The 57,373-nt window shown below is 52.8% G+C and carries 56 protein-coding genes (1 of these 56 cut by a window edge); 39 read left to right on the forward strand and 17 right to left on the reverse strand.

Going from position 1 to position 57,373, the window contains the following annotated elements; translation table 11 throughout:
• Positions 1-668: 668 nt before the first annotated feature.
• A complete protein-coding gene (locus tag B9P63_RS19425; RefSeq protein WP_245830622.1) occupies positions 669-3,395 on the reverse strand; it encodes a flagellin N-terminal helical domain-containing protein in 2,727 nt (908 codons plus the stop codon).
• Between the two features lie 218 nt (positions 3,396-3,613).
• Here B9P63_RS19425 and B9P63_RS10200 point away from each other — a divergent pair, with 218 nt between their 5' ends.
• Positions 3,614-4,282 (forward strand): SEL1-like repeat protein, encoded by a 669-nt coding sequence (locus B9P63_RS10200; protein WP_245830623.1) that lies wholly within the window; start codon positions 3,614-3,616, stop codon positions 4,280-4,282.
• Here B9P63_RS10200 and B9P63_RS10205 read toward each other — a convergent pair.
• The 7 genes from B9P63_RS10205 to B9P63_RS10235 all read right to left on the reverse strand — a co-directional run bounded on the left by B9P63_RS10205 (position 4,261) and on the right by B9P63_RS10235 (position 8,093).
• Entirely contained in the window at positions 4,261-4,677 is a 417-nt protein-coding gene (locus B9P63_RS10205) for a hypothetical protein (RefSeq protein WP_085308481.1), read from the reverse strand. The two genes, B9P63_RS10200 and B9P63_RS10205, sit on opposite strands and share 22 nt — an antisense overlap.
• A gap of 41 nt (positions 4,678-4,718) precedes the next feature.
• A complete protein-coding gene (locus B9P63_RS10210; protein ID WP_085308482.1) occupies positions 4,719-4,997 on the reverse strand; it encodes a hypothetical protein in 279 nt (92 codons plus the stop codon).
• Entirely contained in the window at positions 4,997-5,335 is a 339-nt protein-coding gene (locus B9P63_RS10215) for a flagellar biosynthesis protein FlgM (protein ID WP_085308483.1), read from the reverse strand. Before B9P63_RS10215 ends, B9P63_RS10210 begins: the two co-directional genes overlap by 1 nt.
• A 33-nt stretch (positions 5,336-5,368) precedes the next feature.
• Positions 5,369-6,106, reverse strand: a complete 738-nt coding sequence (gene flgA / locus B9P63_RS10220; protein ID WP_085308484.1) for a flagellar basal body P-ring formation chaperone FlgA — start codon at positions 6,104-6,106, stop codon at positions 5,369-5,371.
• Positions 6,087-6,428 (reverse strand): type IV pilus assembly protein FimV, encoded by a 342-nt coding sequence (locus B9P63_RS10225; RefSeq protein WP_139816240.1) that lies wholly within the window; start codon positions 6,426-6,428, stop codon positions 6,087-6,089. Before B9P63_RS10225 ends, flgA begins: the two co-directional genes overlap by 20 nt.
• A gap of 1 nt (position 6,429) precedes the next feature.
• Positions 6,430-7,518, reverse strand: coding sequence for a flagellar assembly protein T N-terminal domain-containing protein (locus B9P63_RS10230; RefSeq protein WP_245830624.1), 1,089 nt, complete (start codon positions 7,516-7,518; stop codon positions 6,430-6,432).
• 62 nt (positions 7,519-7,580) lie between these two features.
• Positions 7,581-8,093 carry an LPP20 family lipoprotein gene (locus B9P63_RS10235; protein WP_085308486.1) on the reverse strand — a complete coding sequence of 171 codons (513 nt, stop codon included), beginning with the start codon at positions 8,091-8,093 and terminating at the stop codon, positions 7,581-7,583.
• A gap of 170 nt (positions 8,094-8,263) precedes the next feature.
• Here B9P63_RS10235 and flhA point away from each other — a divergent pair, with 170 nt between their 5' ends.
• The 5 genes from flhA (at position 8,264) to B9P63_RS10260 (ending at position 13,279) form a co-directional block, all read left to right on the forward strand.
• The gene (gene flhA, locus B9P63_RS10240) at positions 8,264-10,372 is read left to right on the forward strand and encodes a flagellar biosynthesis protein FlhA (RefSeq protein ID WP_095533028.1); all 2,109 of its coding nucleotides are present in this window, start codon (positions 8,264-8,266) and stop codon (positions 10,370-10,372) included.
• A gap of 39 nt (positions 10,373-10,411) precedes the next feature.
• On the forward strand, positions 10,412-11,827 hold the full coding sequence (locus B9P63_RS10245; protein ID WP_139816241.1) for a hypothetical protein: 1,416 nt from the start codon (positions 10,412-10,414) through the stop codon (positions 11,825-11,827).
• A 75-nt stretch (positions 11,828-11,902) separates the two neighbouring features.
• Entirely contained in the window at positions 11,903-12,277 is a 375-nt protein-coding gene (locus tag B9P63_RS10250; RefSeq protein WP_245830625.1) for a flagellar export chaperone FliS, read from the forward strand.
• Positions 12,255-12,578 (forward strand): hypothetical protein, encoded by a 324-nt coding sequence (locus B9P63_RS10255; protein WP_139816242.1) that lies wholly within the window; start codon positions 12,255-12,257, stop codon positions 12,576-12,578. The genes B9P63_RS10250 and B9P63_RS10255 overlap by 23 nt, the downstream gene beginning before the upstream one ends.
• Before the next feature lie 209 nt (positions 12,579-12,787).
• The gene (locus B9P63_RS10260) at positions 12,788-13,279 is read left to right on the forward strand and encodes a hypothetical protein (protein WP_245830626.1); all 492 of its coding nucleotides are present in this window, start codon (positions 12,788-12,790) and stop codon (positions 13,277-13,279) included.
• Here the strand turns inward: B9P63_RS10260 and B9P63_RS10265 are convergent.
• The 3 genes from B9P63_RS10265 to B9P63_RS10275 all read right to left on the reverse strand — a co-directional run bounded on the left by B9P63_RS10265 (position 13,252) and on the right by B9P63_RS10275 (position 16,605).
• Positions 13,252-13,563 carry a hypothetical protein gene (locus B9P63_RS10265; RefSeq protein WP_139816243.1) on the reverse strand — a complete coding sequence of 104 codons (312 nt, stop codon included), beginning with the start codon at positions 13,561-13,563 and terminating at the stop codon, positions 13,252-13,254. The two genes, B9P63_RS10260 and B9P63_RS10265, sit on opposite strands and share 28 nt — an antisense overlap.
• A 604-nt stretch (positions 13,564-14,167) precedes the next feature.
• A complete protein-coding gene (locus B9P63_RS10270; protein WP_085308491.1) occupies positions 14,168-15,265 on the reverse strand; it encodes a ParB/RepB/Spo0J family partition protein in 1,098 nt (365 codons plus the stop codon).
• A complete protein-coding gene (locus B9P63_RS10275) occupies positions 15,262-16,605 on the reverse strand; it encodes an AAA family ATPase (RefSeq protein ID WP_085308492.1) in 1,344 nt (447 codons plus the stop codon). The genes B9P63_RS10270 and B9P63_RS10275 overlap by 4 nt, the downstream gene beginning before the upstream one ends.
• Before the next feature lie 606 nt (positions 16,606-17,211).
• Between B9P63_RS10275 and B9P63_RS10280 the strand changes: the two genes are divergently transcribed.
• Positions 17,212-17,790, forward strand: coding sequence for a DnaA N-terminal domain-containing protein (locus tag B9P63_RS10280; protein WP_176219139.1), 579 nt, complete (start codon positions 17,212-17,214; stop codon positions 17,788-17,790).
• A 27-nt stretch (positions 17,791-17,817) separates the two neighbouring features.
• Here the strand turns inward: B9P63_RS10280 and B9P63_RS10285 are convergent, their stop codons facing one another.
• On the reverse strand, positions 17,818-20,292 hold the full coding sequence (locus B9P63_RS10285; RefSeq protein ID WP_176219140.1) for an ATP-binding protein: 2,475 nt from the start codon (positions 20,290-20,292) through the stop codon (positions 17,818-17,820).
• Positions 20,293-20,331: 39 nt separating this feature from the next.
• The gene (locus tag B9P63_RS10290) at positions 20,332-20,814 is read right to left on the reverse strand and encodes a putative pterin-binding protein (protein WP_085308495.1); all 483 of its coding nucleotides are present in this window, start codon (positions 20,812-20,814) and stop codon (positions 20,332-20,334) included.
• Positions 20,815-21,070: 256 nt separating this feature from the next.
• On the opposite strand from B9P63_RS10290, the gene B9P63_RS10295 reads away from it, so the two are divergent.
• Entirely contained in the window at positions 21,071-21,727 is a 657-nt protein-coding gene (locus B9P63_RS10295; protein ID WP_085308496.1) for a response regulator transcription factor, read from the forward strand.
• A 36-nt stretch (positions 21,728-21,763) separates the two neighbouring features.
• On the opposite strand, the gene fliD is transcribed toward B9P63_RS10295, so the two are convergent.
• The 3 genes from fliD to B9P63_RS10310 form a co-directional block, all read right to left on the reverse strand.
• Positions 21,764-23,407 (reverse strand): flagellar filament capping protein FliD, encoded by a 1,644-nt coding sequence (fliD, locus tag B9P63_RS10300; protein WP_085308497.1) that lies wholly within the window; start codon positions 23,405-23,407, stop codon positions 21,764-21,766.
• A 76-nt stretch (positions 23,408-23,483) separates the two neighbouring features.
• Positions 23,484-23,831 carry a hypothetical protein gene (locus tag B9P63_RS10305; RefSeq protein ID WP_085308498.1) on the reverse strand — a complete coding sequence of 116 codons (348 nt, stop codon included), beginning with the start codon at positions 23,829-23,831 and terminating at the stop codon, positions 23,484-23,486.
• Positions 23,832-23,854: 23 nt separating this feature from the next.
• A complete protein-coding gene (locus B9P63_RS10310) occupies positions 23,855-24,562 on the reverse strand; it encodes a hypothetical protein (protein WP_139816244.1) in 708 nt (235 codons plus the stop codon).
• Between the two features lie 74 nt (positions 24,563-24,636).
• Here B9P63_RS10310 and flgB point away from each other — a divergent pair, with 74 nt between their 5' ends.
• The 16 genes from flgB (at position 24,637) to B9P63_RS10390 (ending at position 43,407) form a co-directional block, all read left to right on the forward strand.
• Positions 24,637-25,023, forward strand: a complete 387-nt coding sequence (gene flgB / locus B9P63_RS10315) for a flagellar basal body rod protein FlgB (RefSeq protein ID WP_085308500.1) — start codon at positions 24,637-24,639, stop codon at positions 25,021-25,023.
• Entirely contained in the window at positions 25,023-25,442 is a 420-nt protein-coding gene (gene flgC, locus B9P63_RS10320) for a flagellar basal body rod protein FlgC (protein WP_085308501.1), read from the forward strand. Before flgB ends, flgC begins: the two co-directional genes overlap by 1 nt.
• Before the next feature lie 12 nt (positions 25,443-25,454).
• Entirely contained in the window at positions 25,455-26,147 is a 693-nt protein-coding gene (locus B9P63_RS10325) for a flagellar hook assembly protein FlgD (protein WP_085308502.1), read from the forward strand.
• Positions 26,148-26,190: 43 nt separating this feature from the next.
• Positions 26,191-30,390 carry a flagellar hook-basal body complex protein gene (locus B9P63_RS10330; protein ID WP_085308503.1) on the forward strand — a complete coding sequence of 1,400 codons (4,200 nt, stop codon included), beginning with the start codon at positions 26,191-26,193 and terminating at the stop codon, positions 30,388-30,390.
• A 63-nt stretch (positions 30,391-30,453) separates the two neighbouring features.
• A complete protein-coding gene (locus tag B9P63_RS10335) occupies positions 30,454-31,218 on the forward strand; it encodes a flagellar hook basal-body protein (protein WP_085308504.1) in 765 nt (254 codons plus the stop codon).
• Between the two features lie 78 nt (positions 31,219-31,296).
• Complete coding sequence (flgG, locus tag B9P63_RS10340) at positions 31,297-32,085, forward strand: flagellar basal-body rod protein FlgG (RefSeq protein ID WP_085308505.1); 789 nt, start codon at positions 31,297-31,299, stop codon at positions 32,083-32,085.
• A gap of 9 nt (positions 32,086-32,094) precedes the next feature.
• Entirely contained in the window at positions 32,095-32,745 is a 651-nt protein-coding gene (locus B9P63_RS10345; RefSeq protein WP_085308506.1) for a flagellar basal body L-ring protein FlgH, read from the forward strand.
• A gap of 7 nt (positions 32,746-32,752) precedes the next feature.
• Positions 32,753-33,889: a flagellar basal body P-ring protein FlgI gene (locus tag B9P63_RS10350; RefSeq protein ID WP_245830627.1), complete on the forward strand. Its 1,137-nt coding sequence runs from the start codon at positions 32,753-32,755 to the stop codon at positions 33,887-33,889.
• A gap of 21 nt (positions 33,890-33,910) precedes the next feature.
• Positions 33,911-34,234 (forward strand): rod-binding protein, encoded by a 324-nt coding sequence (locus B9P63_RS10355; protein ID WP_085308507.1) that lies wholly within the window; start codon positions 33,911-33,913, stop codon positions 34,232-34,234.
• 2 nt (positions 34,235-34,236) lie between these two features.
• Positions 34,237-38,526: a flagellar hook-associated protein FlgK gene (flgK, locus tag B9P63_RS10360; protein ID WP_085308508.1), complete on the forward strand. Its 4,290-nt coding sequence runs from the start codon at positions 34,237-34,239 to the stop codon at positions 38,524-38,526.
• 10 nt (positions 38,527-38,536) lie between these two features.
• A complete protein-coding gene (flgL, locus tag B9P63_RS10365) occupies positions 38,537-39,799 on the forward strand; it encodes a flagellar hook-associated protein FlgL (RefSeq protein ID WP_085308509.1) in 1,263 nt (420 codons plus the stop codon).
• A 71-nt stretch (positions 39,800-39,870) separates the two neighbouring features.
• The gene (locus tag B9P63_RS10370) at positions 39,871-40,674 is read left to right on the forward strand and encodes a flagellar hook-basal body protein (protein WP_085308510.1); all 804 of its coding nucleotides are present in this window, start codon (positions 39,871-39,873) and stop codon (positions 40,672-40,674) included.
• A 57-nt stretch (positions 40,675-40,731) separates the two neighbouring features.
• Entirely contained in the window at positions 40,732-41,397 is a 666-nt protein-coding gene (locus B9P63_RS10375; protein ID WP_176219141.1) for a YcbK family protein, read from the forward strand.
• Positions 41,398-41,488: 91 nt separating this feature from the next.
• The gene (locus B9P63_RS10380) at positions 41,489-42,274 is read left to right on the forward strand and encodes a P-loop NTPase (RefSeq protein ID WP_085308512.1); all 786 of its coding nucleotides are present in this window, start codon (positions 41,489-41,491) and stop codon (positions 42,272-42,274) included.
• Between the two features lie 4 nt (positions 42,275-42,278).
• Positions 42,279-42,998 carry a sigma-70 family RNA polymerase sigma factor gene (locus B9P63_RS10385; RefSeq protein ID WP_085308513.1) on the forward strand — a complete coding sequence of 240 codons (720 nt, stop codon included), beginning with the start codon at positions 42,279-42,281 and terminating at the stop codon, positions 42,996-42,998.
• Entirely contained in the window at positions 42,988-43,407 is a 420-nt protein-coding gene (locus tag B9P63_RS10390) for a hypothetical protein (protein WP_085308514.1), read from the forward strand. Before B9P63_RS10385 ends, B9P63_RS10390 begins: the two co-directional genes overlap by 11 nt.
• 19 nt (positions 43,408-43,426) lie before the next feature.
• Here B9P63_RS10390 and B9P63_RS10395 read toward each other — a convergent pair whose 3' ends face one another.
• Positions 43,427-44,536, reverse strand: coding sequence for a sigma 54-interacting transcriptional regulator (locus B9P63_RS10395; RefSeq protein WP_281252333.1), 1,110 nt, complete (start codon positions 44,534-44,536; stop codon positions 43,427-43,429).
• Positions 44,537-44,769: 233 nt separating this feature from the next.
• Here B9P63_RS10395 and B9P63_RS10400 point away from each other — a divergent pair, with 233 nt between their 5' ends.
• The 15 genes from B9P63_RS10400 to fliR form a co-directional block, all read left to right on the forward strand.
• Entirely contained in the window at positions 44,770-45,933 is a 1,164-nt protein-coding gene (locus B9P63_RS10400) for a sigma 54-interacting transcriptional regulator (protein WP_085308516.1), read from the forward strand.
• Positions 45,934-45,948: 15 nt separating this feature from the next.
• Positions 45,949-46,296 carry a flagellar hook-basal body complex protein FliE gene (gene fliE / locus B9P63_RS10405; RefSeq protein ID WP_085308517.1) on the forward strand — a complete coding sequence of 116 codons (348 nt, stop codon included), beginning with the start codon at positions 45,949-45,951 and terminating at the stop codon, positions 46,294-46,296.
• A 37-nt stretch (positions 46,297-46,333) separates the two neighbouring features.
• A complete protein-coding gene (fliF, locus tag B9P63_RS10410; protein ID WP_085308518.1) occupies positions 46,334-48,229 on the forward strand; it encodes a flagellar basal-body MS-ring/collar protein FliF in 1,896 nt (631 codons plus the stop codon).
• A 24-nt stretch (positions 48,230-48,253) separates the two neighbouring features.
• Positions 48,254-49,294: a flagellar motor switch protein FliG gene (gene fliG / locus B9P63_RS10415; RefSeq protein WP_085308519.1), complete on the forward strand. Its 1,041-nt coding sequence runs from the start codon at positions 48,254-48,256 to the stop codon at positions 49,292-49,294.
• Positions 49,291-50,163, forward strand: a complete 873-nt coding sequence (locus B9P63_RS10420) for a FliH/SctL family protein (RefSeq protein ID WP_085308520.1) — start codon at positions 49,291-49,293, stop codon at positions 50,161-50,163. Before fliG ends, B9P63_RS10420 begins: the two co-directional genes overlap by 4 nt.
• Before the next feature lie 53 nt (positions 50,164-50,216).
• Positions 50,217-51,482 carry a FliI/YscN family ATPase gene (locus B9P63_RS10425; RefSeq protein WP_085308568.1) on the forward strand — a complete coding sequence of 422 codons (1,266 nt, stop codon included), beginning with the start codon at positions 50,217-50,219 and terminating at the stop codon, positions 51,480-51,482.
• On the forward strand, positions 51,479-51,901 hold the full coding sequence (locus B9P63_RS10430) for a hypothetical protein (protein WP_245830629.1): 423 nt from the start codon (positions 51,479-51,481) through the stop codon (positions 51,899-51,901). Before B9P63_RS10425 ends, B9P63_RS10430 begins: the two co-directional genes overlap by 4 nt.
• Positions 51,902-51,974: 73 nt before the next feature.
• On the forward strand, positions 51,975-53,777 hold the full coding sequence (gene fliK / locus B9P63_RS10435) for a flagellar hook-length control protein FliK (RefSeq protein WP_085308521.1): 1,803 nt from the start codon (positions 51,975-51,977) through the stop codon (positions 53,775-53,777).
• 20 nt (positions 53,778-53,797) lie between these two features.
• On the forward strand, positions 53,798-54,379 hold the full coding sequence (locus B9P63_RS10440; RefSeq protein WP_085308522.1) for a flagellar basal body-associated FliL family protein: 582 nt from the start codon (positions 53,798-53,800) through the stop codon (positions 54,377-54,379).
• A gap of 15 nt (positions 54,380-54,394) precedes the next feature.
• A complete protein-coding gene (gene fliM, locus B9P63_RS10445) occupies positions 54,395-55,369 on the forward strand; it encodes a flagellar motor switch protein FliM (protein WP_085308523.1) in 975 nt (324 codons plus the stop codon).
• 22 nt (positions 55,370-55,391) lie between these two features.
• The gene (gene fliN / locus B9P63_RS10450; RefSeq protein ID WP_085308524.1) at positions 55,392-55,691 is read left to right on the forward strand and encodes a flagellar motor switch protein FliN; all 300 of its coding nucleotides are present in this window, start codon (positions 55,392-55,394) and stop codon (positions 55,689-55,691) included.
• 42 nt (positions 55,692-55,733) lie between these two features.
• Complete coding sequence (locus tag B9P63_RS10455; RefSeq protein ID WP_085308525.1) at positions 55,734-56,054, forward strand: hypothetical protein; 321 nt, start codon at positions 55,734-55,736, stop codon at positions 56,052-56,054.
• Entirely contained in the window at positions 56,047-56,808 is a 762-nt protein-coding gene (gene fliP / locus B9P63_RS10460) for a flagellar type III secretion system pore protein FliP (protein WP_085308526.1), read from the forward strand. The genes B9P63_RS10455 and fliP overlap by 8 nt, the downstream gene beginning before the upstream one ends.
• Before the next feature lie 4 nt (positions 56,809-56,812).
• Positions 56,813-57,079 (forward strand): flagellar biosynthesis protein FliQ, encoded by a 267-nt coding sequence (fliQ, locus tag B9P63_RS10465; RefSeq protein ID WP_085308527.1) that lies wholly within the window; start codon positions 56,813-56,815, stop codon positions 57,077-57,079.
• On the forward strand, positions 57,076-57,373 hold the beginning of the coding sequence (gene fliR / locus B9P63_RS10470; protein ID WP_085308528.1) for a flagellar biosynthetic protein FliR. Its footprint extends 524 nt past the window's final position; 298 of the gene's 822 nt are visible here — the first part of the coding sequence; it begins with the start codon at positions 57,076-57,078; its stop codon lies beyond the right edge, outside the window. The genes fliQ and fliR overlap by 4 nt, the downstream gene beginning before the upstream one ends.

Raw genomic sequence — 57,373 nt, forward strand, 5'->3', positions numbered from 1 at the left:
GACAGGTCTTACGCCTCGCTTGCTTCCGTCTCGGCATGGTCCCTCCCGGCCTTGTTCAAGACCGACAGAATGCCGTAACGGCGCAGGCAATGACCAACCGCGCACACGTCTCCCCAGAGCTGTCCGGGAATTAGTGAAATACCTGTCCGGTAATTACTGAAACGCCTGTCCGGGATTTACTGAAATCCGTGTCCGGGAATTAGTGAAACCCGCACCTACTGCTTGGCCATCAACACCAACTGTGCAGCCCTACCTGCGGCGCACTACCCTGCATCAGGTAATTTCGACGCTCGAACATCCTGCCTGATCCCCGCTCGAGGTCTTCCGATGACTGCTGTGCAAAGCATGCAGAAGGCCCGATCCAGCGCCAAGCAAACGCCCGCCAAGCCGCACGCAGGCGGCTCAGATCTAAAAGACGCTGGCAGGCAGAGCTTCCAATATGGATGACGCACTCAACAGAGCATGTCGATACAGCCTATCAAACCGAATGGCACAACCCACGCCCCGGCAAAACCGGCTCGTCGCGCTCAGGCTGTCGAACGCAATTGGGTGTTTAGAGGTCTTTTGGTTGAGCAATCAAGTTGAACACCAATCCGGCTTCCAGCATCGCGTGCCACATGAAAACAGGCCCGGAATGACCCGGGCCTGCCTTCGACGTTTTAGATCGCTTAGCCTTGCAGCAAGCTCAGCACACCTTGCTTAGACGCATTCGCCTGAGCCAGCATCGCAGTGGATGCCTGCTGCAAGATCTGCGCCTTGGACATTGCTGTTGATTCAGCAGCGAAATCTGCATCTTCAATACGGCCCCGGCTAGCCTCAATGTTAGTTGCAACGTTGGTCAGGTTGCTAACTGTGCTATCTAGACGGTTAGAAACAGAACCGAGGGTTGCACGCTGTGTGTTCAAAGTCACAAGTGCAGCGTCAAGATTCTCGATCGCTGACAAAGCCGCTTCTGCCGACATTACACTTGCCGAACCCGAGCTGTTGCTCACAGAAATTGTATTGTCATCGTTAAGCGAAGCAATGATCGAGCCACCGCTTTGTTCGGTGATGGCACTTACCAACATCTTGGCAGTATCGGACACCGAATTGCTGTAAGCTGTTACCGATATAGCCGTCGAACCCAGAGAGAAGGAGATTTCGTCACCGGCGGCAACGCCACCGTCAAGGCTCAGAATGCCATTTTCCAGCGAAACGGCGACACCATCACCGCCTACTCCAGTATTGGATACATCTGGGCCACTGGTCAACGTAATGATGGCTGTATTTGAGCCACCGTTGGCGATGCCAGTCACCGAGAAAAGACCAGCGGTTGCGACAAACGTTGCACCGGTAGCTGGATCAGTTGCGCTTGACGCCAAAGAGATTGCACCAGCGGCACCCACGCCGTTGTAATTGACGTCGATACTTGTGCCGTCATCACCCAAAGAAATCGTAAAGCCGGTGGCAGCGGCGGCTGCAGTCGCGTAGTCGGTGTCAGCCTGAAGGCCAGCTAAAACGGTAGCCATATTTTCATGTGCAGCAATAGTAGTATAGGCGAGTTCTACGTTAGCACCAGCGGCGTCAGCTATTGTAAGTGTAAATACATCACCGATGTTTGCTACCTGTCCTACATCGACGGCCACGTTGGCTTGTGCCACACGACCACTTGTCGTTGACGTTGCTGCGACGTCCACTCCGGCCAAACCAGCGTCATCCACAACAGATTTCATCTGAGCGGCAACACCTGCCATCGTATTTTCGAAACCGTCATCGCCGACAGTTATCGAAAAATTCTGCCCCTGAACATCGAAAGAAATTGTATCGCCAACTTCCATCAAATCGTCGGTACTTGTGACAGTCACAGTTGCCGACGCTACACTGCCAGCGGTTGTGGCGATTGATGTTTCTAGCGTGCCATTGTCGGATGTGATCGCCGCATTGGCGGCTGCAACCGTATTCGCAAGAGTGACAACTCCAGCAGCAGATGTAGCAGCAACCCCCGTGATCTCTGCGTCATTGATGGCTTGGGTAAACTGAGCAGCAATACCAGTTACAGAGTCATCATACCCGTCATCGGTGGATGCAGTGATGCTAATATCCGTACCGTTGATGTTTGTCGTGTATGTGGCACCATCTTCAAAGATTGCATTTGTGAAGGTATAAGTTTCATTTGCCTCACTATAGACCACCGCTGGGTCGGCGGCAGTGCCGACAGCTTTAGTGATCGTGTCGATCTTTGGATCTACGGACTGCGACAAGCTGATCGATCCGTCCCCGTTGTCTATCACAGAAACATTGCCAGTAAGACCCGCTAGGTTCTCAATCACGCTCTTTGCCTGCGCGCCAAGCCCGGCCAAGCTATCTTCAAAGCCATCTGCATCGCTCGACGTCAACGTAACGGCGACACCGTTCACGTTAAAGGACCAAACGTCCCCGTTTTCTACATCACCAGCGAAGGTAATCGTATCGCCTGAGGCGGAAATACCTTCATTGTTATTTCCCATAGTACCACTTGTTGTGGCCAAATTATCGATCAGCGGTGTCGCCGATTGTGAAAAAGACACCGATCCGTCACCATTGTCGGTTGCGGTCACGTATTGGCTCAGGGTTGCATCTGCTGCCACCACACTGGCCAATTGCGCGCTGAAGCCAGCCGCATCATCACCAAACGCATCAGCAGCAGCCAATGTGACTGTCACCGTGACGTCGTTGATATCCACAGTGAAAGAGTCGGCCGCGGTCCAGGACCCATTTAAAGAAACTGTGTTGCCGTCGATCGCCAACTGGCCAATTGTGCTGTTGCTGCCAACTGTGGCTACTTTGATGTTCGAAATTTCTGGGGCGCTGCCCTCGTCTCCGGAAAGACCAAGCGCTTGTGTTGTCATCGCGCCGATGCTCACGGTAATTGCGTTATTCGCTGCACCAGATGAACCGACTTGAAGATTGAATGACTTGGTGTCGCTTGTGCTGGTCGCAAGAGCAGCGCCACTCGTCCCGTTTAGCAGCTGCTTGCCACCCCAGGTTGTGGTGCTGGCGATTCTGTTAATTTCGGTACCAAGCTGGTCCATCTCGACTTGCAGGTTCGCGCGATCAGAATCGTTGTTCGTATCGTTCGACGCCTGAACCGCAAGTTCACGCATCCGCTGGAGAATATTCTCGACTTCGATCTGGGCACCTTCAGCAGTGTCGACGAGGCTTTGGCCATCCATCGCATTGCGGATGGCCTGATTGGTGCCGCGAATTTCAGATTCCATACGCGACGCAATCGCGACACCAGCAGCGTCATCAGATGCAGAATTGATGCGCTTGCCAGTTGCAAGGCGCTCCATCGAGGATTCCATACCTTTGCTAACGCTCGTCGCAGAAGATGCGGCCATCAATGCGGCCGTATTTGTTCCAATTGAAAGTGCCATTACACTTCTCCCTATCAAAAGTTTAGAGGCACAGGCATCCTGAAAAGCCGATCCTCAAACCGCTTGGCACTATTCTGCGCACTTCGGTTCGCTTAGAGTAACGGCCATAAACATCCGGTTTTAGCAAATTGAGTAAAAACTTTTAAAACAATTGGAATTGTTCACGCGATCATTCGGTTTTAAACTCTACCAAACGGATAATTGCTAGGAACCCAGTGATGCCCTGCGCCAACAGCTTCTTTTATGCACCGCTTCGCAAGAACACCCTGCGCGCAGCAGGTTTTTTTGCACTCATGGCGCTGCAAACGGCCAGCGCAAGCGCTGAAGACCCCTACCAAGCCGCGATGCGCGCTGTGAAGGCGAACGACTTCGCACAGGCCGTCACCCTATTCGAACCTCTTGCACAATCCGATGATCATGACGCCCAGTATAATCTGGCGATCTTGCTAAAATCGGGCAAAGGACGACCACAACACTTTACGCAAGCCCTCGAATGGGCGTGGCTCTCGCAGCTTGGCGGCGTTGAACGCGCGCAATCGCTCAGCGAAGAACTTGCAGCGCTGGTCCCTCCTGCGCAACGCGATGAATGCCTCGAAAAAATAGGGGCCCACCTCGAAGCACGCCTCGCGCGCGGCGAGTCGGGCGCTGTCATGCAATACGTGACATACAAAAGCGAAATCCTACCCAAACCGGATTTTCAATCCGCATATGTCTGGTCATTAATTGGCGCTGCGCTTGACTTGCAGGATGCCGCGCAGATGCGCGATCAATTCGCCGAAGACCTTGATCCAAAGACGATAGCAACAGCCCAGGACACCGCCCGCGCGATGTTTCAGGAACAGAATATGACCGCTCTGTTCAGATCTCAGGATGATGTGGATTCGTGACACATCATTGCAACGCGCACTTCGTCTTGGCTTAAACCATGGACGGACGCTGCTTTGGCGATGCTCATACCGGCCCCCACATCAGCCAACATCTCCGAAAGCGCTGTACTATTTTTGACAGGCTCATCTTCAAAACGCTCTTCTTCGACAGGCTCGTCTTTAACAAGCTCCGTAGGCTCGATCTGCAAATCGACCTCTGCAATAGCCTCAAAAAATTGGGCATCTGCTAGGACAGGCTCGCCGTTCGATATATAGCCCGGCTCAATGCGTGTCTTTACACTGCCGACAAGTCGAGCCGCAGCCCTGCGCTTCAACAGACCGCGCAACACAAAAAGCAGCACTATAAAAATGCTGCCGAATAACGCCATTTCTTCCAAGGCAACCGTTTCAATCATTCGCCGATCCACTCACCTACACAACACGTTAACTGCATGCGTCAATATTTTGATGCACCTGGCAATACTTTGACAGCCCCCGCAACAGGCGATCTCAATTCTGCGCTTTTGGCAGAATAAACCAACTCGTACAACAACTCACGATTCAAACCTACGAGCCTTGGATCACTTGCATCGACCACCTCGACGAGCGCGCTCAATTTCTCCAAGACCTCGCCAGCCAAAACAGCGTACTGATCCGCATTACTGCGCGCTAACCTCAACTCATCCAGTAACGCAGTGAATACCTCGATAGGTTCATCTGCGTTCGGGCTTTTCATCAGCTCAGCGATTCAAACGCAGCCGCAAGACCATCCACGATTTTCGAATAGTCCAGAGGGTAGTCATTCGTACTAATCGCCTCTTGAATGCGCGTCACCGCTTCAATGTCAATTGGAGCCGGCTCTTCCTGCATCTTTGCAAGGACTTGCGCCACTGCTGAATCAACTTGTACCGCAGGCCTATCAGCCGCGGAAACCGGGTTGACAGGTGCCGCTGCACCCAGATTAGCCGCTTGCGAACTATCCCCTGGTGACACATTTACTCTTGGCGCGGCCGACACATCTGGCATCTTAATTGATGTCATAGTCCCGGTAAGATTTTGCGTTGCATCTACCATATTAATTCTCCTATCAGAAATTGTAACGGCATACTACTCGCGACCTTTAGCAATTATTTCAACTTTCTTCTCGCCAGTAACTTTGCCTAACAAAACCTTACCACTCCGAGCGTTTTCAACGCGTATTCTATCGCCAAACTGGCCGGTTTCAAGTGCCACGCCAGTAGAGAGAATTTCGATACCCCCCCGCACGATCCGCAGAGCCAGAATGTCATCCTCCTCCACACTCCACTCTCGCGCAAGGTGACGCGGCATCAAGGCGATCTGCGGCGTCAGTGACTGATCCATCAGGCGCCCCATAACCTGATCAATGCTGGCATAAATACTCCCCGTTGACAGTGTTTCAATCGGCCGCATTTCAACGTCACCCGGCTGAATACGATCACCGCGGCGCAAAGGCCGTGTCAGAAAAACTGCGCGAAGGTCTGCAGCAACGTTGGGCACTGGATTGAATATCTGCGCGCCTTTCACCTGCGAACGCACTGCAATTTGCCACTTGGCGGGCGATGGACAAATGACATTCACACTGCGCCAACCACCAAAAGTCGGCTCAACGATCAACGGCGCGTCACACAAGTAGAACTGCTTTTGCGGCAACAGGCTAGGTGCCGCAGCTTCCCCAGCAGCGGCCAAGCGCTTGATAATAGCCTCGCGCACTTCGACACCATCGACAATACGCGGCTCAGCCGCGCAAACGCTCGCTGCAAACAACGCCATCCCGACCAGAACAGCCCAGAAAAGACGCACGACATCAGAAGAAATAGATGTCATCAATATCCTCCAGATCAATCTCGGCCAAAGGCAGTGTCAGCACAGACCCCGCCAGCAAGAAATCCACGTTTCCACGGCGAAACGCCCTTGGATTTAACCTGAGTATCTCGCTCATGAGATACGCGTGATCCTGCTCCGGCCCAAAATGGCGTTGCACGATACTATAAAGTGTCTCACCTCTGACAACTTCATGCAGTGCCCCGCCCGACCCATCATTCTGCTCCAGATCGCTGTTATACTGGAACACCACATAGGCATCCTGCGCACTCAATGGCGCGGCGAACACCCATCCAAGCACAACAATCACGCGGCCCATTTTCATGTTACGGTCGCCCCGCATTGAACCGCACACTAGCACCCAAAAGGTTCTGACCAGCCCGCGCCGTATTCATCGGCTTCACAATCGCACTGCTCTGGGCCAATTCAACAACCCGCAAGACGGACCACATCTGGCCGCGCCCTTCGACAAACGCGAGGCTTTGGCGCGTCAAGCCGTCGCGCGCGCCCAATTCTACGCGAAAGCGATCCTTTCCAGCCGCTTGCAAAGGGGCAACCAAAGGCGCGCAGGCAAACTGCTCAAGCAACGGCACCACCCCTGCCCCCATCTTTTCGGATAGCTCCGCCGCAGCGCCCTGCTGGTCTTTGCGCGACACCACATTCAACGCGCGCCAAGGCGTATCCGGCGAAATCTTCAACTTATGCGTCACACTCACCGTGCGTCCGCGCGATGGTGCCGCTGCATCAATGATCCGCGCGTCCAGCGTGACATTCACACTGCGCGCCCGCATCGACATACCGTCTGCAACCCACTTCAACTCAAGGGCACGGGTGTTTTCTGGCAGCTTTGTCGGTCCCGCCTGCGAAGCCGTAGCGCCCCCCGTCAGCAACGTTTGGTAATCGAAATTCGATTGCACTTTCACGCTTGGCTGCGCGCGCACTGCACGCATTGAAATGTCGCTCTGTGTTATCTTGATCTTCGCCGCGCCGCTTAGCACCGCCAACATCTCTTCATGTGCGAGTAGCAATGCGTCCTTCATCCAAAGCGGGGTCTTTGCGCTGGCATATACCTGCGGGCGCACCGCCGTCAGCACGACATCCGGGCGCACACTGCACCCAAGATCCGGCTGTGTACCGACATACGCCTCGATCGTCACCTCGTAGTGGCTACTCGCCTTTTGCTCGCGCAGAACTGCAAAATCCAGAATTCTGCTTGAGGGGCGCAGCAAAACTGCCTCGCCAGCCAACACACCTTGGTCAGCAAGCGAAAACCCGTCCACCTCGGCACCGCCCGCCAGCGAAGCCTGATAGAGTGCATCCTCCAAAGCACGGCGACGCACCAGCGTGTCATTGCCCGCCTCAAGAGCGGCGCGACCTGTTACGCGCACCATTTCTGCCGCTGACGTCTGCGGCACAAGCAACAGCACCGACAAGCACAGCAAAAGGCAAAACCTATGAAACCCGAGAGCGGTCAAACCTATCGCGCCGCCTTCATAATCCGCGAGATCATGTCACGGTCCAATTCCAGCACGACCTCATAAGTGTCCTTACCAACGGGATTGATACGCACCGTGCGCGCCCCGCGAATGGTTCCAGCGACCGCTGTGCGCGTCGTGTCGTTCTGCAAAACCGCATTTATCACAGTTGTCTGCGAATTGAGCTGCATACCATGCACCTGCTCGGTCAGATCACGCATCGCGTTCAACCGTGCAACGCGGATCGCCATCAGCCGCTTCTGATTGACGTTGCGCGCAGGCTGCACCGATATCGTCGCATAGCCCGTACCGATAATGCTAGGCACCGTCGCTTTGCTCACTGCAACGTCCGTGCTGTCCAATGCCGCTTCAATAGCAGCCGCATCTCGCACCGCAGGCGCCTGACTTTCGGGCAGCGCTACAAGCCCCGTCAGCATATTGCAGCCTGCCAGAAACAACAAAGATCCAAGAAGCCCCGCCACAGCAAAGCCACCAAAGTTACCGGATTTGCGCATGATGTACTCCTTAAGTCGTTTCAGCTCAAATATTGCCCGCTCCATGCACATGCCGTGCCAGCCAGCGAAAACGCAGCACACTTCGGCAAAAATTCAAAAGTGGCACGATCTTTGCCTTTTGTTTGCACAGGCCGATCACCCGCCTACGCCAATGTTTAAGGACCAAAGCAATGAGCATGTCAGAACCAATGTCGCGCGGCACGGGCATAAGCGGCGTCGTGACAGGCATGGCATTGCCATTCGGCATCCTGATGCTCGTGGCCATGATGGTCCTGCCCCTGCCGGCATTTTTACTCGATGTATTTTTCACGTTGAACATCTTGATGTCGCTTCTGGTGCTGATGGTTGCACTTCATACCTTCCGACCGCTGGATTTTTCGTCCTTTCCAAGCCTTCTGCTCGTGGCAACAATTTTGCGCCTCGCTTTAAACGTGGCTTCGACACGCATCGTGCTTAGCTCGGGCCATACAGGCACAGAAGCCGCAGGAAAGGTGATCGAAGCCTTCGGCGCCTTTGTTATCGCTGGAAATTTTGTTGTCGGAATCTTTGTCTTTATCATTCTGGTCATCATCAACCTTGTGGTTATCACCAAGGGTGCGGGCCGCGTTTCCGAAGTCTCCGCGCGCTTCACGCTCGATGCGATGCCCGGCAAACAAATGGCAATCGATTCCGATCTGAACGCCGGCGTATTAACTGCTGAAGAAGCAACGCTGCGCCGCGAGGATGTGGCGCGCGAAGCAGATTTCCACGGTGCAATGGACGGTGCGTCCAAATTCGTAAAAGGCGATGCCGTCGCCGGCATCCTGATCCTCGCAATCAACCTGATTGGTGGTCTGGCAATCGGAACGCTGCAGCACGACCTCTCTATTGGCGAAGCGGCAGAACTCTACGTCCTGCTCTCCATTGGCGACGGCCTTGTTGCGCAAATTCCATCGCTCCTGCTGTCAATCGCTACGGCGATTATCGTGACCCGTGTTTCGTCGCGGCAAGACATGGCACAGCACATAAAAGGCGAAATCAGCATGTCACGGGCTTGGTTTCCGGTGGCAGGCGTTCTGGGCCTGCTCGGTCTGGTCCCCGGAATGCCAACAGCACTTTTTGTCGGCATGGCCGCTGCCGCGGGCGGCGCAGGATACGTCTTTCGCCAAGCAGAGCTACGCGAGGAAAGCGGCATACAAAACGACGCCCCGCCAGAGGAAGAACCAAGCGATCCAGACACGCTAAAAGTAACGGACGTCGCAGACCTTTCTGCAATTACTCTGCTGCTCAGTTACCCGCTTTTGACTATGGTCGATGCCGAAGATGGCGGCCCCCTTGCAAGGCGCGTTACCTCTGTGCGCAAAGAAGTATCCCAAGCGCTTGGCTTTGTTCTGCCGGGTGTTCGCTTGCGCGACGACCTCGCTTTGCCTGCCAATGATTACCGGATCAAAATCGGCCAAACAGTCGTCGCAGAAAATAAAATCTATCCCGAACATAAACTTGCCATTCCAAGCGGTACGTCTCGCATCAAGATGGTCGGTATCGACGTCAAAGACCCGTCTTTCGGAATTGATGCAACGTGGATCACCCCCGAGCGCGAAATCGAAGCAGAGGCAAACGATTATGTGATAATCGAGCCTGAAACCGTTCTGGCAACGCACCTTAGCCAAATTCTATACAAACACGCCTCCGAATTGATCGGGCAGGATGACGTTCAGGAGTTGCTGGACAATCTCACCGGAGTGGCTCCGCAACTGGTGCAATCTGTTGTGCCCAAATTACTCCCGCTGCATAGCCTCACTGCCGTCCTGCGCACCATTCTGCGCGAACGCATTCCGATCAGCGATATGCGCCTGATCCTTGAGTTACTCTCCGAAATGGCGAGCCGGAATCTCAGCGTGGCAGAAACTGCCGAAGCCTTGCGCCCACATCTTGTTGCACTTCTGATCCAGCAAACCGCGCCCTTGAACGATGCTTTGCCGGTTGTGACGCTCGAAAGCTCTTTCGAACACCTGCTGATCAATTCAGCCAAGCAATCAGAAGGCGAGCAACTCTTGCTCGATGGCAGCCTCGCCGAACGCCTCGTGCACTCTTTGGTCAACATCAACGAGGAACAAAGCGAAGCCGGAAAGAAGCCATTTCTCGTCGTGTCACCGCAAATCCGACGCAAACTTTCGACCTTTCTGCGTCAACATGTTGCCGATTTTCCGGTGCTCTCATTCACTGAACTCCCTGACGGGCGCAAGGTCGAAGTGGTCGCCACCGTATCCGGCGAAGCCCCTATATCTGATGCTCCGTAATGCCCTCCAATTCCGACGCGCCCTTGAAGGAAAACCAGAATGATTGAACACGTCTTCAGAGCTGCAGACTCCGACAGCGCCATGGACAAAGCCATCCGCGAATTGGGCGATGATGCAATGATCCTGTCCGTTAAACGCGTCGGTGATTTTACCGAAGTGCGCGCAATCAAGGAATCTCTGGCCTCTGTTGCAAATCGTCCAGACATTCCGTTCCCCAGAAACACCAAAGCGACGACCATCACCCTAAGCGACGCATTACGCAGCGCCAGCGCCCGTCGTGACGATCAGCCGGAGCGCCCTGAGACCGTCGCCCCAGCCAAGCAAAAACCTGCCTCGCTTAATCTTTTTCTCGACGATGACATCCCCCCCACGCGCCCTGCCCCGCATCTCGCACCAGCGGCAGCAGAACCACCCGTGCAAAACATTTTCCACGCTGAACCCGAAACCCCGGTGCAAGAATTTGTCACCGCAGAACCCGAGCCACTCGATGAAACCCTCATGTTTCGCACAGCCCTTCGATCAGAGCCGGATCAGCCAGACTCACGGCCTGCCTACGTCATCGCGCCCCCTCCCCCACCGCCTCCACCGCCAGCGATGCCAGAGACGCCGCCGGACAACCTTGAACCACGCATCGGCCTACAAGACATACTCGCCAGCGAGGAACCCCAAACCGAGCCTCGCGAAGAGACCCAAACGGGGCAACAGGCCCACATACTTAGCCTCAACGGGTTTACGTCCGATATCGTCTACGATTGCATCTCACGTCCAGAACTCTCCAGTCTGGAAGAACAGCTCGCCCATGCTTGCAAAGCATTGGCACAGCGCCTTTGTATGCCGCCAGACCTGTCGTCCCCGCTTGATAGCGAGATAGTCTTTATCTTTGGACCGGGCGGGTCGGGCAAAACCACAACTGCAGCCCAAATTGCGGTCCAGCGCAAGACACAAGCAAACACACATCCCTCGCTTTTCAGTTTGGGGCCTGAACGTTTCGTGAAAGACCAAAAACTTGATCGCTACGCCGAGCTGTTGAACGTTCCATTGCTTGAGGCTCTGGAACACGCCACAATTGATGAGCACAATCAGCTCATCATTGATTGCAACAGCTCTGATGCTTCGTTCATTTTTGACGTCATTTCCGAGCTTGAAGCCACCTACCCTGCTGCCAGAATTCTGCCTGTTCTTGCCCTACCTGCCACTTGGTCCGTGCTTGCTATTGGTCATTACTGCGCTGACTTTAAGTCGATTTCTCCGAATACAATTATCACGCACCTGCAAATCGGCGGCCTGGGCATTGCCGGCATGTCCGAGCTTGCAACGCACAATGCCACGCTTCTTGCAGCCAGCGAAAGTGAGCGGGTGTCAGACGGTATCGCGCTCATTGATGCCCCCGCGATCGAGCAATTTTTGCGTGACACATTTAGCTACACCGACGCGAAACTATATGCAGCCGTCTGATCATGCAAAGTCCGAGCTAAACCAAAGAGCAAACGCGTCGTTACACAGCATGTCACACAAAAGAAAGGCAGTTCAATGTCGATGCTCAGTCCAGCAGCAGTATACCAGCGCCAACAAAGCACCTCCAATTTTGACACAGACAATAACCACCACCTTATCAAGGTAACCCTCGAGTATCTGGCAAAAAGCCTTGCACACCTGAAAGATAAACCCGAGCGTACGTCCGAGCGCCATAGAACCCACACGACGCGCGCGCTGACGGCACTTTACATTCTACAAACCAGTCTCGATTTTGAACAAGGTGGAGATATCGCCACCAACTTGTTCAAACTCTACGAATATGCGCGTGAGCAGGTTCTTAAAGCGATGCGATCAGATGACGATGCAAACCTTGATCAGGCACATTCGGCGATAAGCGAGATTTTGGATGCCTGGCAGCAAATCAAATGACTCAGGCGCAGACCAGATAAGCGACATGCTTGCTCTTATCGAGAGCATTCAAACCACCTTTGAAGAGCTCTTACGGTCTGGGCATTTCGTCGAAGCACGCGACCAAAGCGACCAAATTATCGCTTTGGTTAAACAATTGGGGGCGGATACTCCCGCACCCAACGAGGAACACCTTCTACGCTTCCGCAGGATCTCTGATCGAGTTACGGAAGCGGTTTCAGAACTAGAACACCTAAAAGCGAAGCAACAAAAAAACAGATCCATCAGCAGGCGGGCAATTGTTGGTTATTCGAAAAAATAACCGAAGGCATTCGCCCTTCTGAGGGTGGTAAAAGTATCATTCATATCTCTTTTGAACACCATCAAGCCCAGAAGATCACTGCATCTTCCCGAGGATGCCAACTATTACCCCATTATAAGTTTGAATTCTAACGGCGTGTTCAAGGTCTCACCCTCAAAACTCTGCGCTTACTCGGAATAAACAAGATGAAATCTAGAGGAAAATAGCGATTGTCTAGCACATCATACGCCCCTGGATGGGTCCTTAACACAGTATGCAGCTCGATTGCACTTCGCTTTGTCGAGGGCAATTTACCCATAGAAGCCTTCGCAAATCGCATGTCGAAAACCTTAATAAAATCCTACAGTGATTGTGAGCCTGAAAAGCTCTACACCACGGCAGAAGCCATGCTTTTTTTTCTTGCTGAAATCGAAGACGAGGATGCTATCACATACTGCAACACCTTCATTCAAAACTCTGTAATGTTCGAAAGCTCTGGCAGGCCTCGCAAACTAAAGGGGCTTTTTTATAACCCTCTCGCCCCAGCCAAGGAAAACACCACTGGCAAAGCAGTTTTTCTGTCCTTCAAGGCGTTTGTTTTTAAACTTCGCAATGGTCAGGGTATAGCAATGCCTGAAAACTGGCACTTGTCTTCGATAGCTGAACTCAAGCCACTTTATGACGCCGTGAATGTTCAAGTTTCTTTTTCTGACGCCATTTGATCACCAACATTGACGTCGTCTTTGCAGTACTGTCGATACAGCAGGTTCAAACCAATCAGGGCAAATTCCAAAATGATCGCACTAGCGATAAGGCTGTAGATCAGCTCAGGCAAGACCTCTCGCCAGGAAAACAACACGTCCTTATGTCTTAACAGGAAAAGCCCTACATTGTGCGAATGGGCCGCGCTTAGCACTTCAGCTTCGCCGCATGCTTTGATTAGGCTGCCTGTGTCCCTGCACTGCACGTGCTTGCTGCCGTAATACAGCCATGCTGCGAGCAACATGATTGTGCCCGCCAAAAGCTGCACACTGCGCGAATAGAGCAGAAGAACAAAGACCAGAGCGCGCCCGATCCAAAGCAAAGCGTGACTAAGCCTGCATTGACGGCTGGCTGTGAGTTTGCAGACACTTGCCCCGCACGGTGTGGGTACCCACGCTGATTGTCGCATAATCCGTCTTTGTGTCTCGGGAAACCACCGGACCGCGGGCGATCTGGTATGGGCTTATTGCGACTGTGATAATTTCTTCATTGGTAACCATCTCAAAACTCCTGAAACTGCAATATGCTTGCCGACTTGAGCGCGCCCTCACCTACCGCGCTTGGCGGCGATGGGATGGTGTACAGACGGGGTCTCATGAGCGAGCTGCCGTGACATGAGAGGACGAGGTTGGGGGTGTCTAGCCCCGCCTGTATGACAACAAACTGATGGAATGCAGCAAAGATGGCCAATGCGCATTGGTGCCAATTCGGATCTCTTTCGATAAAAATCGCTACGTTATTGCACCGATATAGTGACGCAGTATATCGTTAGGTATCTGTTTTTAAACATTTTTCTGACACCATCTCAATCGATTACTATTTTCCACCAACCTTACCCGCGGATAAGGTTAGCCTAGACCATCAACCAGCGCGGAAATTGCCCGTTCAAGATTGGCGCGGTCGATCGAAGAAAAATCGCGATCAACCTGAATTTCCAAGCGGCCAACACCAGCGGTACATTTCACCTGCCCGAACGAGCTACCGATATGGAACGTTGTCTTGCTACGCGCCGCGCCTGCCAGCTTTTTCTTTGGCACCTTATCGCCCGATGCAGACGCCGGCTCGGACGGGGCCACATCCTCAACCACACTGCGCAGAACAGATAGTTCATCCTTGATGCTTCGGTTCTGCCAGCCCGCCAGCTCGGTTTGAATGCGCTTCAATGCCGCCGGCCGTTCTTTGATCGCACGCGCCACGTCCACGCCCAAAGCCCGTGGGATTTCGGCGGGGTACAAAAGCGAACCCGATAGCCGCTCAAGCAGGTAAGCGAAGGAGCGGATATAGCTGCGCTTGGAATAGGGCGCCGACTGGAACAGCGCGGCCACCGCATCCGACAATGAAGCGGCATCAGTAGCCGGATCAGCGGCATAATTCTGTGCCGCATATGCCATTTCAGCAAACGACAAATCTTTACGCACAAGGTTTTCGTCAATCATGCGGCGATACAAACCCGAGATATCAGGATCGCCCGGCATAATAAGCGCCGGGATCGCAGACCAAATCTGATCTGACGCCTCTGCAAACAACCGCTTGTAAGCGCTCCAGCGGCGGAAGCCTTGCACCAACTCATAGCCCTCCCCGTCCGCTCGGGGTAGCACACGGATCGGGTTGGACAGACCAACCTCGCGGATTGATAGAACCAGATCGTCCAGCTCCACATCCTCGCCTGGAAGGCGGTCGCGGACCAACATGAACGTGTGAATCTGCTCAAGCTGTATGCTTTGAACCACGGCTCCGGATGCGCGAAGGGCAACCAGTTCATGCGCCAAAGCGTCGTTTTCTTCGCGGATTGCTTCGGCCGCTGTTTTCCGGATTTGGAGTGCTTCGGCATTTTCAGAGATGGCGCTTGCCATAGGTCCACGCCGCGCGGTGTTTGTGATTGGCGCTGTATCTTCCGGCGCTTCGTCCGGCATGGCGATGTCGAATACCCGTCTTTTGCGCGTCATGTGTCAGCCTCCAATCCATCGACCTTATCCGCGGATAAGGTTTCTGCTGCCATATCCCGCCAATGCGGAATCATCGTTGCCTTAAACTCACCATAAGCCTGATCGAAACTTCCGCGCGCACGGCGCCAAGTTTCGCGGGTCATATCCCTATAATCCATTTCGTAAATGGAGCTTAGGAAACGTCCCGATTGCTCAACCGCTCTGGTCATTTCTACGGGGTGTTCTGCGAGCTTATCCCCAAAAACTTTACCAAAAGCTTCGAACATCGCGCGGTGCAGATCATTCCCCGGCTCGTAGCGCGTCAACAGGAAACGAACATCACGGAACACCTTGGGCAAGACGACCTTATCCGCGGATAAGGTTCCTTCAAAGCCATGCGCCAGATCACCAAGCGCTTCGCTTAGCTGGCCGATAAATGACGTTGTACTGTCGTACTCCCAATACCCCGGACCAGACGGCACATAAAGCATGTCGGCGGCGAAGACCGCATTCATCGACTGATAACCAATGGCGGGAGGGCAATCGAACAGGATCAAGTCCCACTGATCTTCAGGAAGCTGATCAAGAAAACGATTCACCGCAGCGAAGAACGACCACTCGGGATTAAGGTGACGATATTGCGCCGATGCAAACTCGACGAAGGCGGCATTGGCGCAGGACGGAATGATGTCGATTGTGGGCCAGTTCGTTGGCTGGATGAAGTCGCCGACGCGCAACTCTTGCAAGCCAAGGTCGGTGATGCTGGCCGGGATAGTACGGCGGGGCAGGGCGGCACCGCTCGCAGCGCCGCGCGGCGCATTATTTTGGGCCTCGGTCTCGCGCACCAGATCGCGCGCCATCACGCCCCAGACTGTGTGCTCCTCGCTGACATCATAAAGGCCCATCGAGTGAGACAGCGTCGCCTGCGGGTCAAAGTCAACGCAGAGCACGCGGTAGCCGTCGAGCGCTGCGGCATGCGCGAAATGCAGGGCGACCGTGGACTTGCCGGCGCCACCTTTGAAATTCGCAATCGCTGTGCGAAACGCACGGCCTTTGGGGCGCTCAGGAAGCAAAGGCTTGCCGCGCGGCTTGAGCTTGCGACGAAGAGTATTCACCTCCTCAAGTGTGAACCAACGCTGGCGACCATCCGGCTCGACCTTACCCGCGGGTAAGGTCGCATCTGCGGTCAGCTTGCCACGAAAAGTTGACTGGTTGATGCCAAGTATCAGCTCGGACACCTCCCAAGACGAGAAGCGACGTAGCCGCTTTTCATTCTGGGGCGAAAAGGTTTGCTGACGTATCCAGCCTTGCATTTTCAGAGATTTGGTCTGGAGATCTCTTAGATCAGAGTGTGTAAGCATTTTTACCTCGGACGTAGAAATTTGGCTTTTCCTGATTTACGCTGCTTTTGACAAAATTGTCGAGTATAATATTATGCAGGTTATGATGTTGTTCATCGCGCGATCGCTTTGGGAAACAAGCATATAACTTGGCAATTCGGGTACGCAGGGAATGTCTAAGTGATTCTATAGAACCTGTGCGCATCCACCAGATAATGGGGGGACACCGCAGCGCCCTTACCGTATCTTGGGGGGACAAATATGTGATTTGGGGGGACGCCCACGATGTCCCCCAATACCATTGATACCTAAAATTTTTATATATTTGAAAATTGAAAATGGCGCAGCGGCGAGAATCCTTGACACTCGGGGCGAAAAGAACGCTAATTAGAGAAAGTTTTGGAAAAGCGTCTAAACAAGCCTGATAATGGCGAGCGCTCGGCCGATCAGCAGTCAGTTTACAGGTATAGGGGCCAGCCGATGGCGTCAGAACAACAGAATTTCTCACGAGCTAAAATCGCTGGAACGCAGTCACAAGTTATCAAATATGATATTTTGACTGCTCTGCTTGTTATGGCAGCGCAAGGTTCATCGACACAGGCACGGTTATCACTAAGGTTATCGCTGGTGATCACCGCGCGCTATAACTGGCGCCTTGGTGTCTTTGCAGTTGGCCAAAAAGAACTGTCGAAGATGTGGGGTGTGACCGAGCGCACGGCAAAGCGCGAGTTGGCGCAAATGCGTAGCCTTGGATGGATAACAGTAACAATTCCGTCAGGAAGAGGGCGCGTCACCCAGCATCGGATCAATCTTGATACTATAATAGCCGCGAGCGCGCCGCTGTGGGGGGCTGTGGGGCCAGACTACGCGGCCCGTATGGTTGGTGCACCTGAGCCTGACAGCGCTGCCGCTGAGACCAATGTGATCCCACTGCACAAAGCCAACCCGACCGTAGATTTAGGCGATACAACAGGTTGGTCGCAGGTTGCTGCGCGATTACATGTCCAAGACCCATCCATCTATAACGCGTGGTTTTCGCAGCTCAGCGTGCTGGAGAGCTGCGAAGTGCAGATTACGCTGAGTGCCCCGTCGAAATTTGTTGCGCAATATGTGAGCAGTCATTTTCTGCGCCGCATACAGGCTGCTTTTGCAGCGCAGGATGGCTACTTGCGCAAAGTGACCATCACGGCGCAGGGCGCGGCTTGAATTCGGCTCTAAACGGCATTTTGGGGTCTATTCGGCTAGGGTTTCTTGCAGGGTGGCGATGCTGTTGTCCAAGGCGGACTGATCTTGCTGTTTTGCGGCTGCCTCAGCCTCGGACAGCATCTGGCTGAGTTTGATAAAACCGACAATTCCAGTTGAGCCGACTGCGTAGTGGGCCGCGTCCAAGCGTGCAGTCCAAGTGCTTGTGGGGTCAGATAGAATTTGCAGTGCGGTGCGCGCATCGGTAAGGCTTTGTAGTTTTAGCTCTTGCGCTGTTACGGGGTCCATCAGATCTGTGATGTCCTCGTGATCCGCGCTTTGGTGCGTCTTAACGTCGACGTGTTCTTTGATGGCTGCGGTGAGACGACCAGCCGTAAGAGGTTTAGCGAGCATCGCATTCATGCCGGATTCTGATTTCTGGTTGTGGTCCTGTGAAATAAGGGCTGTTACGCCGAGGATAGTCGTGTTCGCTGATCTGCCTTGGCCAGAGCGTATTTCACGCGTTGCCTCGTGCCCGTCCATACCGGGCATATTCACGTCCATCAGGATCAGAGAATAGTAGGTGTCTCGTGCGGTCGTGACGGCTTCGTGCCCGAGGGTTACGCAAACAGGGGTGTAGCCGAGGCGTGACACCATTTCGCGCAAAACGGTGCGATTGATAGGATTGTCGTCCACGATCAGCACTGATGCGGCGGCATTGTGAATAGTTGCGTCTTGGGCAATGGGGGCAGGGGGTGCCTTGGTTGTTGCGACCTCATTGGGGGCGGTGCCCGGGACCATTTCCAATTCAAGAGTAAAGCGGAAGCTGCTGCCTTTTCCAAATGTGCTTTGGAGTGCTATTTTGGAATTCATCTGGGCGAGGGAATGTTTGACAATCGACAGACCCAAACCTGTGCCCTTGGTTGAATCATCTTCGTTGAACTTGGCCTTTTCGAAGCTCTCGAAGATGCGCGCCTGATCTTTTTCTTGTATCCCGATGCCATCGTCCCTGACGATGAAATTAAGCTGGCGCGTGTTGGCAGTTTTGCCGCGCGTTGCTATCATTTCGACTTTTATGGTGCCATCTTGGGTGAATTTGATCGCATTCCCGATCAGGTTATACATCACGCGTGAAAAAGCGTCGGGCAGGGTGTGATAAGAGGCATCAACGCCGTCACCAAGAAATTCGGCCGAGAGTGTGTTGTTGTTGGCTGCAGCCAGAGGGATGAGCGCGTGCTGTATATCCTTCACAACGCGAGAGAGCGTCACGGGAAGCGGTTTTTCTTCTGTCTGGATGAGGCGTGTGTGATCGAGAATGCTGTTCACCTGTTCGAGCGCGCGATGACTGCATTCGCAAGCCGTTTTGAAAAGCTCGCGGTCTGCGTCGATCAGGTGTTTGGTGTCGATCATATCAAGCGAGGCGATGACACCGTGCAGGGGGGTCCGCATTTCGTGGCTCATTGTCGCGAGGAAGCGGCTTTTGGCTTCGGAGGCCTCTTTGGCTTCGTCGCGGGATGCTTTCAGCTTGGTTTCGGCTTCGAGGCGCTCGGAGATGTCGGTCAGGTAGATAATGTAGATATCTTCGTCTTCGGCATCTTTTTGCCAGACGCCTGACATTTCGACCGGGAAGGCTTGGTTGTCTGATCTGCGGGCCATAAGCTGAATGGTTTCTGATTTGGGGCGATCGCGGTGCAGCAGGAAGCTGGAGAGGCTGCTTTGGTCCAGCAAGGCGTGGATAAAGTCGATTTCGACAAGATCTTCCCGATCGCCGCCGAAATAGTGCGCGGCAGCCTCATTGCACTGGGTTATCCTGCCCGAGCGGTCGGTGAAGATAACTGCCGAGTTGGCGGCGTTCACAGCGTTGGTTACATTGGTTGCGACGCGCGCGACCTGAGCGCTTCGTTTTTCCAGATCCCGCCATAGCAGGAGTGCGAGAAGGCAGGAGATAAGAACAAACCCGAGAATCACAAAAGAGGTGCCATGAAAGCGCAGGAAAGCGCTGTGCTGGGCCTCGCGTGCACCTGATTGAATTTGGGACAGGCGCTGTATCCCTTTGGTCGAGAGAGAGCGTACCTGTTTGCCTAGTGCTTTTGCGAGATCGCAGAGTTCTTTGATTTGCGCGGTGGTGGCGCCGTCCATCGCGTCGATGAGATCGGCCATTTCATTGCGCGCGATCACGATCTTTTCAAAATCTTCTTGAATAACGTCTGTTACGCCGACGCGCGTGAAGGTGGCCCCCACAACTTTTACGCGGCTATAGAAAATATCAAAGCCTCTTTGTATATTTTCAAATTCTTCGGCGGTGACTTCGACCCCGGCAGGGGAGCTGGGGGTGATTGGTTCGAGCATTTCAATGGTCATGCCCCGATAATCAACGTCGAGTTGAGACAAGTTCCATCCAAGATTATCAGAAGACGCGAAAGCCAGAAGATCGATCTGGGTTTTTATCGAACGCGCGCCGACAAGCAGGATGAAAAAGGCAACAACAAGCAGCGCGAGCAACAGCATAGCTGATAACCTGCGCATCAATAATTTTCGTTGAGTACGGGGCGATGCCATAGTGTTCTAGTCCGGTGCAATATTGGAAATGGAGACGAGCTGCCAAATGCTACGCGCAAGCGTGATTTCTGTTTGGAAGGCCGGGTCGGAATCATATGGGTACACCAACCAGTAGGGGCCTTTTTCCCGACGGTTGAAGGGTTCGCCATCCATCAGGCTTGCAACGATTGGCGTTGTTTCTGTGATTTCTGCGACTGGAATCTGGATGACATAATCGTTGACGGCCGTCAGGGTGACAGTGCCCTCTGTGATGCCTGCAAGGCTGATGATTGCGTGTAGCGAGGGGCCGGAAAAGGTAATAGAGCCTTCGGTCCAGATTGTTGTCGTTGTAAATTCTTGCTGCGGGAGATTGTCGACGGCGGCTCTATCGAGAACAATACTTGCGTCATCGTTTGTAACCGTGAGGCCGTCCTTAGCATGAGCGACGACGGGCAGTGCGGCGAGTGTCAGAATAGTGATTATTTTAACGATTGTGCGCTTAAGTATCATTAGAAGCCTCTTTGACTGATGTGTATTTTCTATCGTTTATAGATATAACCAAAAGTAATAAAACCACTATCTTTCGTATAAATTCAATATCTTGCAGATTTATGTGTAGATTTGCTGCGCAAAAGGCGCTTTAGAAATCCTTGTAGCAAAAAAGTGATTTCCGGTGATTGGTTTTTGATCCAGTTACGCTTAGATCACCCAAAGTAGTTCAGATGCCACGGTGTAAGAAAGCACTGATTAAGACAAGGATATTGAAATGAATGCGATCGACGCGATAGGTACAAGCCTGTCTGAAAACCAAGCGCTACGGCTCGTTATTGCAGATGATCACAAATTACTCGCAGATGCGGTTGCGTCCACACTGAAGGGTGGGAACGCGTTTGACGTTGAGTCCTGTTACGACCTCGATTCCTTGCTCAAAACTTTAGCTCAGGAAACATTCGACGTTGTTATGTTGGATTTGCGGATGCCTGGAATGGCAGGTTTGGAGAGTGTTGGGCAGGTCGTCAAGGCTGCGCGAGACGGTTATGTCGTCTTGTTCACGGGACAGGTTGACAGGCATGTGCTGGACAAGGCGCTGCTACTCGGCGTGCGTGGTCTGATCCCCAAGACTTTGCCGCTTCGGTCTTTGGGCAGCATTATTGAATTGATTAGCTCGGGGCAAATTTTCGTGCCTGTCGGAGCGGATTTTCCGGGGTCTGGCGCTGGCGCAGAGAGCGAACACGGTTTGCATGAAAAAGAGCTGTTCGTGCTGCGGTTGGCGGCCGATGGCAAAACCAACAAAGAAATCGCCCGCGAAATGGGTTCGACCGAAGTCATTATCAAGATGCACATGCGCTCTATTTGCAAGAAACTCGGTGCACGTAACAGAGCACACGCCGCCATTATCAGCCGCGAACGTGCGCTATTGTGATTCTTTAGAGTTTTTTCAAAATTCCGCTATCTTTTGCTATCGATCAGCGTTCCACGCGTCCATAAGGGATTCCATGTATTCTCCGGTTTCTTTGAGGCTGGCAATCATCGCCTCCATTCTACCAAACTGGATATTGTAACGCTCGGTGAGCATATCCGCTTTGGCCTCGATGCTGGTTAGCTGTTCCTCGAAGCTTTCCAGATCCAAACCAAGCTCGGTTTCACGGCGCGCAAGCATTCCATTGGCGCCGATCAATAAGTCGCTGTAGCTTTCAAGCTGATCGACAAGGCTGGTACCATAGCGCACGTTTGTTGTGAGCGCGTCTTCGTTTGCCAGAGTGAATTGCATCCCATACGTGTCGGCTGCAGTCGAGCGCAACAGGATGTTTCCGTCGCTATCTGTACTAACTGACAAGTCATCGCCATCCAGCGTCGCGCTGCCTGTGTCCGGATCATAAACGAGAAGATAGGTTCCTGGCTGTGGAGGTGCGAAAGCAAGGCCGCTGACGCTAACCCCTGCGTCATCAGAACTGAATTGTGTCGAGAACAGGGCTTCGGCAATTTGTGGGTTGTCCTCCATCGCCTTTGCGAGCAGTGTTTCGTCCAAGCTCAACGACCCGTCGCGTTCGGTTTTAACGCCAAGCTCGGCGAGATAGACCGGTGTGTCACCATAGCCCAAAATGGGTTGTGTCGTTATGCTCCTGACCTTGTTTAGGATGGATTGCGCTGCGCTGTCGCCCGCCAGCGGTCCGGCAGTAGCACCATTTACGCCGCGCTGGGTTGCTGTGTTCAAGTATGATTTGAGGGCATTTACTTCGTCAATGAAGCCAGCGATCCGCTCACGCACAGAGGTGCTGCTTTCGCTGGAGTTCAGCGTGGCAGTGCCGAGGCTGTTAAGCGTGATGCGGTGGCCCGGGAACAAATCGTCTATGGTGTTCCCCGAGCGCGTTACTTCAACTCCGTCTACGCTAAAGGCAGCATCAGTAGCGGCGGAAATATCGGACGTCAGGCCTAGCGGATTTTCGGACGCATCGGTTTGTCCTTCGGTGCCATTGGATGTCAGGCCAAGGGCACCTGTGATGGCAGCGATTGAAGCGCTATCGAGCGCATTGCCCAGACCGTCTTTGCTCTTGATGATCAGAGCCATCCCATCGCCTGTGTCGATCAGTGAAGCCGAGAGCCCGTTTACATCATTGAGCGCGCTGACCAGCCCACCAAGTGTATCGTTGCTGTCATCAATTGTGATGTCTGCAGAGCTGCTCCATTCATCGGTGTCTAGTGAAAGTGTTCCTGTTGTGATAGCGGAACTGGATGTTACATCTGCGTCGAAACTATATGTTAGAATTTGTGGCGAGGCGAGTGCAGTTACTTCAATTATGGCCGAAAGGTCTGACGCAAGCGCCTCTTGGGTGACTTCGATCGAGACTGCAGCGGCGCTTGAAAAAGCGAGGCGAGATGAGGATTCTGCAGTACGTGTCATGCCGGATTTGAACTGATCAACCTGGCTGGACAGTTGCCCCATTGCGGAAATGGACGTGTTTGCATCTTCAAGGCGGCGCTCAGTCAGAACACGCTCACCGCCGGTTTCCGCTTCAACGAGGCTGGCGGCCAGGCTTTGCAATTGAAGGCCGCTGCCGTTCTGGCTCAGTGCGGAAAGGATATCGGTCTTGATTTCAACCATGATTGGCAGCTCCTTGTGTGTATAATTAAACGGCTGGAGACGGTGGTTGTTTAGAAAACATCGACGCTAGTGCGTGCTACATTCGAAAGCTTTTGGGTTCGCATTTATAGGTGCTGAGCATTCCGTTGCGTTGCAGCGCTATTTTTCCAGTAACCCTGTTCACGGAAAGTCGTGCGTCCCCCCAGCTTGCTGAAAAGTGGCTTTTGCTGATGTCGGTAATGACCGCTTTTGGCGGCGCAATAGGTCCAACAACCGTTCCTTGTCCATCCAAGTAAACATCGTTGAAAACGAGTTCCCTGAAAGGTGCGTTTGTGCCGTTACAATCATAGGATTCCTGTTCGAAGCGGGTCAGGTTACCGCAACTATAAAGGGTGCCGGCGACAAAAAGTGCGACGACAGTGAGGCCAATGAACGGATATTCCATGCGATGTCCTTTTTCTCTTGTTGTCAGGTGGTGGCTTGTTCGGGCGTTTTGCTTTCATTCGGCAGATCGGGTTCTTCTTCGGGGGAGGGGGCAGGCATATCCTGCGGCGCGCCTTCTTCTTGCGGGCCCGGTTTGGTATCTGCATTTGCGCTGGCTTGTGCGTCGGTGCTTGCGTCGTTGGTGGCGGTTTCATCGGGCTGTAAGTCGTCCGGGACAATTTCGCTGATCCCGCGAGCTGTGAGATCATTTGCGATTTGCGCGCTTGTCTCGAACAGCGTGCCTGCTTTTATGTCGAAGCCTTCGTGGCGGTAGTCTTGAAGCAGTTTCAACCGCATTAGTTTTTCCGGCTCAACCGGAACGACGGATTGTTCAACGAGTTGATCGGGCGCAGCGGGCCGCAGCATTGGGTTTTCTATCTCCTCAGGAAGCTTGCGGGACTTTTGATCGTCTATTAGTTCGCCAAGAGAAATTTTTCCGTCGACCGGCTTGCCGAGGCGGCAGGCAATCGTGCGCGCACGCAGAACCTGAATGCGCGTTGTCAGGATTGCGAGCCGTGTTGCCGGATCCGATGTGTCATGCATCATGTCAGAAAGTACCGTAGCGGCGGTTATCGCGGGGGTGTCCGAGAGAAAGTTGAGTAGGCGGGCGGCTATCGCATTGGATTGTCTTGAGAGAGTTTTGTGGCTGGGCGAGGGGCTGGTGGGTCGCACAGCGAAAGTTTTTTTCGACATTTTTGTCTCCATCAAGAGTTTGGCACTCATCTTGCAAATATCGGACCAGAAACGCAGGAACGAAGACGAAAATTATGAACGCAATCAGAGATCATATTTCCTTCCAGTCAGAAACGCTGTCATTACGCGACGCGCGTAATACGATGTTGGCCTCCAACATCGCGAATGCAGCGACGCCTGGATATAAAGCGCGCGATCTGGATTTTGATCGCCAAATGGCGGCGAAGATTGGTGACAGCCCTGTGCGCAAGGGCGATGCACGGCATGTGGATAATCTGGTTAGTGTAGGTGCTGACCGTGTTCAGTATCGCAAGCCTTTAAATCCTTCTTTGGATGGAAACACGGTCGAGATGTCAGTGGAGCAGATGGAGTTTTCCGAGAATTCTCTGCGGTACATGACGACGCTTACATTTCTGAACAATAGAATTTCCGGTCTTATGACCGCAATTAGGGGCGAGTGATGGCAGATCTGAAGAATGTCTTTGATATTGCGGGCCGCTCGATGGCGGCGCAGATGGTGCGGCTGAATACGGTCGCGTCCAATATCGCCAATGCGGAATCGCGCTCGGGTACGCCGGAGGGCGCATATCGTCCGTTGCGGCCGGTGTTTCAGACGGTTTTCGAGGACGGGATGCGCAACGCGGAACGTGCATCTGTGGAAGTGCGCGAGGTTATTTCGCTTAACCGCGATCCGCAGCGTGTGCACGAGCCGGGTCACCCTCTCGCGGATGATGAGGGTTTTGTCTACGTCGCGCCAGTCGATGTGAATGAAGAGATGGTCGATATGCTGGAAGCGAGCCGCCAGTATCAAAATAATCTGGAAGTCGTCACGACGCTGCGCACCTTGATGTTGCGAACAGCGAACATGGGCAAGTCATAGGGAGATTGAGCAGTGGATGTAGATAGCAAAAGCCTGAGTGCGCAGAACGCACTTCTTTCCAAGCTCGGGATCAGCACGAATGAAACCAAAAATGCTGAACCAAAAGAAGAGTTGGGGCAAGGGGACTTTCTCAAATTGATGACGGCTCAGTTGCAGAACCAAGATCCGTTTGCGCCCATGGACAACGGTGACTTTATTGCGCAGATGGCGCAATTTTCTTCTGTTGCCGGGATTAGCGACATGGGCAAGACTATGACGCAGATCGCAGGACAGATGGATCAGTTCCGTGTCGGATCCTCTGTCAACATGTTGGGCCATTCGGTCTTGATTCCCGGCAATACAGTGCGGGCGGATGATAATGGTGAAGTGCACGGCGTGCTCGAGTTGGAGCGCATGTCGCTTGAGACCCGTGTCGAGTTTCTGGATTCGGAGACTGGTGAAGCGCTGCACACGCTTGATCTTGGCGGGCGCGCGAGCGGGATGTCCGGTTTCGAATGGAAAGACCTGCCAGAGGCTTACCGCGATGGCACGCGCAGCATGCGTGTCGATGTGACCGTGAATTACGGGGATGGTCCCGAAGGACTGACGCCCAACGTTTTTGCAGAAGTGGTTGGCGCCACGGCAGGAATGACGGGGCAGCCGCAGCTTGAAGTTGAAGATTACGGCGATGTGAGCGCCGCAGAGGTTCTGCGGTTCCGTCTCTGACGCAGCGATTTTCACTGAAACGATATAATTAAGGAGAGAGTATATGTCCTTCTATACAGCATTGACCGGTCTTAACGGCGCACAATCAGATATCTCGACAAGCTCGAACAACATCGCCAACGTCGGTACGACAGGTTTCAAACGTTCGCGTGCGGAATTCGGCGATATTTTCGCGACCTCTCCTTTGCAGAATAGTACGTCCTCGATTGGTTCGGGTGCGATCCTGAAGGGTGTTAAGCAGCAATTTACACAGGGCAACATTGCGTCCTCATTGAACGCGCTTGATATGGCGATTTCGGGGCAGGGTTTTTTTGCGCTCAAGCCGAGCCAGACATCGACGCAGGTTGTTTACACGCGCAACGGCTCGTTCAATGTCGATAATAACCGCAACGTTGTTGATAGCTCTGGCCAGTTCCTTTTGACCTACCCCGTCAACGAGGACGGTTCTGTTACGGCGAAAGATATCGACAGTGCGGTGCCGCTGCGTTTGCCCGTCACCTCGGGTGATCCGCAAGCGACGTCGATGGTTGATCTGGCGGTAAATCTGCCTGCCAACGCCGAAGTTGTCACAGACAATGAAAAGTTTAGTGGTAACTACGTTTTTGACCCCAATGATTCAGAAAGTTTTACCAACTCGACTTCGTTCACCATCTTTGATGATCTGGGTAACCCGACGATTGCGACTGTGTATTTCATCAAGACCCAGCGCGCGACGGCGGAGGATCCGACAAACAAATTCGATACTCGCTTGGTGATCAATGACGAAGTTGTTGCGCCAGATCTGGTGCCTGCGGTCAATGATAAGGGAGTTCAGATTTACATCGATCAGTTTGGCAACCAGACCACCGAAGTGCCCGATCCGAGTTATTTCGACACGGGCCGCAGTGCACCACTTTATAAGTCGGACGAGTTGAAAACGCGGCTTGCATCGGAGCCAGCTGCGCTATCGGGCGAGGCGAGCGGGTTTGATTTTGGCGAAGAGGGCACGCGCGAGATCGAGATTGTTACAAATCCGATGCTGTTTGGTGCAACCTTTGAGGCGAACTCGAACAATCAGGGCGTATATTGGGGAAATGATTTTCTCTTGGTCAATGTAGATGATGGTACCCGTCCGGTCAGCATCGATGTTCGCGCAGGTAGCTATAATGCTGAAGAACTTGCTGCAGAAGTCGAGCGTGCGATCAATCAAGCCTATGACGACGAAAAGAAAGTCGAAATTCGCAAAGGCGCCGAAGATACAATCAATATCCAGCTTTATACATCAACGGCTGACGGCGACGTTCCGGTTGCAACCAGTGTGGAAATTGATCTTCTCGAGCCAAGTTTTGCGTCTACACAGGCAGGTATAGACGTCGCCAATCTGACGGCACCTAATTTTGACATTGATACGTTTCTTGCGCACGCGCAGGTACGGATCAATGAAACACTTAACGGAGAGTCGGCGTCTGTGCCGGGTGCTACAGATAGCCAGTTCGCCAAGATTACGACGACAAGCAAACTCACAGAGCCACCCATCAATCCACAGTCCTTTGCGTTTGAATACACCTCTCGTGATTTGGACGTGACCGGAATTTCGAACGGGTCTGATAAGTGGGACGTGGATTACGACGAGGGTTCGTTTACGGTGAGCTTACTGGACAGTGCGCTAGTAGAGAGCGGTAAGACACTAACATTCTCGGTAGATGAACGCGCAGTTATCGTCGCTATCCCGGATGCCGCTACGACTGAAGCAGAGATTTTGGCTGCAATCAAAGTAGAAGTTGACAAGCTGTTTACTGTCGTTTCTGGATCAGACGCATTGACCTTTGCTGATGGTACTTTGACAGTTCTGGATGCGTCGGCCGATGGTGCGGCCACGTTGAGCCTTGACGTCTACGGCGTTGCTTTGAGTGTTAGTGTAATCGCCGACGAAACTGACGCTAGCGTTGCCAGCAAAATTAAAGCCGAAATTGAGGCGGCTGGATTGGGGGGGGTCTCGGTTTCAGTAAACGATGCTGTTCTCAGTATTACAGGCCCGACTTTCGAGAGCGAAAGCACTGATACAGCGATTTCCTATGCTGTGAGTGAGCAGCGCTACCTTGCCTATACAAACGCGGGAAATCGCCCTGATGTCAAAGTGTACGATCGCCAGATTGCAGTGGCCGATTCCCCATCTGCTGATGCTCCCTCTATCGAATATGATGCAGAAGCAGAACGCTTAACGATCACGTTGACATCTGTCGCGGGCTTGTCTGTCGGTGACAGTATTATGTTGATGGGTGGCGACGAAAATGCCGTCGCGATTAATGCGCGTTCTTTTCGTATTTCGGCCTTGATTGAGCCGAATACGATTGAAATTGCGACTGGTGAACTGGGTCTGCCAGATGAGGACATCGACGTTAGTGTCGATTCGGATAACCCCTTTATTATTCTGTCAGAAGCATCCGAAGATGTGGAAGCGTTCTTTGAAGGTGAAGATCTGAAAATTGACGGATCTGCGGTAAGTTTTAACAACCAACGCATTGTGATGCGTGAGACGGACAGTGCGCGCCATTCTTACACTGATGTGGATGTGAATAGTTCGTCCAAGGAAATCTTCGGTACATTCACGGCACAACTGTCCAACGCTGTAAGCCCGACTGCTGCAGATTTTGGCCTTAGTAATTCCACGATCGAACTGGCATGGGTCGACGAGCGCGATCCTCCTGTGAAAATCCAGTATGACGCAGCAACACAGAGCATTGTGTTCAATGTTGATCATACAGCGATCGGACCCGGTGCAGCGATCAGCAACGTGTCAGCGGTGCAGATTTCTTCTGGCTATGCTGAAAGTGTGAACGCAATCGGGCTTGGCGGTACAAGCAACGCAAGCAAGATGACGATTACAGCCGCTACCAAAGTGCAGGGAGCGCCGTTTATTTTTGACGGTGGCGTTGTGGGTAGTGGCCCTGATCGGTTTGGCGCAAAAGTGAGATATGATCGTGATACGAGCGCGTTTACCTTCGAAAGCGGTACAACGGGTAAAGCAGTACGTGCGAACAAGGCGTTGGGGGTTGATAGCGATCAACAGGCCTCCAACATTCAAGTTGGGCGTTATGAAATTGACGCATTAACAGGTGCTGCAGTTACTGGTGATGGCACGATTGATCTTGCGTCGCGTGTTCTTACACTTGGCAACAGCCAGCTAATGGGTGTTGGCGCGGACAGCAACGTCAGTTTCACAGAAGGTACTGGCCTGAAGTCGGAGCCAGCAAAGGCAATTGGAGGACCTGCGAAAGACCCATTGAATAGCCAGCCGATTTTCCTGAACGCGGCAAATCTTGAAACGACGTTTAACGTATCTGTTAATGGCGTGAATGCGATCATTGAAATTCCAGGTGGCAACTATATCGGCACAACTTTGGCCGATCTTTTGCAGCAGCGCATCAATCAGATGCGCGATGCGGAAACGGGCCAGACGATCGGTGGCGTGACGGTGAAATATCAGCCAGATGAGAACAACTTTGTCTTTACCACCGGTACGACGGGTGACACATCGACGATCCGTGTAAAAGGGCCTGCAAAGCTGGGGCTTGATGACGTGCCTTTGGGAGTTGGCAGTGTGCCGACGATTGCGAAACTGGTGCAGGCAACCAATGAAAACGGCATTCCATTGTTCGTGAACGAGAATGGTGAGATCGTCGATTCAGAGCCGGACAATCTGGTTGAAGATTACTATCCACTGTACTTGGATGAGGGCGAATTGACCTTCGATAAAACTGGTAAACTGATCAGTCCGCAGGGTCTAACGCGCTATGAATCGCAAAGTGATACGTTCTCGATTTCGCTTGATATCGATTACAGTGCATCATCGCAGCTTGCGACGCCTTTTGCGGTGAACAATCTTGAGCAGAACGGTTTCACATCCGGTCGACTGGACGGTTTGAGCATTGATGCAACCGGCTTGCTTCGGGCGAACTACACCAATGGTCAGAACAAGCCGCTTGGTAAGATCGTACTGGCCAACTTCAACAACCAGAATGGTTTGAAGCAGGTTGGGAATGCCACGTTTGTTGAGACCGCCGCATCGGGTGAACCGCTGATTGGTGAAGCGGGAACCGAAGGGTTTGGATCTATTCAATCGGGTGCGCTTGAACGCTCGAACGTGGATATTACCGAAGAGCTGGTGAACCTGATCACGGCGCAGCGAAACTTCCAGGCGTCCTCGAAGGCGATTGAAACATCAACGCAGCTGACCCAGACAATCATCAATATCCGGACCTAAGTGAATATTTGATAAATTGGCCCGCGCTTTTGGCGTGGGCCGTTTCCTTGGAGAGGGGACACCATGGATCGTAACATCCACATTGCTTTGAACAATATGCGCAATATTAGCTCGGAATTAACGGTCAATGCGCAGAACATGGCCAATGTGAATGTGCCGGGATATCGCGCTGATCTGACCGTGACGCGGGAGGCGCAGTTCGTTGAGGCCTTTGATCAGTTCCGCTCGCGGGTCTTTAGCCAAGAAAGCGGCGAGTCGTTGTTTTCCGCGGAACAAGGCAATTTGCAAAACACTGGCGAGCCGCTTGATGCGGCTATTCGCGGCGAGGGATATTTCTTTGTCGAGCCAAGCAGTGGTGCAGGGGCGGCCTTATCGCGAAGGGGTGATTTCGGATTTGATGCCGACCGCTTCTTGATTGACGGGGCTGGGAACCGGTTGCTGGATACGACACTTTTGCCAATCCAGCTTCCTGAAGCGCGGCGCGTGGTTGTCGAAGAGACGGGTCAAATCCAGCTTGAGTTGTTTGGTGTGCCCGAAGGTACGTTTGTTGCGGGGCCAGTGATTGCGACGACGCTCGCACAAGATGCAGCACTGATCAAATCGCCCGACGGTCATATTCGACCTGCGAATGAAGCGGCGTTGCCACAACCGGATCAGCGCGCACGTATTTCGCAGGGTTTTCTGGAGAGCAGTAACGTCAATACGATTACTGCTCTGGTGAAGAACATCGAAAGTCAGCGCCAGTTCGAAATGAGCGTGAAGTTCATTTCGCTTTCTAAGGAAATTGATGAAGGCACGAGCCAAATTATGCGTCTGCCCAACGGCTAATTTTAAAGTTCTAGCGTTTTTCAAGTTTGGCACATCAGTTGCAAACTAACATTGAATGTAAAGATTTCGGAGGGGCAAATGTCGTCAAATGCTATGCACGTCGCTAAGACGGGTCTGAATGCGCAGCAAACGCGGATGCAGGTTATCGCCAACAACTTGGCCAACTTGAACACCGTTGGCTTTAAAAGCGATCGGGCAAATTTCGAGAGTTTGTTGTATCAAGTCAAGCGCGGTGGCGGTGATCAGACGTCTGAAGGAACGGCGCTTACGTCTGCTTTGGCGCTTGGTACAGGCGTTCGTGCGGTTAATACCCAGAAGTTGTATTCGCAAGGCGGGATGGTTAATACCGACAACTCGTTCGATTTGGCGATTGACGGGCAGGGGTTTTTCCAAGTGCTCATGCCTGACGCGCGCGTCGGATATACACGTAATGGATCATTTTCGCGCAGTGCCGAGGGCACGTTGACGACGGCCAGTGGTTATGTGGTTCAGCCAGAAATTCAAATTCCTGACGATGCTACTGAGGTCAATGTCTCGCAGGACGGGATAGTGTCAGCACGCAGCGCGGATCAGGATGAGCCGCAGGAAATCGGCCAGTTGACGCTTGCATCGTTTGCTAATCCGCGTGGATTGCAGCCTGTCGGTGAGAGTTTTCTGGTGCAAACGATTGCGAGCGGGGAGCCGACAGTGGCTGCGCCGCAAGCGCAGGGCATTGGTAAACTGGTTCAAGGTTCTTTGGAATCCTCGAACGTGAATGTTGTGCAGCAGCTCGTCGAGATGATTGAGACGCAGCGTGCGTATGAAGTCAGCTCCAAGGCGATCACATCGTCTGACGAGATGATGCGTTACATCTCAAACAACCTTTAGAGGGCTGCTATGACATTTCTTCAAAAGCTGGTTTTGCTGGCATCTTTGAGCGCGCTTGGCGCCTGCTCTACCTATGTCGAAGATCAAGCAAGCCGCGCCTTTCAGCCTGTTATTCCAGAGCCGAACCAGCGGACAGCGCCTGCCGATGGCAGCATTTATCACGCTGGCGCGTCTGGCTTGTTTGCGGTGGAGCAGCGTGCATCAAAGGTCGGGGATATTCTGACTGTTGCGTTGAATGAATCCTTCCAAGCGACCAAGTCGCAAAGTGCGACGTCTGGCAAAACAGAGAGTTTGTCGGCTCAGGTTCCGGGTCTGCTGGATTTGCCAGCGGCTACGCTTGGATCAGCGCAGAACTTTGAAGGTACCGGTGCCGCTGAGCAGTCCAACTCATTCACAGGTCTGGTGACGGTGAGTGTTGTGCGCGAACTGGGGAACGGCAATCTTGAGATTTTGGGGCAAAAGAAGCTGACCCTGAATAACGGTGATGAATACGTGAGGGTCAGCGGTATTGTGCGGCGGGGTGATATCAGCCCGTCCAATGTGGTGAATTCCAACAGACTGGCCAATGCCGAGATTACCTACATTGGGGCAGGGGACGTTGCTGATACTGCAAAGCGTGGCTTTCTGGCGCGCGCTTTTTCCGCTGTGAATCCGATTTAGGTTTGGCATGATGAGACTTTCTCGCCTTTTTCTTCGCGCGTTCACCATTTGGGCATTGGTGCTTTGCACCACGGCGGCGCACGCGGATCGGATCAAAGATCTGGCGAGCATGGCCGGCGTGCGCAGCAATCAACTTGTTGGATACGGCTTGGTGGTTGGCCTGTCTGGTACGGGCGACGGCGATTTGGGGATTACCCTGCAATCGTTGCAATCAATGGTGTCGAGGTTCGGCATGGTGACCGAGCAAGCGGCGCTGGATGGCACGAATGCGGCCGCGGTGATGGTGACGGCCGATTTGCCCGCGTTTGTGAAGCCGGGTCAAACCTTGGATGTGACCGTCTCTGCGCTTGGATCGGCGGAATCGTTGCGCGGTGGTACGCTTTTGATGACGCCAATGCTTGGGGTGGACGGTGAAACCTATGCGCTGGCGCAGGGCAATCTTCTGGTGGGCGGTTTCGGCGTGTCGGGTGATGATGGTTCTTCGCTTACGGTAAATGTGCCGACGGTGGGTCGCGTGCCGCAAGGTGCCAGCGTCGAGAAGATGGTGGAAAATCCGTTTATCACCAATGAATATCTTGTGCTCAATCTGCACCTCGCAGATTTTTCAACGGCGTCAAATGTTGCCGATGCAATTAATGTTGTTTTTGGCGGTGATACCGCTGTCCCGATTGATGCGTCTTCGATCAGGGTTCTGGCACCGACTGATTTGTCCCAGAAAGTTGCCTTTGCCAGTTTAATCGAGCAGGTTGAGGTCCAGCCTGCTGCGCCGCCTGCTCAAGTCATCGTGAATTCCCGCACGGGGACGGTTGTGATCGGTGGCAATGTGAATGTCACGCCTGCAGTTATTACCCACGGCAGTTTGACGGTACGCATTCGTGAGGACACGGTTCCGACACTGACCAATGAAACGATTGTCACCGATGATTTGGTGGTAACCGCGCCTGCAGAGCCGGTTGTGACGCAGAACACTGAAATCGACGTGGATGAGCCAGAAGTGCGGGCGTTCTTGTTCGATCCGGGCGTAAGTTTGAGTGACGTGGTCGATGCGATCAACGCGATCGGGGCAACTCCCTCTGATCTCGTGGCGATCCTCGAGGCGTTGAAAGTAGCAGGTGCGCTACGTGCGCAGCTTATCATTATTTAACAATTATACGGCGGATGCGAGATGACGACGATCAGTGCCACAGCGTTGAAAATGGCGGTTGCCCCGGGCGTGCGTGCCGATCCTTTGCAAAGTACAGGGCCGTCTGATCGTGACAAATTGGAAGAGGTTGCTGGACAGTTCGAAGCCTTGTTCGTGAAATCCATCTTATCGAGTGCGCGTTCTGCACAACTTGCTGATCCATTGCTAAATAGTGAGGCTACAAAGACGTTTAACTCTATGCTGGACCAAGAATATGCCACGGCCCTTTCCAAGCGAGAGACGCTTGGCATTGCAGACGCGCTCGTAGGGCAATTCCAGCACAGAGTTTCTGACGGGGACGTTTAAACATGGCGAGTTTACTGGATATCGGGCGCAGTGCTATTCTGGCGCAGCGTGAAGCGCTGAATGTCACAGGTCAGAATATTGTTAACGCCAATACCGAGGGGTATCGTCGGCGTGACGCAACTCTGACAGAAGTCTTTGGAGTTCAAAGCGAGCTGACGGCGTTGACATCGCAGGTCGGTTTAGGTGTGAAACTCGGAGAGGTTCGGCGCGCATACGATTCGTTTTTGTCTGAAAGCACACGATCGGCATCAGCGCGGTTTGAGGCCTCTGACGCGTTTGTTGGCAAGTTGGAGCAGTTAGAAAATACCATTTTGCCAAATGACGGTGATTTGGGTGTTGCACTGACTGCGTTTTTTGAAAGGCTTGGCCAGATTGCGGCCAATCCGGGCGATCTCGCGCCGCGTGCGGCTGCTATCGAGATGGGGCACACGGTAAGCAGCGCCTTCAATACGACGGCGTTGTTGCTGGGTGATTTGCAGTCGGGCACATTTTCTGAGATCGAAACGCGGCTGATGGAGGTTAATCAAAACCTCGACGCTCTCGGGGCTTTGAATGGGCAGTTGCGATCTTCAAATTTGGGGGGCACGCCGCCCAACAGTCTTTTGGATGAACGCGATCGTTTGATTGATACGATTTCCGCTAAGGTGCCGCTTGTTGTTACGATTGGCGAGCGTTTTGATGCAGAATTGCGGATGGGTGCATCAGCGGCTAGCCCCGTTATTCTGAGTGGCGAAGATGCCAAGACATTGAGCGCGACACAGACAAACGATGGCAATTTGCTGTTTCGGATCGGATCAGGGCAGATTGTGTCCCAGTTCGAATCCGGAGAGTTGCGCGGACTGGTTGACGCCTATGGAACAACGCGGCGCGCACTTGATGAGTTGGATACTCTTGCGCGCAATTTCAGTGGCGAAATGAACGAGCAGCATGCGCAGGGGATTGATCTGGAAGGGCAGCTTGGCAAAGAACTATTCGCAGTTGCGCAGTTTTCGCCGGTTGCAAGTCAAGCCAACAAGGGCAGTGCAGAGGTGAGCGTGAATCTGGTTCCAGGGCGTGCGGATCAGTTATCGCAGATGTCGATGACATTTAATGCGCAGACCGATCATTGGGTTTTGGCAGATGATACTGGCGCGACGCTGGGTACGGGGCGAAGCCGGATCGAAATCGATGGTGCAGTTATAGATGTGAGCGGAGCTGCGCAGGATCAGGACAAATTTACTCTGGTGCGCGATCCAGGAGATGCGTCGCGTCTTACGTTCCTTTTGCGCCGCTCGGAGGAGATTGCTGCTGCGTCCACTGTGGTTGTCTATCCTGATACAACCAACTTGGGCACTGCGACGCTTGTTGCAAATAGCGCGTCGCAAGAGGTGTCGGGCTTGCCGTCCTTAACGGATACGTTGGCAAACAATCTCTCTCCGGTTGCAGCACAGACGTTTTTACGTGCAGGCGTCGTGGGAAGTATTCCGAGGGGAACACAAGAAATCACTCTTGCCAGTCTAGCGACGCAGACAACTGGATCGGTCTTTGCGCAAGAAGGTGCAGACATTGCAGCGATCACATTGGTGCTGGATGGAGCGAGCCATAGTTTTGCATTGAGTCCGGAATCTGTCGGTGCACTGGCCTGGGAATCTGGAGAGGAAATTGCCCATTATTTGAATATGGGTGTTCTTCAAAGCGGAAGCGGGCAGACGCTTGCTGATCTGGGTATTAGTGTGTCCGGGTCCGGCAGTGGTTTGGCCTTTGCTTCGGATGCCTCCAGCGTCTTTAGCGGGCTGTCAGCGGTTTCTTCTTCGGGCAACTCGCTTGGCACAAACGTGTTGGCTGAGCAGGCTGCATCCGACATTCGGATTTTCACCCGGGAAGGGCGCCAGATTGCTGGAGCTCCTTTACCGGTTGATGAGGTATCGCAACTGTTGACTGTCGAAAACGGTTTCAACCCGGAAGCAGAATATCGCGCCGACTATAACACCATCACCAGCGGTACAGGGTATCGCGGAATGAGTGTTATTCAGAACCGCGCCGGTGTTGATCCGTTAAGCAGTGGTCTTAATGTAGTGTCCTCGACGTTGGTTGGTTTGCGCGGTAGCAATGATGGACTAGTGTCGGCCGATAGCAAGCTGAATTCCACGGTGGCCCAGACCCTTACGCTGGAAGTTTCGACGGGGGCGGTGCGTTCATTCTCGATTCCGCCTGCGGTTGATGCCGCCTATGTTGCGCAAAGCGCCAACGAAACGTTCGCAGCGATGGGTGTCACGGCGAATGCGATGACGGCGATGCGTTTAACCCTTGACGCCCCTCTCAGTGGCATTGCCCAGTTTGACTTGACTGGCAGCAATGGCGTGCCTTTGACGATCACTGCGCAAGTGAGCAATGGCGATCTAAGCGAGCTCGTGAATAGTGTGAATGGCAGGAGCGAGGAGACTGGTGTGCGCGCCGAACTGTCGCTTTCGACAGGATCGCTTACATTGGTGCACGACGACGGTTTCGACATTGGAATTAGCAATGTTGCTTTGCAGGATATCGGGTTCACTGTTGCGGTTTTGGATCAGGAGTTCCAGCCTTTGGCGCTTGATGGTAATGCCGTACCTGCATTCGAAACGGCTTTGAGCAGCGAGATGCGTGTCAGTGGCACTGTGCAATTTGCCAGTGGCGCACAGTTTGATATTAAGAGTGCGCAGGTTGGCAAAGAATTGAACACATTAAGCTCGGTAGCTGAGCCAATGATTGGCGGCTTGGTCACGCGTCAGTTTACAGATGGTGGCACAAGTGCAGCACTACGATTCGGGGTAGATCCGGTAATCGACGGCGCTGCTTTGAGTGTGGATGGCACACAGGTGCATGCTCCGTCGGCGCAGTTCAAGACCGAAGTAAAGCTTGCAGGTGTAGTAACCTTTAGCGCGGATGTGAGCGGTGGAGGGGTGCCTTCGGCCCAGCAGGTTGCAATCAATACTGCTGCGCAGCTTCGTTCGAGTGCGCCAATTCCGGCACTACTTGGCGCGGCGATGCAGGCGGATGATTTTCCAATAGTCGGCACGAGTGCCATCTTTATGATTGGCGGTGCGGAATATACGCTGGAGCGTGTTGATGACGGCGATCCAACGCGGCTGAGCGCGCTGGATTTCGCGATAACGGGCCCAGAGGCCGGACGCATTGTGCCAGATCTCATTGAAGAGGACGGAGACTATATGCTGTCGCTGGGTGTTGTTGGAGGCCATCTTTCTGGCTTGGGGCCTAAGGCTGTTTCCGATACGATGGCATCTGCGTTTGGTTTGGCTTCGACGCAAAGCAGCGCGTCTGTACAGGGTCGTGGGATTGATTCAGCGCTGGCGGATGGCACATATTCGATGGCTGTTTCGTTGGACGGGACGCAGTATGATGTTGATGTAACGCTTGCTGCTGGTGTCTATTCGGTTGCACTTCCTGCCGAGGCAGATGGTCTATTGCAGGCGTCTGTTGTCGCGCAAGCGAGCGGAGAAAACGCGCTTGTGTTGAGCGCTCTGAAGGCGGGGTTAGGTTCCGTTTCTATCGTGCCGAGCACCGAGGCGCAGCAGCTCGGGTTTAAAGTAGGGGCTGCCGAAATAAATGTGCAGGACGGCGTTCTGCACGCGCGCAGCACAAATGATCTAGCGATCGACATTGTTGCTGGTGGCGTGAGTGCGGCGGCCTCCTACATCCACCTCACTGATATCCCGGATGAGGAATTGATTGTCACCATCGGTGGCGAAGGTGCCAAGCGATTGGGTGCTCAATTCGAGGTGGGGCCGGTTCTGAATAACGAAAATCGCGGTCAAGAGAGTTTCCGCGTTGAAATGGTGGACGCGGCGAGCGGGCGTGTTGAGCTGTTTGATCGCGAGTCTGGTGTTTCGATTGCAACGCGCACCAGTAACGGAATTGTGCGTTTCAATGTTTCTGGGCAAGATTTGGAGTTGTCAGGTTTTGCCGAAACGGGTGACAGCTTCAATGTTGCCACTGGTCAGCGCGCGCCGGGGGATTCACGTAACATCGATGCGCTCGCAATGTTTGGACAACAGCAGACGGGGATCAAAAGTTTTCAGGACGATTTTCGTGCCATTGCAGCGGGTGTCGGTGCCAGTCTGGAAGCCGCGCGTTTGACGCATATGTCCAATGAGGCGGTGCATGAAGCTGCGGTTGCTGCCGAAAGTGAGCTGAGCGGTGTAAACATGGATGAGGAAGCTGCAAAGTTGATGTCACAACAACAAGCCTATCAAGCGGCTGCGCGTATTTTGCAAACTGCACGCGAGCTTTTTGACACGCTAATACAAATTGCTTGAGGTAATATAAATGACGGTTTCTACAAAACTTTTCGCTGATACCATGCTGAAGCGTTTCGATACGCTGAACGAAGAAATACAGCTACGTCAGACCAAGGTGTCGACGGGTAAAGAAATTACGCAAGCCTCTGAAAAACCGCTTGAGGCGGTTCAGCTTTCTGCATTGGTCGAGCACTCAACTCAAATGGAGAGTTTTCAGCGCAATGTAAAAACGGCGCAGGACCGTTTGGCACTTGGAGACACGGTGCTGCAAGAAGCTGACGCGATTTTTGTGAGATTGCGTGAACAGGCGATTGCGGCGAACAACGACACTTTTGCCGCGTCGGATCTAGAAGCAATTGGCATAGAGGTAGGACAGCTGCGTGAGGCCTTGCTTGGATTGGCTAATACGCGAAGCTCTGACGGGCAGGCGTTGTTTGGTGGATATGCCACGGATATAATACCGTATCAGCAAGGCGAAGACGGACGCGTAAAATATCTTGGCGATGGGGGCGAGCATACTCTTGCTGTGTCTGAAAGCATGCGTTTGCCGACCTCTGTGAATGGCGGTGAAGTGTTCATGCAGGTGCAAACGGAAAATGGCAGCCAGAGTATTTTCGACATCGTCGATAGTTTTGAAGCGGCGTTGCTGACGCATTCGGGCACGAAAGATATTGTCACGGCGCAAGCAGAGGGTGGGATGACGCTGCGTATAAACGGCGACCGTGTTCCGCGCGAATGGAGCTTTGATTTAAGTGGCCCTGACGGCACGACAACTATTGTTGCAAAGGGCGTTGTTGGCGGATCATCCGAGCGGGTTTTGGAAGCGATCAATGCCGCAAGCGACGTTACGGGCGTGACGGCGAGCATGGTGAACGGTCAACTTCAGTTAAACAGTGCATCAGGTGAAATCAAACTTTCCAATCTTGCGGTAGAAGGGGTGGATAGGGCAGAGCGCGAGCCAACATTCACGATGAGTGTGGGCACTGACCCCGTCGAAACATTTGCACCGAAGATTCAATCGTTGGAGGCGCAGCTTTCGAAAATTGTTGCGGGGGGCACAGATATTGCGATTTCGCGAACCACTGTAGGTGCGCGCTTGTTAAGGGCTGAAACGCAAGAAGATGTTTTGAGAACACGATCTGTGTCACTTGATATTAGGATAAATGAATTGTCGTCCGCTGATCTTGAGCAAGTGATTACAGAAATGAAGACTTTGATGTTAACGCAAAGTGCAGCACGCCAAGCCTATTCCCAGATTGGGCAGACATCTTTATTTGATTATTTGAAGTGATTTCAACCAGTCGGATCGCTTTGGCATGATACCTGCAAGTTTGTACTGAATGAGTTGAAAAGGAGTTTGCAATGTTTGGCACGATTTTATCTGGCATGTCGACGTCAATGTTCGAGATTTCTGTAGTGTCTAACAACGTGGCTAACGCAGGGACGACGGCATTTAAAAAGAGCAATGCAAGCTTTGCTGACCTGTATAGCGGTTCAACTCCTGAAACGGTCACGCGCACATCGACAGGTGTCGGCAGCATCGTCGAGCAAACACGTCAAAGCTCTAAGCAGGGCGGAATGATGGAACGGGATGGTGTTCTGAACATGGCGCTTGCGGGCAATGGGTTGTTCGTCACGACAACGCCTAATCCCGATGGTACGCCCTCGGAGGTTCTTTCGTTCACGCGCGACGGTGAGTTTATGCTTGACCAAGATGGCGTGTTGCGTTCCTCGACCAATGATATTGTGTACGGGTATGACGGTTTGGGAGGCACAGAATTGCAGGCGCTTTCTGTGCCCTACCAGGACGAGAACGGCGTCAAATTGACGGCGCTTGAAATTGCTTCGGACGGGAGGATGATGGCGACATACGGCTCTGAAGCGCCAAAGTTGATAGGGCAGTTAGCGATTGCTGTTTTTCCAAACACTACCGCGCTGCGCCAGTTGGGCATGAGCCGTTTCCAAGAAAGCCAGGAAGCGGGTAACTTGATGTTGGGTGTTGCTGGACAAGAAGGGTTCGGATCAATCTTAACTGGTACGTTGGAATCCTCGAATGTCGATCTTACATCTGAAATGACGAGTATGATCCGTGCGCAGCAGCAGTTCTCAGGATCATCACGCATATTACAGACCTACACAGACATGGTTGAAAAGCTGACGCGGTAGAGTATCGTGTCCAAAGTTAAAGATTCTAGGTCTGGTTCTGGGCAAATGACGCGCAGAGTGGCTATTTTTGGGTTGCTCGCTTCGCCTGGCCTTGTGTCGGCAGCGCCACTTTTTGATTCGAGTAGTGGTCTGGGTATGTTTTCTCCTGCTTCGCTTAATTCGCGGGGAGACGGTGGAAGACTTTTGAACTTATACAGTGACCCTGAACCTGATTTGGCACCGCAAACACGTCTAACTCAGAAGCGAGGTCCTTCTTTCAAGAACTTGCGCCCTCTGAAGATAGCATTGCAAAATGCGAATACGAACGAGACGATGCGTCTTGAGTTGTCGTCGCAATCGAAATTGAGTGATGCGCAGGTGTCTCAGCTCAATCACTTTTTGCGTGATTGGCGGCAGAATGAAATCAAGGCAATCGATGGCGCGGTTCTAGAAGATTTATTGGAGATTTGTGAAGTGTTTGCGCCGCGAGGATCGGGCGCTTTGAAGCTGCGCATCACATCTGGATACCGATCGAAAGCGACCAATGACATGCTGCGGCGGAAAAGTGCAAATGTGGCGCGCCGATCGCTGCACATGCAGGGTCGCGCGATAGACTTTTCATTTCCCGATGTTCCAATCTCGAAAACGTCGCGGACCGCGAAAAAGCTGTGTTCTGGTGGCGTGGGTACTTATCGGACGTTTTTGCATATTGATAGTGGTCCCCGTCGAAGCTGGGGGGCGTAAGTAATTTATGAAGAAAATTCGAAATTTACTGTAATATTTTCGGGTTTGGCCTGATTTGTGCAGTCATCGTGTGATCAGTCGGAGATGTCGTATGACAACAGTAATTTCTATAGCTAGCGGTAAAGGTGGTGTCGGAAAATCGTCGCTTGCTGCCAATTTTGCTATTCGATTGCAGGAAATTGCAGGGGAAACGTTGCTGGTTGATGCAGACCTGTTGATGGCGAATGCCCATATCCTTTTGGGTCATCGCCCTAAAGCGGATCTTGTGGATTACATTGAGGGTGAAAAGGCCCTCGAAGAGGTGGTGCAACCTGTGCCTGGACTCATGTCGATTCTGCCTGGGCGCTCTGGAAGTAGTGTGACGCTTGAAAAAGATGGAGACCCGCTAGAAGAATTGGTGCCGCAGATCAGAGCTATGAAAAACGGTTTTGATTACGTGGTTGTGGACGCACCTGCAGGTTCGGGGCGGGGCGTTCTGAACACGCTTTCCAATGCGGATCATGTTGTTATCGTTTTGCTGGGTCAGGCGACCAGTTTTGTTGATGCATACGCACTAATTAAAAACGCATTCGTCGAGCGGCGTATCACACAGTTCAGTGTTGTCGTGAACATGGCAATCAATAAGTCAAAAGCCCAAGCTGTGTTTGATAATTTTCAACGTACCGTTAGCGGTTTTTTGCCTGTGTCGTTGTCTTTGGTCGGTTTCGTCCTTCATCGCGAAGCAATTGCCAATTCTTCACGTGATTGTCGCCCCATTGTGCTTGCTCCCGGGGAAAAGCCCCTGATCGAGCAAATTGACGTAATTTTGTATCGGATCTTGGCGGGGGCGCGTAGCCCTGTGCCGCAGATTGAGGTTTCTACCTCTGAACGTGGTTAATTGAATGGCCGGTGTGAACCGCTACCTTTCAACGCAAAGCAATATCGAAAAGATTGTCGGTGAGAATGAAATATTGGTGCGCAAGGTGGCGTATCGTGTTCATTCGAGGGTCCGCTCGATCGTAGACTTTGACGATCTTTTGCAGATTGGTTTGGTTGGCCTGATCGAGGCGGCTCAGCGCTACACACGGCAAGAAGGGGTTTCTTTCGAAAGCTACGCTGTGGTGCGTATTCGCGGCGCGATCTATGATTTTTTGCGCAAGAATTCGACGTTGAGCCGAAAATCAATCAAGATCAATCAGGCGGTCAATGTTGCACAGGAAAAGCTGTCGCAGGAATTGGGCCGCACGCCGGAAAAGCATGAATTGGCCGAGGCAAGTGGGCTGACTCTGGAAGAGTTTTCCGTCTGGGAGCAGGCCTTGAGCAGCAGTTATCACAATGCGCTTCAGGATGAATACGACGAGCATTCGATGTGGTTTGCCAACAATGATGCGCCGATAGAGCAGGAATTGGATCGTGGCCGCCTGAAGGAGGCGTTGTTGTCGGCGCTTAAGACCTTGCCCGAGCGCGATGCATTGGTGCTTCAGCTATATTATGTCGAAGAACTGAACCTTTATGAAATTGCTGCGGTGCTGGATGTAACGGCAGGGCGCATATCGCAGATCAAATCGGAAGCTTTCAAGCGAATGCAGCCATTGCTTCAGGATTTCTTTGATGGAGAATGAGCGGCAAGATTTTGACAGTAGCAATATTGTTCAAGTGTCGGTGCAGTCCGCCGAGATCGCGATCATCGGGCATAATACCAAACCGGATCTAGTGGTGAACGGTACGCTAAAGAACCTTGCGCGGGGGAATATGAATTTGACGATCCGTGCAGGTGAACATGTTCATGTGGGCGGTATCGGCACCTTGGAGATCGAGGAGCATCGGCCCGTCATGCAGGCAAATGCTGCTGTTGCACCGCATCAGTTTGATCATTTGCTCTTGCTGTTGCGTGGGTCTTTGCCGCGTCCGGCGTCTGTGATCCTCGCCTTGCAGGAAAAGATATTGATATCGCCTGAGGGAGTCATTTTGCTGGAAGAGCGTCGAAAATTTAACATTTCCGATTTGTCCTGGAACATCCCTATTTTGTAGGAGTGCTTTTTTAAGACTTTTATTCGGCGTGCGATCGGCCAAGGCTGTATTTTTGTATTTTCGCGATCAAGGTTGTTCGTTTGAGCGAAAGCGTTTTCGCCGCTGATGCGATGTTGTTTTGCGAAAGTTCCAGAGCGGCGGATATGAACGCGCGTTCGCGTTCTTCGATGTGGTCTTTGAGCGCAAAAGTGGTGTCGGCTTTGAGGACATTGATGATTTGATCATAGCTGTCGGTTAAGCCGACAGGCTCGTGTTGTTGTTCTTTGCTATCTTGTTCATCATCTGGTTCGGACAGTGCTGCGATCGCATTCCAAAGCGTGTTTCCTTCTTCAACAGCGTCGATTTCGCCATAGAGAAGTTTACGAACCATAGCTTGGTCTATTGATTTGCCGCGCGACAGGACTGCTGCGCGTTGGCAGAAGTTTTTAAGCTCGCGCACATTGCCCGGCCAATTATAGCGCATCAGCTCTGCTTGGCCGCATGGCTCTATATAGGGGCTTGTGAGGCCGCTATTGTCGTTATCCATCTGCCTTGCAATGGTCTCAACCAGTTCGGGGATATCTTGCAAGCGTTCTGAGAGGGGTGGAACGCGGATCGCAATCACCGAAATGCGGAACATCAAATCTTCTCGAAATTTTCCACGATCAGCAAGGCTTTGCAGGTTTTGATGCGTTGCGCAGACAAGGCGGAAATCAACAGGGGTTTCTGTATTTGATCCGACGCGTGTAACGACGCGTGCTTCTATAACGCGCAGGAGCTTTGCCTGTAGATCCAGCGGCATGTCGCCGATTTCATCTAGGAATAGAGTGCCGCCCTGTGCCTGCTCGATGCGCCCGATGCGCCGCGAGGTTGCGCCGGTAAAGGCACCTTTTTCGTGACCGAAAAGTTCTGCTTCCAAAAGATCGCGCGGGATGGCGGCGCAGTTGACGGAAACAAGTGGACCTGTGCGTTCAGAGGTTGCGTGAAGTACTTGCGCGACGAGCTCTTTTCCAGCTCCGGTCGGGCCTGTTGCAATCACATTGACGTTGAATGGAGCGGCGTCGCAAATGTTTGACAGCATCGCTTTAATGACTGGAGAGGTACCAGTAATTAAGTTTTCTTTGCTGTTAGTGTCAAACCGAGTGTTCACCTGACCCTCCCTAGCCTGTCAAATATTTGCCTGTCACTTGGTAATGCCTTAGCCCATTTACACCATTGAAAACCAATACTTTTTCTTAAATCTCCTAACTCATAAGATATAATATCTATCGAAAGACTTGTAAAATATCGCATAAGGAAGTGCTAAAGATTTTTGGCTATTTTTTTATCTTCTATCTGCATTTGGCACGGTGATTGCCTTTTATACCCAGTAGGAGGCGACGCATGCAGCGAGTGGTCATAGACATGGTAGAGTTCAAAACAGCTGAGGCTGTTTTGAGTGCGCTACAAGAGCATAGGGTTGCGGTCGTAAGTGCAGCGTCGTTCCAGTCGTCGCAGCGGCGTGCAGGGTCAGATTTTTTCGTTTTGTCGCAAGCGAGGGCAAATGCGCTTGGCGGACAATCAGGAATTATTGAAGCGGCGCGCGAATGCGGTGCGCGCACAGTTCTGGTGGTTGACGAGACGGCGCAAGAGTATGCAGTCACGACCGAACTTAGTGGTAAGATCGCCCATCTTGCGCTTGGTCAATCCATGCCGCGGGACTATGCCGTTTTGTGTCTTGTGGCGCTGCTGCATGGAACGGGCCGCGCGCTTGTGCGCGACGCTGGCGTTGCCAAGCTGTTCGAGATGTCTGCGCGCGTGGCGCAAGCAGATGTGAGTGTGTTCATCAATGGCCCGACCGGAAGCGGTAAAGAGGTCATGGCAAAATATATTCATCAACGCTCGCGCAGGAGCGAGGGTGAGTTTGTCGCCATTAACTGTGCCGCGATCCCCGAGAACATGCTTGAGGCTATGTTGTTCGGTCACGAAAAGGGTGCTTTTACCGGTGCCTCCACTGCGAACGTGGGGCTTATTCGTGCAGCCGATGGCGGCACGTTGTTGCTGGACGAGATTTCAGAGATGTCGATGCCGCTTCAGGCGAAGTTGCTCCGCGCCATTCAGGAATTGGCGGTCACACCTGTCGGGAGCAACCGTCAGATTAGTGTCGATATCCGTATATTGGCCACGTCCAATCGCAATATGCAGCAAGAGTGCAGTGCGGGGCGTTTTCGCGAGGATCTTTTCTATCGTCTAAATGTTTTCCCGATCACAACGATGGCCTTGTCCGAGCGGCGTGCAGATATCTTGCCTATTGCCCTTGAGTTCCTTGTGCGGCACGCGCGCGACGTGAGCGAAATCGCCTATCTGGCACCCTGTGCGATCGAAGTGTTGGAGCAGTATGACTGGCCCGGAAATATCCGTGAGTTGGAAAATGTGATCCAGAGAGCGCTGGTTTTGAAGACGGGCGCAACGATCACCCGTGATGCGATCATGATTGACCAGTTTTCCAGCACACTATCCTTTCCCGATCCTCAAGGCATTACGCCGAACACTGCGCACAGCGTTTAATCAGGAGTGTTTTGAATGAGCAGCGTCCCTTCTGTAACGTCCGTTACATCCATCACGTCACTGTCCGCCACCGATGCGATAAATCGCGCGCGCGATATGACGCAGCGTGCAGCCGGTGTAGGCATTGAGCTCCGGCCAGGCGCGCCGAGTTTCGCTGATCGCCTCAAGGACTCGCTTGGGGCGGTTGCCGACGCACAATCAGATGCCGCGCAGCTGGTGCGTGATTTCGAGACTGGCAAGGAAACAGATCTGACCAAGGTCATGGTGAGCCAGCAGGTCTCCTCGCTTGGCTTCCAGTTGACCTTGAACGTGCGCAACAAAGCGCTGAGCGCCTACAGAGATGTCATGAACATGCCGGTTTAACGACGCTCGCCCCTCTGTTTTTTAGAAAGTAGTCATAATGAGCAATAGCTCGACGAATAGCCCTGTCATCCCTGCGCGGTCTGGTTTTACGAACCGGATGACGTTGGTTATGGATGACATGCGCGGATTCTATCGGCAACCGGCCATTCAGCGTGCTTTCCCTGTTGTGGCGGCTGTGTTGCTTTTGGTCTTGGGGCTGCTTCTTTACGTGTCGCTGCAAACACCGCAGCGCACGACGCTGTTTGCATCCTTGCCGGAGAGTGAAAAAGCGGCAATTCTGGACGCGTTGCGCAATAACGGAACCAACGTCCAAGTTGATCCCACGACAGGCGATGTGACGGTGCCTGTGGCGGATTATTACAATTCACGTATGGTGTTGGCAGCGCAGGGTTTGCCTCAGTCTATGCCGGATGGATATAGCGTACTGGCAGATATGCCGATGGGCACCTCGCGCTCGGTTGAGAGCATGCGCCTGAAGCAAAGTCAGGAAGTCGAGCTGGCCCGCTCTATCAACGAGATTGATGTGATTGCGGCGTCGCGTGTGCATCTGGCGATCCCCGAGCGTTCTGCCTTTGCGCGTAACGCGCAAAACCCGACCGCATCTGTATTTGTGCAGATCAAACCGGGACGCAGCCTGAGCCCTCAGCAAGTGATGGCGGTTGTTAATCTGGTTTCGTCGTCTGTGGCGAACCTGCCAAAGACCGGCGTTGCTGTTGTAGATCAAAACGGGCGGCTTTTGTCCGATACGGTCGATGATCCCGCGACGACGCTTGCAGATCGCCAGTTGGAGTATCAACTGCGCCTTGAGGATATTTACCGTTCGCGGATTGAGAGCCTTTTGACTCCGATTGTTGGGCCGGGAAATGTTTCGGCGCAGGTTAGTTTGGAGATTGATTTTACGCGGCGTGAAATGACCGAGGATATGGTCTTGCCGGATCAATCTGCCTTGTTGAGTGAACAAAGTGCACTGGAAGAGGAGATATCCCAGCCCAGTCGCGGCGTTCCCGGTGCCTTGTCAAATACGCCTCCGCAAACTCCAGCGCTAGAGCCGGTTGTTGATGCCGCGGACGAGGGCGCTGTTGGTGATATACCGGCGAACCCAGGCGCGGAGGGCGAGGATGCTGTTGATGAGATACCGGCGAACACTGGCGTGGAGGGTGAGGATGTTGTTGGTGATATACCCGCGACCGTAGGTGTAGGGGGGGAAGATAGTGCAATGTTACGGTCCTCGAATAATCTGCGCAACTACGAGGTCAGCCGCAAGGTTTCTTCGCAAAGCAGCCCGATGGCATTATTAAATGGTGTGCATGTTGCGGTCCTCTTGCGTGAGCTGCCACAGACTGTCGTGGCTGACGGTGAAGAGGCAGCTGATGGTGGTGCAACGCTAATTGGTCTTGATCCCGAGCGCCTGAGCGAAGTCAAAGCGCTTGTGGAGCGGGCGGTTGGGATCAACGCGGGACGCGGAGATACGCTTATTGTTTCGAGCTTGCCGTTCATTTCAGCTGAGGAGGTTATTTCCTCGATGTCTGCAGGTGTCGATTTTGTTTGGCACGAAGACCCTTGGGTGCGCGAAATGCTGCGCAACCTGTTGATGCTTGCTGTGCTTGGCATTGTAACGCTTGGCATTGTTAAGCCGCTGTTGACACAATTCCTTTCCGTGCCGGGCGAAGGATATGGCTCCAAAGTCTTGGCTGGGGAGAATGGTGAAATAATCGACATGGACACGATCGAGATGGAAGCCGGGCAATCGCTTGAGGACATTAAGGCAAAGCTCAAGCCGAAGAAGAGCACAATTTCGGCAGAGATGTTGGATACGGCAAATAGCTATGACGACAAAGTCGCTCTAATCCGGATGATTGTTGCTGATGAAGCCGGGCGTGTTTCGAATGTTTTCAAAGCAATGATGGAAGACGACATGGATCAGACGATTTGATCGCGGCGTGAGGAAGTAAGAAATATGGACGGTGTAACCCTTGAACAAATAACCGCAACGGAAATCACTGAGCGATTGAGCGGAACGCAGAAGTCAGCAATTTTGATGATGCTGCTGGGTGAAGAAGAAGCGGCAGAAATTCTTAAATTTCTTGGCCCGCGCGAGGTACAGCACCTTGGCGCTGCGATGTATTCGGTGCGCAATACTGATCAAGAGACGGTGAATGCTGTTCTAGATGAATTTCTGGCGATTATTAAAAAGCAAACAAGTCTTGGGCTTGGTGCTGGTAACTACATTCGCAACGTTCTTAACCGCGCTTTGGGTGAAGATAAGGCGCAGTCGGTATTGAGCCGGATCACACCTGCCAGCAGTGAGCGGCCCATCGAAATTTTGGACTGGATGGATGCACGCTCGATCGCTGAATTGCTTCAGGACGAGCATGGCCAGATTATCGCTTTGGTTATTTCTTACCTTGACTTCAGTCTTGCTTCGGATGTTTTGAACCTGCTTCCACATGATATTCAGCCAGAAATTATTCAAAGAATCGCAACATTAGAAACCGTTGATCCAGAGGCGCTACGCGAGCTGGAAATGGTAATGCAGATGAAGTTCAAGGCCAACACCAGCTTGCGCTCGACCAAGGTTGGCGGCGTGAAGGCGGCGGCGAAGATTATGAACTTTACCAAGGCAAATACAGAAAGACGTATCCTTGGGGCGATCAAGCGCAATGATAAGGATCTTATGCAGTTGATTCAGGACAATATGTTCACGTTTGATAATCTGGGCATGTCTGATGATAGATCGCTGCAGACATTGCTGCGTGCGGTTGAAGCCGAAGATCTGATTATGTCGCTGAAAGGCGCGGCAGAAGAGCTTCAAGACAAGCTTTTCGGGTGTATGTCAACGCGGGCTGCGGCCAATATTAAGGACGAAATGGAGGTGCTTGGGCCTGTCCGTTTGACCGAAGTCCAGACCGCGCAAAAGCGTATCATCGAAATTGCACGCAAAATGTCTGATGAAGGCACGATTGTACTAGCGGGCCGTGGCGGTGACGAGATGGTATGATGAAAGACGCGGCAGACACACCTGATATTGTTGCAAGAGTCGAATTTGAGTCTGCCAACCTTCGCGATGCGTTTGATCGTGCGGGCAGTGCGATTTTTGCGCGGGATGCAGAAGCGCCGCGAGAGCCACGCGGTGCGTTTCGTGCGTTGAGTTGGAGTGACACGGCAATCAAGGTATTGCCTGAGGAACCGGAACTTGTGCCAGAGCCGGAAATCGAGGAGACCGCGCAGGCACCAGTGCCGGAGCAAGAACTTGTAGCGGCAAAGCCCGAGCTTGAAGAGGTTGATCCAGACATTGAGGCATTGCCGGCGTTGCAAGAGGAACCGCAGCTTCTTGAGGAGCCTGCGGAGGTCATTTCCGAGGCTGATTTGCAGAAAATGCGCGACGATGCCTATGCAGAGGGTTTTTCCGCAGGCAAGGCCATGACGGAGAGTGAGCGCGAGGCGGAGTTATCGGCGCAGTTTCAATCGCTTGAAAAGTTGATTGAAGGGATGGGGCGCGATGATCTGCTGGATACTGCCGCTCTTTCACAAAACATCAACGCGTCTATTCTTGAGCTTGCCTCGGCGCGTGTCGGTTTCGCGCTTGAGGAGATGCCGGATATTTTGACGGCCCGTATCGCGCGATTGCTTGATCGGCTTGCTCATCTGACCGCCGAGCGTGTGGTGTTTCTGGCACCGGAAGACTTGGGTTTGGTGCAATCCAAGTATGACGAGCGGCAAAAGCCGCCTGCGGTGATTATGCGCAGTGACCCTGCGCTTTCGCGCGGTGATGTGCGGCTGCGCGTGGGCGGTGCCGAGATTGCAGATTTGCTGAACTTTGATGATCTTACGGCTGATCCTGCCACGCTGGAGGCGGAGGAGACGTGAATCTTGCGGATCAACTGACGCGTCCTTTGCAGGCTGCAAAAACGAAACCTGTGATGAGTGGGCGCGTGTCGCGTTATGACGGCCTCTTGCTTGAGTGTGACGGGTTTCCCGTTTCCGTCGGCTCGGTTTGTGCGGTGCAAACTACAGATGGCCGCGATGTTAAGGGTGAGGTCATCGGGTATAGCGATGGGCGAAATCAGTTGGTTCTATATGAATCGGGAGCAGCCGTGCAGGCTGGAGCGCTGGTTTCACTGCTTGACGAAGGTGTTTCAGTTGACGTCGGGGACGCATATTTGGGCCGTGTCGTTGATGCGCTTGGGCATGCGCTGGATGATATGGACGCGCCAATTGCGCAGGGCTCTGTGCCATTGAACGGTACTTTGTTGAACCCGCTTGCGCGAAAACTAATTCCTGGTGCGCTTGATGTCGGGGTACGTGCAGTCAACGGTTTGCTGACAATAGGGCAGGGCCAGCGCATTGGCATTATTGCCGGGTCCGGCGTTGGTAAATCGGTTCTTCTGGGGATGATGGCGCAATATACCTCTGCTGATGTGGTTGTGATTGGTCTGATTGGCGAACGTGCGCGCGAGGTTGGCGAAATGGTGCGCGCGATCATGAAGCCTGAAACTCGTGGCCGTATCAGCATTGTCGCGGTGCCTGCGGATCGCTCGCCTTTGCTACGTATTCGCGCCGCGCGCCGTGCGACGGCATTGGCAGAGCATTTTCGAGATCAGGGTAAAAATGTTTTGCTCATTATGGATTCGCTTACCCGTGTGGCGCACGCGCAGCGCGAGATCGGTCTGGCGCTGGGAGAGCCGCCAACGTCGAAAGGGTATCCTGCGTCTGTGGTGTCGATGATCCCGACATTGATTGAACGTGCGGGGATGGGAGTTGGCGCGCATTCGGGTTCGATCACAGGGATTTATACCGTTCTTGCGGATGGTGATGATGAAAATGATCCGGTGGTTGATACCGCACGTGCCATTCTGGATGGTCATATCGTTTTGAGCCGATCTATCGCACAGATGGGTATCTACCCTGCGATTGATATTCCCGCCTCGATCAGTCGTGTGATGGGCGATATTGTCACGCCCCAGCAAGAAGCAGCCGCGCGCAAATTCAAAAGAATGGTTTCCTTGTATAACGAAAACAAGGACTTGATGTTGATGGGTGGCTATGTGGCCGGACAGGATGCTGATCTGGACGAGGCTGTCGCACTTTGGCCCAAGCTGGTGTCCTTTATCAGTCAAAATCCCGGCCAGCGCGCAGCCCTGCCAGAGAGTGCACAAATACTTGGTGCGATTGTAGGCCGGGTATGAGCAGTTTGCGCCGTGCCAAATTGTTGAAGAATATGGCGTTGAAAGAGAAGGCGCGGATGCCTCAGTATATTCAGCGGCAATCGAAATTACGCGAGGAAATCGGGCAAATCGAAGCGCTATTGGATCGCATGGCGCAGCTCCTTCGGGATGCAGGTGATGCTGATGTTCAACAAGCCCACAGATTACAATCAAACCGTTGGTATGAATTGCGGTTGATAGAAGAGTCCCAGACACTTCGTAACAAGGCCGATTTTCTGAGTACCGAGCTTGAAAATATATCGGCCGCGCTTTCGCGAATGAGCCATAAACAGCAGCTGGTTTCGAAAAAGGCGCAAGAGTCGCTTGAGCAGGTCCATAGAGCGCGCGAGGCCCGTCTTGATGGGGCGTTTCCGCCGCATCAAAAACAACGGCGAACCTAATAATTTAGAGAGTTTGCTGCATGTTGGCACTTGGCTTGCAGTCCCAATGCAGCATCTTTTGAAGAGTGATTAAATGTCTACAACCACCGCAGTCCAGTTCGTAGGAACGCCGCAGGGAAACCCCGCGCGCGCGCAGGCTACGGCTGTCCCAACTGCTTTGGGGGGTGCAGACATTCCAGGCGTTTTGCCGTTCTCGCAGTTGTTTACAGATGGTGTAGGCGAGGGCGCGGCGCAAGGGGTTGGCGAGCAGCCAGTACGTGTTGAAGCGGCGGTGGTTGCCCCGGCTGAGCCGGTTGATGATCAGAATGCAGGCTTGGACAAAGCGCTTTCACTTGTTGCGCTTGGGCGGCCCATTGAACCTGATTTGAAAGCGCAAAGTCAATTTGATCATCCCGATGTGGAGCTGATCAGTGCTGTTGCGGTCGAGCTTGTTGCGCAAGACACTGAACTTTTGCCTGACGCTGGGTTTGTTCCTGCATGGAGCAACTTTGAAGGAGAGGTGAGGCTAGGCAGTGGGTTCGCGCCAGTGGATGAGACCGTGCTTCCTATGCCCGCCGTCCTTGACGATGTTGAGGCACAAATTGCGTTTGTTGCGGCAAACGGTGCGCAATCGTTGTTTGTTGCGGCAGAATTGCCGAGCGAGGGTGTCACGCTTCCATTGCCGCAAGCCACGACGCTGATCGTATCTATCGGTGATGTGAGTGAGGTTTTGCTGCCGCCGGCGCCGCCACCAAAAAATGCGGTGCAGATCCCACAATTTGCGTCAGCGGGTCCGGAGGCATCGGCAGATATGCCCGCGCTGTTGAGCTCTGGCGCAGAGGTGTTTGAGAGCGGCGCAGTTGATGCAGAGATGGAAAGCCCTGACATTGTGCTTGCCGCAAAACCAGAGCTTAAGCCTGCGAGTATGGACGCGCTTAGGATACCGTTTGAGGTGGATTCTGCGGATGATTTTAAGGTTGTGAAAGCTGCCACGGAGGTGAGCGGCCAGCAGGTTTCGCCCGCGCCCGTGATTGGGCCAGTTTCTGCAACGGTGATTAAGCCAGCCATTGGACCAGTTGTAGCATCTGCGAGTTTGGGTGAGGCATTCCCTGTCGCGCCTGTCGCTGTTGCTGCGGTGACTGCACGGGCTTTGGGTGGTCAGAAAACCGAGGCGCAATTTGCAAATAACGCAGATCTTCTGCTGGAACCTGAAAACGTTGTGCGGGATGTTGCCTCCAAAAATGATTTGGCTGCCAAGGGCGGGCCAGCACTGACTGAAAATGCGAAACCGGTTTCACGTTTGCTTGCTGACTTGCCCAATAGCTCTTCCAACGTCGAACTTGAAACAGATCAAACGTTATCAACGGGCAGCGTTGCGCCTGCCTCTGGCAGTGGATCTAGTGGCGGCGCTGGTGGCAATGCAGGGCAATCAGCGCCATTGCTGCCGTCCTCTGGAGCGGGCGCTGCGGCGACTTTGATAGATGTGCGGCGACAGGGGTGGACAAAAACGCTTGTTGCGCGCGCTGCGGGTATGGGGACTGGCGGCGGGACAATGACGCTGACGATTTTGCCGCAGCATTTGGGACAGATCACGCTGAAGCTGAGCGAAGGTCGCAAAGGGTTTGATCTGCGCATGACGGCCGAAGTGGCGTCGACAGCCGCAATGCTGCGCGATGTGCAGGGCCAGATCGAAAGCGCCTTTCAGCAAGCAGGCCTGTCCCTTGGTTCTTACTCGGCGCAGACGGGTGGACAGGGAGAGCAGGGCAATTCTGCGCAGGGCGAGCCGTCTGGCGAGGCCGGCATGGCGGTCGGGGATGAAGCTGTTCCTGCAAAAAACATCGCAAGTGGTGACGGATCAATCGGTGATCCGAGCCACATTAACATATTGTTACAGTAAAGCTAACCAAGGATTTCCAAATGGCTGATGAAGACGAGTCCAAGAAAAAGTCGGGCATACTCAAGATTTTGATTTTCGTGTTCGCGGGGGTTGCAGTGCTGGGTATTGGCCTTGGCGCAGGTTATCTCTTGTTTGGCGCGCAACCAAACTCGCCGGAACAGCTGGCGGCGGAACTGATTGAGCGTAACAATCCTGCACCTGCACAGGGCGAGGAGCCATCAGAGGAGGATGAGGAAAAGGCCGTGAACGAGAAAGTGTCAAAGGAGAGTACGAAGGATGGGGTTTTTCAAACCCTCTATTTGGAAATTCCAGGAACTTTGACGACAAACCTTAAGAATTCGCGCCGGTTCTTGCAGGTCGGGATTGGAATTTCGACGCAATATGATGACCAAATTCTGAAGAATGTCGAAGCGCATTTGCCAGCGGTCAAAGCTGCAATTCTGGCGACGTTGAGTGACTATGGCGAAGAAGATGTGGTGGGGCGCGAGGCGCGCAAAACCCTTGCTGATGATCTAAAGGCGGCGATCAACGAAGAAATGATGCGGCTTGAGGGCTTTGGTGGCGTCGAAGGCGTTCACTTGACCTCTTACGTGATGCAGTAGGGTTGGCGCCAAAAAATGTCGTCAAAAAAACTCACGCAAGATGAAATTGATGCGCTTATCAGCAGCATTGATAAACAAGGTAGCGCGCTGATTGGTAAAAGCGGTGTGTCCGAAAAAGACGTGAAAGATTTTTCGTTTGGCTCGGACGATCTTTCGCTTTTGGGGGACTATTATGCGCTCCGGGTTATCAATGAACGCTTTGCACGTTTTGCGCGTTCTGTATTTCAGCCAATGCTACGCGTGCAGCCGCGTATTTCGGCGCAGCTCCCATCGGTCGTGACCTTTGATGAGTATAGCGAAAATGCGCCGCCGTTTATGAGCTTGACGACGTCACGGATAGACGAGTTGCGTGGCAGCAAAATGATAGTAATACAGCCTGAGTTCATTTCTGCTTTGACCAACGCTTATTATGGAGGCGACGTGGGGTTGAAGCATTCGCCACGCAGCGAATTCACATCGACAGAATCTCGCGTCATCGAAATTATAACGGACGGTCTGAACCAGGTTTTGTTGGCGGCGTGGCAAGATCTTATGCCGCTCACATTTTCGGAAAATACGCGAGAAGAAAATCTGCAGTTTGCTTCTTTTGTTGATGGCTCAGAGACGGTGATCGTTTGCTCGTTTGATGTGCAATCACCCAAGGCTGGCGAGGCGACAATAGACATTTTATATCCACTTCAAACATTAAAGCCGATCGCGGCCCAGTTACGCTCGCGGATGCAGTCCGAAGTGATAGATGATGATCTGACATGGCGTGAACGCCTTGAGCGTGCGGTTTTGCAGATTGCGCTGCCGATGAATGCGCAGCTTTGCAAACCTAAGGTATCCTTGCGCAAATTGCTGGAAATAGAGGCGGGAGACGTCTTTCCAATCCAGATCAGAGAGGACCTTGGCGTCCTTATTCAGGGCCAAAGACTGTTTGGTGCGGATATTGGCGAAGTCGGTGGAATAAGCGCCATCACAATCAAACGCAAACTTAGCGAATTGTGAACAAACAAAATGAGAAATGATAATGTCTGATACAGAACTGGAAACTCCCAAGCGTGCGATTGACACGGACAAAATGCGCGCATTGGAAAATATCGAGGTGGAAATGTCCATCGAGGTAGGGCGCACCGAGATCACGATCGCGGATTTGTTGCGTTTGAATGAAGGCTCTGTCGTGGAGCTGGACCGGCTCGCGGGCGAACCTCTCGATATTCTGGTGAATGGCACAATGATTGCCAAAGGCGAAGTTGTGATGGTTGGTGAACGCTTTGGTATTCGCTTTTCCGACATCGTCGATCCTGAAGCCCGTGTTGACAAAATTTAACCAACCGATGCGAAAAGCTTCAAGCGCGGGGAGAGCAGCGAAATGACACCTGACTTAACAAGCGTCTGGATCGTGTTGGCGTTTCTTGGTGCGTTGATTGCCCTGCGCCAATTGGTGGTGTCGAAGGCGAGCGCGATCAAAAGCAAACTTGGCGTTGGCGATCGGAAAATTTCGTTGCTGGACACGTATAAGTTGGAGCGATCAACCAACCTTTTGTTGTTCGATATCGGTGGCAAGCACGTTGTGGTGTTACACGGCGCACGTGGGCAATCAGGCCTTTTGGAACTGTCCGATCTAACTGAGCAAGGCATCGCTGGTGTTGCGGCGGATGAGGCAAAATTGATGGTGTCGCCTGATGAATAGATCGCATTTTATTCGCATAGCAATCTTGAGTGCTGTGGTTTTGCTCCCCTCGGTCAGCTTGGCGCAAACTGCGATCGAGGGCATGCCGGCCTTGAATGTGAACACTGGTGCGAACGGTGAAACGACGTATTCGCTATCGCTCCAGATCCTTGCCTTGATGACGGTCTTGACGATTCTGCCGTCTTTTTTATTGGGTGTGACGGCGTTTACGCGCGTGATCATCGTGCTGTCAATTTTACGGCAAGCTATGGGAACCCAACAAACGCCACCCAATCAGGTGCTTATTTCGATCGCACTGTTTCTGACGTTTTATATTATGGCGCCTACGTTTGAGGAAATGTACGAACAAGCGATCTCTCCATATTTGAACGGCGAAATGTCACCCTTGGTTGCGGTGGAACTGAGCGCGTCGATATTGCGTGATTTTCTGATCCTGAACACTAGAGAGACAGAGTTGGCGATGTTTGCGGAAATGGCAGGCGATGCGCCCTATGAGCGCAATGCAGATGTGCCATATACGGTGTTGTTTCCTGCGTTCATTACTTCAGAATTGAAAACAGCGTTTCAAATCGGCTTTCTTTTATTCTTGCCGTTTTTGGTGATTGATCTGGTCATCGCCTCGATCTTGATGTCGCTTGGTATGATGATGCTTAGTCCGATGCTGGTTTCGCTTCCGTTCAAACTTCTACTGTTTGTACTTGTCGATGGTTGGGCGATGACCATCGGCTCTATTGCCTCGACCTATGTGAATTAGTGGGATGGAATTTGATTCGAACATTGAAAGCCTGCGGGGAGCTTTCTGGATGATCATTATGGCATCCGGCCCGATCCTTGGTGTTGCGCTGGCGGTGGGTTTGATCATCGGGATTTTGCAAGCGGCAACGTCGATCAACGAAATGACGATCAGCTTTGTACCTAAGCTGGTGATTGTTTTGATTGCGATGGCTGGTCTGGCTACGTTTATGATGCAGCAGATGGTCGATTACTTTGCAACGATCTTTGAACAAATCCGACTGCTGCAATGATTGCGCAGACCCCCAGTCTTGATAGCTTGTTTGGAATGGGCGGCATCGAGTTACAACAGATCTTTGATTTGGCTCTGTTGTTCTTTTTACATACGATCCGGTTGAGCGCGTTTTTCCTGTCGGCCCCGTTTTTTGGAGCGGCTGCGATAACTGTGCAGATTCGTATTATGGTTAGCGTGCTGATTTCCGCGTCATTGTTCGGCCTGATCGAAGTGCCAAATCCGCAAACGCTTCCGTTTCTCAGTCTGGTTGAAGTGATCTTTGTGGAAATGGCGATAGGTCTGTCCATGGGGC

The sequence above is a fragment of the Planktotalea arctica genome (assembly GCF_002105285.1).
GTDB lineage: Bacteria > Pseudomonadota > Alphaproteobacteria > Rhodobacterales > Rhodobacteraceae > Planktotalea > Planktotalea arctica.

Excerpts from the sequence above, each read along its gene's own strand:
- B9P63_RS19425 (WP_245830622.1), bottom strand. The coding sequence starts at position 3,395 with ATGGCACTTTCAATTGGAACAAATACGGCCGCATTGATGGCCGCATCT.
- B9P63_RS10200 (WP_245830623.1), top strand. The coding sequence starts at position 3,614 with ATGCCCTGCGCCAACAGCTTCTTTTATGCACCGCTTCGCAAGAACACC.
- B9P63_RS10205 (WP_085308481.1), bottom strand. The coding sequence starts at position 4,677 with ATGATTGAAACGGTTGCCTTGGAAGAAATGGCGTTATTCGGCAGCATT.
- B9P63_RS10210 (WP_085308482.1), bottom strand. The coding sequence starts at position 4,997 with ATGAAAAGCCCGAACGCAGATGAACCTATCGAGGTATTCACTGCGTTA.
- B9P63_RS10215 (WP_085308483.1), bottom strand. The coding sequence starts at position 5,335 with ATGGTAGATGCAACGCAAAATCTTACCGGGACTATGACATCAATTAAG.
- flgA (WP_085308484.1), bottom strand. The coding sequence starts at position 6,106 with ATGACATCTATTTCTTCTGATGTCGTGCGTCTTTTCTGGGCTGTTCTG.
- B9P63_RS10225 (WP_139816240.1), bottom strand. The coding sequence starts at position 6,428 with ATGAAAATGGGCCGCGTGATTGTTGTGCTTGGATGGGTGTTCGCCGCG.
- B9P63_RS10235 (WP_085308486.1), bottom strand. The coding sequence starts at position 8,093 with ATGCGCAAATCCGGTAACTTTGGTGGCTTTGCTGTGGCGGGGCTTCTT.
- flhA (WP_095533028.1), top strand. The coding sequence starts at position 8,264 with ATGAGCATGTCAGAACCAATGTCGCGCGGCACGGGCATAAGCGGCGTC.
- B9P63_RS10245 (WP_139816241.1), top strand. The coding sequence starts at position 10,412 with ATGATTGAACACGTCTTCAGAGCTGCAGACTCCGACAGCGCCATGGAC.
- B9P63_RS10250 (WP_245830625.1), top strand. The coding sequence starts at position 11,903 with ATGTCGATGCTCAGTCCAGCAGCAGTATACCAGCGCCAACAAAGCACC.
- B9P63_RS10255 (WP_139816242.1), top strand. The coding sequence starts at position 12,255 with ATGCCTGGCAGCAAATCAAATGACTCAGGCGCAGACCAGATAAGCGAC.
- B9P63_RS10265 (WP_139816243.1), bottom strand. The coding sequence starts at position 13,563 with ATGTTGCTCGCAGCATGGCTGTATTACGGCAGCAAGCACGTGCAGTGC.
- B9P63_RS10270 (WP_085308491.1), bottom strand. The coding sequence starts at position 15,265 with ATGACGCGCAAAAGACGGGTATTCGACATCGCCATGCCGGACGAAGCG.
- B9P63_RS10275 (WP_085308492.1), bottom strand. The coding sequence starts at position 16,605 with ATGCTTACACACTCTGATCTAAGAGATCTCCAGACCAAATCTCTGAAA.
- B9P63_RS10285 (WP_176219140.1), bottom strand. The coding sequence starts at position 20,292 with ATGCGCAGGTTATCAGCTATGCTGTTGCTCGCGCTGCTTGTTGTTGCC.
- B9P63_RS10290 (WP_085308495.1), bottom strand. The coding sequence starts at position 20,814 with ATGATACTTAAGCGCACAATCGTTAAAATAATCACTATTCTGACACTC.
- B9P63_RS10295 (WP_085308496.1), top strand. The coding sequence starts at position 21,071 with ATGAATGCGATCGACGCGATAGGTACAAGCCTGTCTGAAAACCAAGCG.
- fliD (WP_085308497.1), bottom strand. The coding sequence starts at position 23,407 with ATGGTTGAAATCAAGACCGATATCCTTTCCGCACTGAGCCAGAACGGC.
- B9P63_RS10305 (WP_085308498.1), bottom strand. The coding sequence starts at position 23,831 with ATGGAATATCCGTTCATTGGCCTCACTGTCGTCGCACTTTTTGTCGCC.
- B9P63_RS10310 (WP_139816244.1), bottom strand. The coding sequence starts at position 24,562 with ATGTCGAAAAAAACTTTCGCTGTGCGACCCACCAGCCCCTCGCCCAGC.
- flgB (WP_085308500.1), top strand. The coding sequence starts at position 24,637 with ATGAACGCAATCAGAGATCATATTTCCTTCCAGTCAGAAACGCTGTCA.
- flgC (WP_085308501.1), top strand. The coding sequence starts at position 25,023 with ATGGCAGATCTGAAGAATGTCTTTGATATTGCGGGCCGCTCGATGGCG.
- B9P63_RS10330 (WP_085308503.1), top strand. The coding sequence starts at position 26,191 with ATGTCCTTCTATACAGCATTGACCGGTCTTAACGGCGCACAATCAGAT.
- B9P63_RS10335 (WP_085308504.1), top strand. The coding sequence starts at position 30,454 with ATGGATCGTAACATCCACATTGCTTTGAACAATATGCGCAATATTAGC.
- flgG (WP_085308505.1), top strand. The coding sequence starts at position 31,297 with ATGTCGTCAAATGCTATGCACGTCGCTAAGACGGGTCTGAATGCGCAG.
- B9P63_RS10345 (WP_085308506.1), top strand. The coding sequence starts at position 32,095 with ATGACATTTCTTCAAAAGCTGGTTTTGCTGGCATCTTTGAGCGCGCTT.
- B9P63_RS10350 (WP_245830627.1), top strand. The coding sequence starts at position 32,753 with ATGATGAGACTTTCTCGCCTTTTTCTTCGCGCGTTCACCATTTGGGCA.
- B9P63_RS10355 (WP_085308507.1), top strand. The coding sequence starts at position 33,911 with ATGACGACGATCAGTGCCACAGCGTTGAAAATGGCGGTTGCCCCGGGC.
- flgK (WP_085308508.1), top strand. The coding sequence starts at position 34,237 with ATGGCGAGTTTACTGGATATCGGGCGCAGTGCTATTCTGGCGCAGCGT.
- flgL (WP_085308509.1), top strand. The coding sequence starts at position 38,537 with ATGACGGTTTCTACAAAACTTTTCGCTGATACCATGCTGAAGCGTTTC.
- B9P63_RS10370 (WP_085308510.1), top strand. The coding sequence starts at position 39,871 with ATGTTTGGCACGATTTTATCTGGCATGTCGACGTCAATGTTCGAGATT.
- B9P63_RS10380 (WP_085308512.1), top strand. The coding sequence starts at position 41,489 with ATGACAACAGTAATTTCTATAGCTAGCGGTAAAGGTGGTGTCGGAAAA.
- B9P63_RS10385 (WP_085308513.1), top strand. The coding sequence starts at position 42,279 with ATGGCCGGTGTGAACCGCTACCTTTCAACGCAAAGCAATATCGAAAAG.
- B9P63_RS10390 (WP_085308514.1), top strand. The coding sequence starts at position 42,988 with ATGGAGAATGAGCGGCAAGATTTTGACAGTAGCAATATTGTTCAAGTG.
- B9P63_RS10400 (WP_085308516.1), top strand. The coding sequence starts at position 44,770 with ATGCAGCGAGTGGTCATAGACATGGTAGAGTTCAAAACAGCTGAGGCT.
- fliE (WP_085308517.1), top strand. The coding sequence starts at position 45,949 with ATGAGCAGCGTCCCTTCTGTAACGTCCGTTACATCCATCACGTCACTG.
- fliF (WP_085308518.1), top strand. The coding sequence starts at position 46,334 with ATGAGCAATAGCTCGACGAATAGCCCTGTCATCCCTGCGCGGTCTGGT.
- fliG (WP_085308519.1), top strand. The coding sequence starts at position 48,254 with ATGGACGGTGTAACCCTTGAACAAATAACCGCAACGGAAATCACTGAG.
- B9P63_RS10420 (WP_085308520.1), top strand. The coding sequence starts at position 49,291 with ATGATGAAAGACGCGGCAGACACACCTGATATTGTTGCAAGAGTCGAA.
- B9P63_RS10425 (WP_085308568.1), top strand. The coding sequence starts at position 50,217 with ATGAGTGGGCGCGTGTCGCGTTATGACGGCCTCTTGCTTGAGTGTGAC.
- B9P63_RS10430 (WP_245830629.1), top strand. The coding sequence starts at position 51,479 with ATGAGCAGTTTGCGCCGTGCCAAATTGTTGAAGAATATGGCGTTGAAA.
- fliK (WP_085308521.1), top strand. The coding sequence starts at position 51,975 with ATGTCTACAACCACCGCAGTCCAGTTCGTAGGAACGCCGCAGGGAAAC.
- B9P63_RS10440 (WP_085308522.1), top strand. The coding sequence starts at position 53,798 with ATGGCTGATGAAGACGAGTCCAAGAAAAAGTCGGGCATACTCAAGATT.
- fliM (WP_085308523.1), top strand. The coding sequence starts at position 54,395 with ATGTCGTCAAAAAAACTCACGCAAGATGAAATTGATGCGCTTATCAGC.
- fliN (WP_085308524.1), top strand. The coding sequence starts at position 55,392 with ATGTCTGATACAGAACTGGAAACTCCCAAGCGTGCGATTGACACGGAC.
- B9P63_RS10455 (WP_085308525.1), top strand. The coding sequence starts at position 55,734 with ATGACACCTGACTTAACAAGCGTCTGGATCGTGTTGGCGTTTCTTGGT.
- fliP (WP_085308526.1), top strand. The coding sequence starts at position 56,047 with ATGAATAGATCGCATTTTATTCGCATAGCAATCTTGAGTGCTGTGGTT.
- fliQ (WP_085308527.1), top strand. The coding sequence starts at position 56,813 with ATGGAATTTGATTCGAACATTGAAAGCCTGCGGGGAGCTTTCTGGATG.